The following is a 55,203-nucleotide window of genomic DNA, read 5'->3' as shown; positions in this document are numbered from 1 at the left end:
CGCCGGGTCGAAGCGCTCGAGATCGAACCTGTCGGTGAGCGAGCCGGGGAAGACGAAGTCCTCGGGCTCGCTGGCGTTGAGCAGGTACGACTTCGGGAACAGGCACATCCGGATCTTCCGGAACGGGCCCTCGGCCAGGGTGGCAAGCGTCTGTTCTTGCAGCGCGTCGGGCTGGTGCGTCCACGCGTACGCGGTGGTGCCCAGCGGCCGGTGACGCGAGTCGTCGGCGTGGCGGAAGTGGAACCCGTCCACCCGCACCGGGCCATGAGATCCCTCACGAGCTTCCGTCACCATCACCGCCCCCGAGATCCCATCCAGCGACCGCGCGGTCGAGGTGGTCCCGAACGTCCAAAAGCCTTCGACGTCGGCCGGCACGCGAACGAGGTAGCCCCCTTCCCCGTCGTAGAACCCGCCGAGCTGCACGTCTGAGCCGTCCGGTCGGCGGAAGACGGCGTGCAACTCGACGTCTATGAAGGGATTGCCGTGGGCGGGCCTGTCCAGTCGGACCTCGATGACGCCCCAGAGCGGGGTGGCGGCGGGCAGCGTCACGGATGCCGAGGCCCGCGCCACCTCTTCGGCCTCGTAGTCAGGGTCGGGAGGGATGACGGGGGTCGGACGCAGCTGCTCCTCCGTGTCGCCGAGCTCTGCGCGGGCGTTCCAGAATTCCTCCTGCTCGAAGGCGTCTTGGAGCGTCGGGATGTAGGGCAGGAGCGCTCCAAGACGCGCATTCCGGAAAGCCATACCGCCATCAGCAGGGCGTGGGCGGTGGCCAGGGTGAGAATCTGCCCGCCGATGGGACGGCCGGACTGGATGAACTGCGGGACCTAGGTCAGGTAGATGGAGGCGGCCTGCCGTCAGCTCGCCGACCTGCGGCAGCTGCTGCGGAACGGTCCTGCCGGCTCGGACGCCTGACCGGCGATCCGGTCTCGCCCCCCCTTGCACCACCTTTTCTTCTGGAAGGAATCGCACCCGCGATGGACATCGGTATTGGGTTGCCCGGTCCTGCTCGCTGGACCGACGGCACACCCTGGTGGAGTGGGCCCGCCGCGGCGGGCGCCACCTCGCGCATCCGGCTGCTGACCAGCGTGCTTCTCGCACCTCTGCGCGCCGACCACGCCCTGTTCGCCAAGACCGTCGCCACGCTGGACCAGCTCGCCGGGCCCGGCCGCCTGCAGCTGGGACTCGCCCCGGGAGTCCGGCAGGACGACTTCGAGCTAGACGCGTGTCAATGGGTGTGACGGCTGCCGGTAGCCGGCCGCCGTCATGGCTTGACGGTAGGCGCGCAGGGCCGCCGTGGTGTCACCGCGTTCCTCGTGCAGATCGGCCAGCCGGTTCCATAGGCTGACGACGGCGCGCCCCGGAGTCGCGCGTTCCAGCACGCGTTCTCCTTCGGCCAAGGCGGCGGCGGCCTGTCGCGCATCGTCCGCCGCAAGGTGGACCATGCCGAGGGCGATCGCAGCTTCGGCTTCGGCTGTAGGGGCCGCGTCAGCGGTGAGCCTCGAGCGGGCGGCCTGCGCCCAGTGCAACGCCTCATCGAGGTCGCCGAGTCGTACCGCGGCGCGAGCCAGGTACGTCTCACACTCGCTGATCTCCGCCGGGCTGGCCAGCTGCGTGAGGCGCTCGTGCGCATCGAGGAGGAACTCGCGGGCTTGTCCAGGGTCGGCGGGTTCGCCGTCCAAGAGCAGTTCGCCGTAGAAGGTGCGCAGCACGGCCAGGTTCCGCTGATGGTCGGTTTCGCCGAACAGGGCCAGGGCGCGGTCGGCGAAGGCTTTGGCGTCGGCGCCCCGGCCTTGGTAGTGAGCGGTGACGGCAGCGTTCCAGTAGGCCGAGCCTCTGGCCAGCGGGCTGCCCGTGCTGTCGGAGATCTCGATGAGGCGTCGCAGCAGCCTGGCGGCACGCACCAGGTCGCCCCGGTGGATGTAGACACCTGCCAGGGTGACGCCCAGCCGAACCGAGCTGTCGCTCCATTCCACGCCCAGGTCCTCAAACGTGGCCATCGCCCGTTCCCCGAGGTCGGCGGCGTAGCCGTAGTCGCCCAGGTCTCGGCTGCAGCGCAGCAGGTCGGTGGCCCGTTCGGCCCACAGCGCGGTGCCCGGCTCGGCGGCCTTCCACAGGGCTTCGTAGGCGGCGAAGGCCTGCTCGGTGCGGCCCAGCAACTCCAGCGCCCGGGCCCGGCCGAGCTCTGCGCGCGGGTGGTACGGGGGCGGGCCGGACCGCGAGACCTCCTCGAACTCGCTCAGAGCGGCTTCGGCGGTGGCGTGCTCAAGTGCCAGTTCGGCGAAGGAGAGCCGGCGCTCGGTCTCCTGCCACAGATCGGGCTGCCGTCCGGTGGCGAGGTGGTCGGGCGTGGTGCCGAGCCGTTCGGCCAGGTACCGCAGTACGTCGGGTGACGGACGCCGCCGGCCCGACTCGATCAAGGACAAATAGCCGGCCGACAGCAGGCCGGGCTTGACCAGTTCCGCCTGCAAGAGCCCCTGCTCCTGGCGCAGTTCCCGGATGCGCTTCCCGACCGCCTCGTCCGTCATGAACGGCATCCTACCAGGTGTAATTCGCCAATTTACTTTGGATAACACCATCCATTACAGTTGCCTCGCCCCCGCACCGGGAGGCTGCCCCACCTAACGAAAGGCGCCTTGGCCATGACGACTCAAGACACCAAGATCGAAGCCATCGGCAGGTTCTTCGCCGCGTACGCCGCCAACGACCTGGCGGGCATCCGCGAGGTGCTGGCCGACGACATCGAGTGGACGATCCCTGGACACCACCCCCTGTCGGGCGTCAAGCGGGGAGCGGAGGAGGTCGTCGCGTTCTTCACCCAGCTGGGTAAGGCCGGCTTCCAGGCCGATCCGTTGTTCCTGGAGGCCAACGAGGAGTACGTCGTGGACATCCACCGCGGCTGGACCACCGAGGGCATCGGCAAGGTCGACACCCTGTGGGCACTCGTGTGGCACTTCAACGCCGACGGAGAGGTCGACCGGGTGGTCAACCTCTCCGCCAACCAGCACCAGATGGACGCCTTCATCTGGGACAACTTCCAGCTGGCCCCGCTCCCCGACCGCCTGGCCTGAGCCAGTGCCGGGCCTCCGGAGGCCCGGCACTGGCAGAAACGGGTTGCGGCAGCCTTCATGTCGGTTTCGCCGGCTTCCCCCGCAGGAACGGCTGAACGAGGAGATCCGCCCGCACCCGACGTGGTCGGCATCTTCCCGGACCGGCCCGCGATCATCGGCCTCATCGGTGCCGTGCTGGCCGAGCAGACCGACGAGTGGGTCGAAGCCCGCCGCTACATGGGCCTGGACATCCTGGCCAAAGCCCGCATCCGCGTAATCCCGGGCGACACACCCGCGGCGGCGATCCCCCGTCACCAGGCGGTGCTACGGCGTGTCGATGATCGCGCCGTCCAGGCTGGAGCGCTTGAGATCCAGCGTGCTCAGGTCGCATCCGCGCAGGTCGACGCCGGTCAGGTCACACTCACGGAACGAAGTGTGGTCGAGGATCGCACCGGTGAAGACCGCGCCGGTCAAGGTCGCCGGCTGGATCATCGCACTGCCCAGCCGGGTGAAGGCGATGGTGGCGTCGACCAACTCGCTGTAGCCGAACCCCGCCCTGGTGAGGTCGGCGCCGGTCAGGTTGGCATCGGTCAGGTCGGCACCGGAGAAGATGGCGCCGCGTGCGGAGGCGCGCGACAGGTCCGCGCCGGAGAGGTTGGCGTCGGCGAAGATCATTTGGTCGAGGTTCAATCCGCGCAGATCGGCGCCGGAAAGATCGAGTTCCTCCTCCGCGTTGTCGGCGCGCCACTGATTGAAGGCGAACGGCCCCTGTCTCAGGATTGCGACGACGTTCCCTGTTGCCACGCCGGCCTCCCCGTCGAGACGCCCCGCCCGCTCAGGATCATCGGTGGTGTCGGCGTCGAGGGCGGCGACGTTCTCCCTCGCGATGGCGAGTTCTTCGGCGAGCTCCTCGTGGTACGGATACATCTCCGCCATCGCCTCCACCATCGCGAGGCGAGTGCTCAGCAGTTTCAGCGCGTTGTCCCGATCGCCGTCGCGCTTGGCCAGGTCGGCGAGGCGTTGGAAGGCCAGGCCGGCTTCCATGGCCGTTTCCGGGCTCACATTCGCCTGGAAGAGCCGGGTACGGATCGACGAGCACTCGGCCCAGGTCTCGTATTCCTTGTCCTTGTGCTCCGGCAGGTTGAGCGCGCGGTACACCTCGCCGAGGTGTTGCAACGAGTTGGCGAGCCGCTGGTCTGCTTCCATGAAGGTCGGGTGCTCGGCCGCGAGCTCGTGGTAGATGTCCACGGCGACCGTGAGCACGGCCTCGGCCGCCACCAGGTCGCCGTCGGCGAACCGGGCCTGGCCACAGGTATCGTGCGCGGCGCCGAGGCAGAACCTGGCCTCGTCGCGCTGCGGGTGGGTGGCGGCCCACTCCTTGACGGCGGACAGCGATCGTTCGGCCACCTCTCGCGCGGCGCGCGGGAAATCGTGCCGGATCAGCATGGCGACCAGGTGGTCGCGGATGGGACGGTGGTGGCCGTTGCCCGCCGGCACGTACGGCGCGATCTCTCCCAGGAGCGCCATCCCCGCGTACTCGAAGTCTGCCTCCACGCTCTCGATGACGGCGAGGAGGAAGTGTGTCAGGTCGCCCATCCCCTGGACCGCCAGCAGGTGCCGGCAGACCGCGACGTAGTCGTCGAACGTGCCGCTGTCGTGTGTCCGGCTGTAGTGCATGTTCATGGCGCGCTCGTGACGGTCGGCGATCGCCGGGCCTTGGTGCGGTGCCAGCATCTCCGCGATCCAGCGGTCGGCGAAGTAGACGGTGTCCCCGTCCCACCCCTCCCACGCGTTGAGCAGTCCGAGCTCGGCGAGCCGGGCCGCGGTGGCCTGCACGCTTTTGAGCTCTGCCCGCTTGGGCTCCGGGCGCTGCCTGCGGTCCGGCTCGCGGGTGTCGCAGGCGACGGCCAGGTCGTGTGCGGTGACGGGGACGGTGGAGATCGCGGCCTGGAGCAGGGTCTCTCGCTGTTGCCCTGTCAGCTCGGCCATGATGAGGTCGAGCGGTACGGCCCCCGGCGTCACCGCCGCGAGCCGCGCTCCCACGCCCTCGGGGTTCGCGGACAGCCAGGCGTCGACCAGTTGCAGGGACCGTGGATGCGCCGCGGTCGCGCGGACCACTCGCTCCCGGGTGGCCGGATCCACTGTGGACAGGAAGGGCAGCCCGGCTGCGATCTCGGTTCCCGCGGTCAGGTCCAGCGGGTCGAGCTGTAAGACACCGAGCCGGTTGCCGGTCGTCGGTGGCGGCAGCGGCGTCCGGGCGGTCACCAGCACCCGGCCCCGATCGGCGGCCTGGCACAGCCGGTCGAACATCTCGCCGAAGCCGGGATCCAGGTAGCCCGTGCCGTCGAGGTTCTGGCTCAGGTCGTCGAAGAGCAGGACAAGAGGGGAGCTCTTCAGCAGCCGGCAGACCGTGTCGAACATGGCATCGTCCGACGGAGCCAGGCCGAGGGTCCCCATCAGGCGCACGTGTTCCTGGGACAACCCCTCGCCCCAGCCGGCGAAGGCCTCCGTGACACCTCGGAACAGCGTTTGCGGAGACCATCTGCCCACTATCGCGGCTGCTCCCCAGCCATCGGCCTGAAGCCGCCCGAGCACCTGGCGGGCCAGGGCGCTCTTGCCCGCCCCCGCTTCCCCGGTGATCACAAGCCCGGCCGGACCTGCGGTCAGCATGGTCAGCGCGGCCCGCACGTCCGACTCTCTGACCAGGTCGGGGGATCCGAGCCGCCGCACTTCCGGGCTCAGGTTCGCTTCCACGTTCACGATCGCTCCCCAGCAGACACGACGAATTTGACCGATCAAGCCCCGAATTCGGGTGAGCCTACTTGATCGTCGGCGATCTCTGAGGCGATCTCTGAAATGAGGCCTCGGCACGTCGGTGGACGACTTCGGCCGCGATCTCGGCGCAGGCCGCACACGGCTGCGTGTGGGACGCCCCCGTGAGCAACTGCCGCGGTCGGCGCCTCACCGGCACTCCGGCGAGGGCCGCGGACGGCAGGACCGGTGAGCCTGCCGTCCTGCCCAGCCGGTGTTATGTGTCGTTTGTGGATGAGGCGAGCATCTGGAACTGGTCCCACTGGACCCGGGGGCGGGCCAGGCCGCGCCGCTCCAGGTAGCGGGCCGTGGAGCGGCGGGCGGTGCGCAGGGTGCGGAACGCGTCGCTGGTGCGGCCGGATCCGGCCGGCTCGACCACTTTCTGCGGGACCAACGTCCATTGGTCGCCGTCGGTGCGGAGTTCGCCGCGGATCAGTGCGTTGTGCATGGCGTTGAGCAGCTCGTCGTGCCGGTGCACGAGCAGGCTGGCCTTGCCCGGCACGATGCCGTCAGCGGCGTTCGCCGCGATGGTGAAGCCGTCGGCGGTGGCCCTTGGCCGCGTGCGTACCAGCAGCGGTGCCCCGGAGGCGTCCCGGGCGCCGAGGACCGCGCTCGGGAAGTGGGCGATCAGGTCAGCGCCGGGCAGGTCCGTGGCGGCTGGTGTCGCGGGCGCGGGCTGTTCGGTGGCGGTCAACTCGGCGAGCGGCGGCCGCACCTCGACCTGGGTGGGCGTCACGGTGATGAAGAGCCGCAGGTAGTACCAGTCCATGAACCACCGGCCTGGGGCCCGGACGTAGTTCCGGCTGTGCGGTTGCCGTTCGAAGAGCGTACGCCAGTAATCGGCTGCTTCGTCCGGACCGGTCCGGATCTCATCGGGGCAGGTCGCGGTTCCGCCGACGAAGACCTGGGGCGCGTCGGCGCGGCCGCTGCCGGTGGGGTCGGAGAAGAGCAGTGCGACGCGTCCGTCCCGGCGGACGTTGAGCGCCTTCTGCGCGAAGGCCAGGCTGGTGGTGACGAGCAGTGTGCCGTCTGTCCGGCGCCAGGCCGCAGTGGGCCAGGTCAGTGGGGTGCCGTCGGCCCCGAGAGTGGTGAACTCGCAGGTCCGGTAGGCATCGATGATGGCGCCGACCTCAAGGTCGATCGGTGTCGGGGTCACAGGGCGGCTCCTGAGGGGAGGCGGTGGCGTAAGCGCATGCGTGTGATCATCTCGTCATTCGGCAAGGGACGTGGGAAACGAAAACGCGCGGCTCCGGCTAGAGCGGGCCACGCAGGTCGCGACAGCGCGCAGCGTACTGGCGGCGGCCGACGAGCCGCCACAGCAGCCGGCCGACGGTCGGTGCCTTGCGCAGGAAGTACGCCTGCTCCTCGGCCGAGGCGTCCTCCAGGATGGCGCCCAGCGCGATCAGCATCTTGTTCTTGGGAATTGTCTCAAGGCCGCGGGTTCCGACCAGATCCCATTCGGCGACGGTCATGTGCTCGGCGACCAGCGGGAGCACCAGTCGCTCCTCGTCGTCCAGATGCTCGGTCAGCACTGTCTGGTGCTCGTCGAGGGCTGCCGCCAGTTCAGCGCCGGCCGCCGGGTCTCCGCCGCTCGTCCGCCAGCGGAGAAGGAGGGCGGTCGCCTGCGTCAGCGTTTCATCGATGGCGTGGTGCTGAAGCTCCATCCGAGCCACCAGGTCGTCCTGGGCCCCGGCCCGGCTCCGCAGCAGCGGCCAGATCAGCTCGTCCTCGAGACTGTGATGGTGGTGGAGGCCGTCCATGTACTCCTGCACGTAGTCCGCGACCTTCGCGGTCCGCGCGGAGTCTCCGGTCGGTACGGCGCGCACGAGCCGCGGCATGAGAGCGGCCTCCCGGCGGAACACCCGGTGGACGATGACCATCTCGTGGGTGTAGGGGCGGTCGACCGTGACCGAGGGCATGGTGGTGTTCCCGGTGTTATCGGCGCTGGGCAACTGGTCTCTCCGTGGTCGGGGGCGTGAGCTGTTCCCGGGTGGCGACGGCGGGGGTGATCGGGATCGTCCGGCATGGCCGAATGGGCGGCAGCGTCACGTACGGGGTGGTTGGCGCGACGCCGGTCAGGGATCTTCGAGAACGGCCCCCTCCCGAATATCGTTCCGCCGAGGAAACTAGCGGGGTCGACAGGCAAGTTCAAAGCCGGGCCGGAGCGCCTCGTTCGAATACCGCGCCACAGGTGGATGAACTGCTCCTGCACTCAGAGCATCCGGTGTCTTGGCACCATCACGGCGATCCCCGAGGGTCGTCAATCTGTTCGGCCGGTCTCATTGGCCCACAGCGATCCCCTGACGGAAACTGATCATCATTGACGGGTTATGCCGTGTCGGTCTTTGCCCGATCGGGATGGCTCTCGTGCAGGAGGGTGCGCAGTTCGGCGGTGTCGATGATGTGGGCCAGTCTCGGGAAAATGCCGGTCATCAGGTTCTGGTGGGCTTGCGGGTCCGGGTCGGTGACGCCGTCGGAGAGGATGTAGAGCTGGTAGTCGCGGTCGGCGGCGTCGGTGACGGTGGACAGTACGGCGCCGCTGGTGGTGATGCCGGCGATGACCAGGGTGGTGATTCCGCGATCCCGCAGATGCCGGTCGAGGTCTGTGGTGGACAGGGCGCCGTAGCGGGTCTTGCGGACGGTGATGTCGCCGGGCTCGGGAGCGAGTTGATGGTGGAAAGCGGTGTCGGGTTCCTCGTGGTGCATGAGGCGCTGCCGGCCGATGAAGGAGAACGTCTTGTTGGCCGGCGGGATCGCCGCCCAGTCGGCTTCGGTGAATCCGACTCGCACGAAGGCGATGGCGACGCCGTGGGCTCGCATGTCGGCGATGGCGCCGGCCACCCGTGACAGCAGCGCTTCCGGGTTGGCCAGGCCAGGGAGCGAGGCCAGGATTCCCTGCTGGTAATCCATGACGAGCAGCGCTGCCGTCCGGGGGTCCAGCGCCGGGGTCGTGACGGTCATTTCTCTCCTTGGGTGATGAGGGCGCCCTGACACGCGAGATCGCGCCCCGGGGCCGACTACATGGTGGGCGTGAGTCGTGAGATGCCGCTGGGTAGTGGAGGCGAACCGCTCCGAAGAGGGGGCCGTCAGGCGCGGCTCGGTGCTGAGTCCGGCTCGGCGAGGGGCGCCGCGGCGCGTCGGGGGAGCAGCAGCGGGGTCGCCAGCAGGAGCACGCCGGCCAGGCCGATAGCCGTGCGCGGGCCGAACAGACCGCCGAGCACGCCCCATGCGGCCGTCAGAAGCGCGGTCGAGGCCTTGGTCGTCACCGACCAGGCCGACAGCGTGCGGGTGATCCGGTCGTTCGCGGTGCGCTCCAAGCGATAGGTGGCCTGGACGGGGTTGAAGACGCCGCAGCAGAAGATGAGCCCGAGTTCGACGCCCATCACCAGCAGCAGCCCTCCGGTGCCCGGCCCTATGAAGGCCAGCCCGACGGGCCAGACCGCTCGCAGCGTCCCGGACACGACCAGGACCCGGTGCTGCCCGAACAGGGTGACGAGCGGACGGGCCAGCCGCGAACCGAGCAGCCCGCCGATCGCGGGCACGGCGAAGGCGAGGCCGTACTGCCACGAGGTGAACCCGAGCTGGCCGAGCATCAGGACGGCCAGCAAAGCGTCGGCGGCCATCAGCAGCCCGTTGAACAAGGCGGTGTTGAAGAACAGCGGGCGCAGCGTCGCGTCGGCAAGGATGTACCGCCAGCCATCGAGCAGGTCCGCGGCGCGCAGGCGCGTGGCCTCCCGGCGCTCGGGACGCGGCTCCCGGCCGCCCGCCGCGCGGATGCCCAGGGCCGACAGCAGGTAGCTGACCGCGTCGGCCACCACCGTCGCGACCGGACCGAGCAGGCCGATCGCGGCACCGCCCAGCGGCGGTCCGATGATCGTGGTCGTCCAGGTCGTGGACTCCAGGCGGGCATTGGCGACGAGCAGGTGCTCAGCCGGCAGCAGCGTCTTCAGGTACGCGCCGGAGGCGGCGCGGAAGGTGATGTCGGCCGCCGCGACGACGACCGAGACCAGCAGGAGTTGGACGAAGGTGAGCACGCCGAGCGCGAACGCGGCGGGGATCGTCAGCAGTGCCGCGAACCGCGCCAGATCCGTCCCGATCAGCACCGGCCGCTTGCGGCGGAACTCCACCCACGGGCCCAGCGGCACCGCCACGACCGCACCCACCGCCGCTCCCACGGAGGACAACGCCGCGACCTCCACCGGCCCGGCGTGCAGCACCTGGACCGCGATCAGCGGGAACGCGCCGAAGGCGAGCCACGTGCCCAGGGCGCTGGTCCCGTACGCGCCCCAGAGCCACCCGAACTGCCGCCCCAACCGGTGCCCGCTCCTCATGCCCGATGCCCCCTCGCCACTCGCTCGCACAACCGATCCGCGATCGAAAGCATCAAAGCGCGCGCCGTACCAGGGGATCAAACAACTGAAGGGCCGTCAGCCACAACGAACGGTTGTGTCCGTAGGGTGTCGGCATGGATCTCGACACCGTACGGACCTTCGTCGTCGCCGCCGACGCGGGGCAGTTTCAGGAGGCCGCCGCCGAGCTGGCGGTCACCCAGCAGGCTGTCTCCAAGCGCATCGCCGCGCTGGAGCGCAACCTCGGCGTGCGGTTGTTCACCCGCACCGCGCGCGGCGCCGAGCTCACCATCGACGGGCAGGCGTTCCTGCCCCACGCGCGCGAGCTGCTGCGCGTCGCCGAGCGCGCGGTCGCGTCCGTGCGCACCGGCAGCCGTCCGCTGCGCGTCGACATGATCGCCTCGCGCAGCGCGGCGTCGGGCCTGATGCGCGGCTTCCACCGCGCGCATCCCGAGATCGAGCTCGACGTGGTGATGCTGTTCGATGTCGAGACGGCCGTCGCCGCCATTCGGTCCGGTGCGATCGACGCGTCCTTCCGCGCCGTCGCCGTGCCCGGCCGCCCCCTTCCCGAGGACATCGAGTCCGTCCGGGTGCTCGACGAGGCGCTCCAGCTCCTCACCGGTCCCGCCCACGCGCTGGCCGGCGCCCGGTCGGTGACCGTCGCTCAGCTCGCCGGGCACCGGATCTGGATGCCCGGCATCGTCCCCGGCACCGAGTGGGCCGCCTACTACGACGATCTCGTCGCCGAGTTCGGCCTCACCATCGAGGCGACCGGCCCCAACTTCGGCTCCGACGCGCTCCTCGACACCATCGCCGACACCCCGGCCCTGGCCACTTTCATGGGCGAGCAGACCCGCCTGGTCTGGCCCGCCGACCACGGCCTGCGCCGCATCCCGGTGACCGACCCGACGCCCGTCTACCCGCACTCACTCCTGTGGCACCGCGACAATCCCCATCCGGCGCTGGCCACTCTCCGCGCCCACCTCGCCGCCACAGCGGCCCGCCACGACGCCGCCGGGACCTGGGCGCCGGGCTGGGTGCTTCCGCGCTGAACGCCGCCGCGTCTGCGATCATCGCGGACCGACCCGGCGACGGGATCACTCCCCGAGGCGGTCGCTGACGACTTCCCGGCGCTGTTTCACGCACACGTCGCTGATCACCAGTGAGATCGACGGCGGACGGTACGGAATCGGAGCGGAAGGAGAACGGAAGGTCGGTCTCGTAGCATGCCGCAGGCATCGAGCAACCCGGTAACGGGGCGGACCACCTCATGGAGGCTTTGTGATCAGTAGACGTCAGCTCATGCGTACGGTCGGTGTCGGCGTGCCGGCCGCCGTGCTGGGCGGGACGATTGCGCAAATGTCCACTGTGTCAGCCTACGCAGGGACGAAATCGATCACAGCCGAAGGCTCCGAGCCGCAGGCCTGCGCGCAGGGCGAGGGCAAGATCATCCAGTGGGGTCCGGCCAGCGCCCCGGCAGTGCCGGCGGCCGGGTCGTCGGGAGTAACCGCCGTCTCTGCCGGGGCCTGCGCGAACCTGTACAACCTGATGCTCAAGGACGGGCGGGTGAGCATCTGGGGAAACTTGAACCTTCAGGACCCCAACCAGCAAAGGTTGTCCCGAGTACCTGTTGCGGCGACCAGAGATGTCACGGCGATCGCGACAGCCGGCGGGTATGCCTTTGCGCTCAGGGACGGTGGCGTAATCGTCTGGGGCGGTACCCACGACAGCCAGTTGTCTCTCCCCGAAGCGGCGAAATCCGGTGTCACCGCAATCGCCGGCGCGAACGGCGGAGACTCGTACGGCCTCTTTCTCAAGGACGGCGGCGTCATCCAATGGAATGGATACGTCGCCGTTCCTGACGAGGCGAGGGAGGGTATCGTCGCGATTTCCGCACGGCACCATGCTCTTGCGCTGCGGGAGGACGGCCGCGTCATCACGTGGGGGCCCGACCTTCCTGCGAACCTGACGGTGCCCGCCGAAGCGCAGTCCGGTGTCACCGCCGTCTCCGCGGGCGGCGGTTTCAGCCTCGCCCTCAAGAACGGTGCCGTGATCGCATGGGGCGACAACAAGTACGGACAACTGGAAGTCCCCTACGAGGCACAGTCCGATGTTGTCGCGATCTCCGCGGGGAACGTGGCCGGCATGGCGCTGACCGCCAGCGGCAAGATCATCGTGTGGGCGTACAACGTCTACGGGCAACTCGACATCCCCGATGAGGCGCAGTGCGGGGCGAGCACCATCTCGTGTGGATACGTCTGCATGGCGGTGCTGTGACGCTCTGCGGCTGAGCGATCTCGGCCGTCTGGAGGATCGCGGGCCGGGCTACAGCGCGACCGCGACCTGCGTCGGCGCCACGGCGGGGGCCGTGACGCCGACGACGGACGGGCCCACCGCCGCCCGCCACCTGCTGGACGCCCTGGCCCGGGTCTGCTGACTTCGCGAGACGGCGTCAGGGCCGACGCCCAAGGTCTCGCCCTCGAGCCGCCTCATGGAAACGGGGAGGAAACCACCGCTGCACTACAGCTGATCCGTATGACATACCGAACATGGCTGCCGACACTGGCGCTGGCGCTGGCGGGGCTGACGGCGCATCCTTCCGCTGCGGGCGCCACCGCGAACCCCAGCCCGAGCTCCGGCGTTTCGTCCGTGGAGTGGAAATCCTGCCCGGCCTACTCCGATGAGGTGATCCGGAGCTTGGGCGTGACGGAGGAGCGGGTTCCGGCCTTCCGTACCCTGATGAAACGCCTGGAGTGCGGGACGGTCAGCGTTCCGCTGAACCACCGCGACCCCGGCGGGCGGAAGATCGACATCGCGGTGACGCGGCTGGCCGCCACGGACGAGGCCCACCGGCTCGGCGCCACCGCCGTCCTGCCAGGAGGGCCGGGCAACAGCGGATACCTGGACCCGATCCTGCGCGCCGCGCTCAGGAACGAGGAGATGGCCAAGCTCAACGAGCGATACGACATCATCGGCTTCGACCCGCGCGGAGTGGGCTACAGCGCCAAGGTCGCCTGCCCCATCACGCCAGGAGGTCCGGAGGAGCCGGGCACGCTGACCAAGGAGGCGGCCAGGAAGATGTACGACGCCCAGGTCGCCGCCAACCAGAAGTGCGGAGGCTCCGACCCCGCCTTCCTCGGACAGCTCACCACCGAGAGCGTGGCCAAGGACCTGGACCTGGTGCGGACCGCCCTGGGTGAGCGCACGCTCAACCTGCTCGGCTTCTCCTGGGGCACCTACCTGGGCATGGTGTACCGCAGTCTGTTCCCCGAGCACACCGGACGGGCCTTCCTGGACAGCACGGCGCCGCCGTGGACCCGTCTCGACGAGCACATGAAGGACAGCGCGGAGGCGGCCGAGCGTAATTTCGGGCGCATGGCCGCCTGGCTGGCCCGCCGCGATGAGACTTACGGTCTCGGTGCCACCGCCAGGCGGGTGCGCGAGGAGGTGGCGAAGCTGGTCCGCGCGTACGACAAGAGCCCCAAGACCTACACCGACGTGCAGCGGCCCATCGACGGCGCGGCCGTCGCCGACCTGGCCAGGCGCAACTCGACCGAGTGGGTACGCGCGGGCAAGGCGCTGGCCGAACTGCGGACGGCGACGGGCACCACCGCCCCGCCCACCGTCAAGGAGCTGCTCGGCGCTCCGATGATGGGGACGCCCGTGCCCGGCGCGCCCGAAATGCTGAACATGACCATGAACTTGGCGGTCGCGTGCAACGAGGACAGCAGCCGGGCCGGTCTCGACGCCGCCTGGCGTGACTACCAGCAGCTCGTGAAGCGTCATCCGGCGACCGGGCGGTCCTGGGGGGTGGGGGTCATGTGTGCCGGCTGGCCGCTGCCGGTGCAGCAGGCCACGTTGAAGCGGAGCAGCGGGTCACTGGTGCTGGCGGGGCACCTGTACGAGTTCATGTCCGTCTACGACTGGACGCTGCAGACGCGGCGCGCCATCGGCGGCACCGTCTACACGGTCGCCGACGACGTGCACGTGTCGACCACCCGGGTGCCCGAGTGCGCCGCCGACGTGGTGCGGTACTTCGAGACGGGCCGGATCGACAGAGGCTGCGCGGGCATCGGCATCCCGAGCTGAGCGGCATCCCCAGCTGACAGGTGGCCCGCACCCGAAGGGGTGCGGGCCACCCACGATTGGCTGGATCAGACCTCCAGCTTCTCCTCGATGATCCGGAGTTGGTGCCGGGCCATCGCCAGGTTGCCGCGCGCACGGTCGAGGGCCAGGTAGAGGAAGAGCCCCTTGCCCCCACGCCCCGTGATCGGCCGGATGATGTGGTACTGGCCGCCCAGCGTGATGAGGATGTCCTCGATGCTGTCCTTGAGGCCGAGCGAGTCCATCGTGCGGAGCTTTGCCTTGACCACCTCGGTGTTGCCGGCGGCGGCGACTTGGAGGTCCAGGTCCTTGGAGCCGCCGAGCGTGCCCAGCGCCATGCCGCTGCCGTGATCGACGATCGCCGCTCCGACCGCGCCGTCGATCGTCATCATCTCCTTGAGGGAGACGTCCATGCTGGCCATTGCTTCCTCGCTTTCTACCAGGGGCTGGTTCGGTGTTGACGTGCTGCGACGGCGGCCACTGCGGCAGCCGTCTTCCTGCCCTCCAGTCGCAGCAGCCCGACGTTCGCGCCGGGGCCGGCCAGGACTGTGAGGACGATGGTGGGGCCGGCGGCATAGAACGCCACGAAGCCGGCGGTGCCCGAGATGAGGGTCTCCTCGAACGCCCCTTGGCCGGTCATGGTCAGCATCCGCCTGCTCATCGCGAGGAGCGCCGCGGACAGCGCCGCGGCCTGCTCGCCGCGGTCTCCTTCGAGGTCGCAGGCGACCTGCAGGCCGTCCACGGTGCAGGCGACGCTCCCGTTCACGTCCGGCGTGCGCTCACGCAGGAGCGCCATTTCCTCCAGAATCGGTTTCTGCAGCTCCACGGGCGGCCTCCTCCTGAGTCCGGGGAACCTCACGGCAGCTCCTCCAGTGCCTTCTTCAGCCGCATCAGCAGCGCCAGATCGGTCGGATCTCCCGTGGTGGGCGGTCCGACCGGCTGGGCCGGCGCTTCGGGATCGTGTGGCGGCCTCGCGTAGGGGTGGCGCGCCCGCCTCGGCAGCTGTCCGGCCCTGGGTTCTTCGTCCGTCCCGGTCGGCTCGGGGCGCTTCACGGCCGGTGCGGCGTGGTCCGCTTCAGGCGGGTCGAGCAGACCCGCGGCCGCCAGCCGCCTGACGGCCAGCAGGACCGAGTAGCCCGATCGGCCGATCTGATTGGCCAGCTCCAAGGGCGTGGACTTGTGGTCGGCCCCGATGATCACTTCCCATTGCACCCGGCTCAGCGTCACCCCGTGGCCCGGCAGCCACGCCACCGGTCGCACCGGCAGGGCGTCGACGTCCGCGTACGGCCAGATCTCGGCGAGATGCGCGCGCCGCCGCTCGCACTCGCGCACGAGCTCCGGCACGTCGAAGAACCACTGCCCCCCGAGCCAGTGCTGCTCCCCGGGGCGGAACTTGGGGCGTGTCCCGCTGATCGGGAGCAGGAAGAAGGCCGCGTCCAGGACCACGGCCAGCACCGCGTACTGCAGTTCGCCGGGTGTGACGGCCCCCTCCGCGAGGAGTCGCTCGCAGCCGCCGTCCGCCCGGAACCCGCGCAGCACCGCCTCCGTCATCCGGCCCCTGGCGGTGAGCAGGCGCTCGGCGTTCGGGGTCTGCGCATACTCCATGTACGTCACGCGCCCGTCAGACAGGAAGATCGTGCCGTTCCTGCCGAGCCGCAGCGCGCCCGTGGAGCGCTCGCGGGCCAGCCCGGCAAGGAGTGCGTCGAGCCTGGTCATGGTTCACGTCGTCAGCTGGCTGGAGATGGACCGCAGACGATGCCGGGCGAGGGCGAGGTTAGATCGTTCCAGGTCAAGATGTACGTAGATGACAAGCGGCCCCTCGAAGACCGTCTCCAGCGGCCTGAACAGGTGGTGACCCTTGTCGGTGGTGACGAGCATGTCATCGATGCGTACGACCTCGCCCGGGCACGTGCGGGCAAGGCCGTCGGTCGTGGCCCGCAGCGCCTCCGTCAGCGCGGCGGCCGACCGCTCGGCGTCCACGACCGAGGTGCTGCTGCAGGCCACCGCCATGCCGCTGGTGTGGTCGACCAGCATGGCCTCCAGCGCTCCCGGTATGGACATGACCTCAGCCAGGCAGGTGTCGATTCCGAGCACGTGACCTCCTCGCCGTCAGTGGAACGGAGACAGCGTAGGGGTAATAAATGGCGCTGAAGCTGGCTATAGCAGTCGAGCTTTGTTTTTTATGCGCCCAGGGAGCAGGAAAACCACTCCAATACGCATTGCTATCCTATTTATGAATAATTTTCGTGACTTTGGATGGATGCGGCGGCGCGCGCGTCACGCAGACCGTCATCCGGATCCACGCCGTGGGCTGATCCCGCGACACCCGGCCGAGCCGGTGACCTTCACGCCGTCCTGCGCCCACGGCTCGGCTGTGAACACCCTTGGGGCGATCGGTGAATAGGGAACGATGGATCCCCGCAAGAGAAGGCGGCCGATGGCACCCAGAGCGACGGCGAGAGCCGTGACATGACCCAGGTGACCCAACAGGCGACTGACGCCGCGCTCATCGAACGCTCCTTACGACAGCCGGAGTGCTTCGCCACGCTGTTCAACGCCACTACTCGTCCATTCACGGCTACGCCGAGCGTCGGCTGTCGCGCCCGCTGGCCGATGACATCGCCGCTGAGACGTTCCTGATCGCGTTCGACCGGCGTGACACCTATGACCTGTCCCGGCCGGACGCACGGCCCTGGCTGTACGGGATCGCCTCGAACTTGATCTCTCGCCACCACCGGACCGAGATCCGGCAGTACCGGGCGCTGGCCAGGACGGATGTGAGTGAGGTCGGTGAGGACCACGCGGAGCGGGTCGCGGACTCGCTCGATGCCTTCGCCGCGCGCGGCCGGCTGGCCGCCGCGCTGGCTGAGTTGCCGGCCGGGGACCGGGACGTGCTGCTGCTGGTCGCCTGGGCCGAGCTGACCTCCGACGAGGTCGGCAGGGCGCTCGGCGTGCCGGCGGGCACGGTTCGCTCGCGGTTGCACCGTGCCCGTACGAAGATCCGTGCCGTCCTGGATGCGGCGCCCACCAGGAAGGAGCGTTGATCATGAACGACTACTCGCAGGCCGATCTGGAGGCGCTCCGCCAGGCATGGCCACAGCCCGCCCCGCCATCTCCCGACGCCCGTGCCGCCGCCAGGGACGCGCTCCTCCAACGGGCCGCGGCGACCGCGCCTCGGCGGATCCGTCGCGTTCGCCTGCCCAGAGCGGGCCGGCGGGCCGTCACGATCGGCATGCTCGCTGCCGTGATCTCGGCGGTCGCGCTGGTGGTCGACCCCACGGGAGTCGAGGCGCCGCGCTCGATCGTGCCGGGAATGGCGGTGCCGGCCGCCAACGCGCAGGTGCTGCTCGGCCGGGCGGCCGAGGCCGCCGGGAGCCGCGCGTTCACCGCCCCCCGGCCTGACCAGTGGGTCTACATCGAAACGCGCGTGCAGGGTGTGAGGCAGGCTGCCCCGGGCGAGGTGCAGACCCCGCGAACGCCGCTGGAGACCAGGGTGGACCGGGCATGGACCCGGGCCGACGGCAAAGAGGTGGCCCTCTTCGAGGACGGCAAACTGGTTCGCTCGGCTACCGGCGGTGGCATGCCTCCCGTGGACTATGCCACGGTGGCCGCGCTCCCCACGGATCCCGACGCGCTGCTGGCGTGGATGTACGCGAATATGGGCGATCTCCAGAAGTTCGAGGAGGACCGGCAGATCACGGCCTACCGGTTGCTCGGCTCGATGCTCGCCCAGAACCTGGTGCCTCCGGCGCAGGAAGCGGCCGTCTACCGGGCCATGGCCAAGATCCCTGGGGTGACGGTGAACCCCGACGCGGTCGACGTCGACGGGCGTCCGGCGGTGGCGGTGGCCCGGGTCGAAGACGGCTGGGTGAGCCATGAGCTCCTGCTCGACCGCTCCACCTACACCTACCTGGGCGAGCGCGCGATCGCCAGCGCCGACCACACCACTCCGGAGCCGGGCGTCCGCGTGGAAGAGGGCCAGAAGATCAGCAACATGGCCCCCTCCCACACGATCAAGAAGGGAACGATCATGACGCTCGCTGTCCGTCTGGACATCGGGGTCACCGATCGGCCTGGGGTAAGGCCTTGAGCGCCGGCCGCCGGCGCGGGTGGTCGTCGGCTGGGGCGTTGCTCCTGCTGGCGGTCCCCTCGGCCGCCAATCTGGCTGACGGGCCCGGCTGGATCTGGACGCCGTGGCTCCCGCCGCCGCTGCTCGACCTGCTGGCGCGGGCGGGACTGCTCGACGCGTGGCTGGTGGCGGATCTCCTCGCCGCCTCTGGCGTCTTGGGGGCGGCCGGGGTGGCAGCCCACGTGGCGCGGGAGCGAACCGCCGCCGCGCTACTGCTCGCCGCGGTCTCGGCGATCAGCCTCGCCGTCGCCGCGATCGGAGGCGGCTGGCTCCCCGCATGGTACGGCGGGGCCTACGCCGCGGCGCTGATGCTGCTCCGTACCTTCCGGGAGGCAAGGCCATGACCAAGGCTCGCGCCATCCTGGCCGCCGCGGCCCTGATGGTCCAGGGGACCGTGCCTTCGGCGTCGAAGCATCCTTCCGTCGCACGCTGAAATGGCCGGGCAATGTCCGGCGTATGCCCTGCTCATGGCCTTTCATTCTTGACCGGTTCTGTGAAGACTGCTGCGGGGCTGTGCATAGGACATGCCCTATCGGGCGGAGGCGATTTTGAATGGCCGGTCGCGAATGTCATGCCTGACGTAATCCCATTTTAGGAGAGAGTTTCATGAAATCTCTGATGGCAGGGCTCACGAGCGTCGCCACAGCGGCGGTCCTTCTCACGGTCACGGCGCCCAGCGCCAGCGCCGCGACCTACACCTTGCTGGCCCAGAACAGCAAGGGCGGTGTCACGGCCAAGCTCTGGCGCAACAACCAGACAGGTGCCGTCCACGCGCAGGGGCTGAACCTGAGGCCGGGGGAGATGGCCAGACTCGACCTGTACCAGGGCATCACGCGAGCGCAGAACGTGCTGCAGCCGAACAGAGGCACGAAGCTCGACACCTCGTCGGTCGTGGTCCATCCGCCGGAGAGCTACTCGGCCTGTGCGGGTTCCCCGGCGGGTGGGACGCGTTTCGTGTGCACCGTGTACTACCGCATCAACCGCTGACTCCGACGTCCCCGCGTACGGCCGCCTGAGCCGTACGCGGGTCCCCGTCCCTTACCGGACCGCGTCGCCATGGGGCGGGGTGCTCCGCCGTGCTGCCGCGGGCCTGCTCGCCCGTACCCATGCCATGGAAAGGACGGTCACCATGACCGTTCCGATCGCCCCGGAGGCCGCGATCACCGTGGACGACATCGCGTTCTGGGCGGCGAGGCCGAACATCAGAATGGCGGCGCCCTGGGTGACCCGCATCGTCGTCGTGAGCAGTCCCACGGCCTGTCCGCGCATGTCGTCAGGGACGGTCTGCGTGAACTCGGCGGCGAGCGGGATCCAGTAGTACAGAGCGATTCCGGACAGCACGATCAGCAGAGCCGCAACCACCGCCCCGGGCACGGCGATGAACAGGGCCAGCGGAGCGCAGCTGATGATGGAGAGAACCACGACGTGCGGCGTGCGTTGGTCGGGGATCAGCAGGGGCAAGATCCAGAGTCCGATGACGATGCCGGCGGGACCGGCAGCCATCAACAGGCCGCCGGTGGCCGTCCCGTGGCCGATCTGCGCCGCGTAGGGCGCCGCGAGCGTCTCGCGAGGCCGGACAGGACGAAGGTGGTGGCGTTGAACACCAGGACCACGGACAGTCCGGTAAGCGCGCTGATCACGCCCCCAAGGCCGTATCCGACCGTGTAGGCCACGTGGTTGACCAGTTGCGTGACCGCGGACCCTTTCACGAGCCGCATCCCCGGAAGCACCACGGACATGGTGGAGATGTAGGCACTGCTGAACGGTTGGTCCAGCAGCCGGATCGCGAAAAGCAGCGCCCAGAGCGCGACCAACGGCAGTCCGGGGATCGCCATGATCAGCAGGAGCAGTGCTCGCCCGAGGTCAGCGGCCACCATGACGGCTCGCCGAGGGAACCGGTCCGCCAGACCGGCCAGCACCGGGCCCCCGATGAGGTCCGGCAGGCTGGTCAGGGCGAAGGTGACGCCCATGAGAGCCGTGGACCCGGTTTCGGCGAAGACCGTGATGACCAGCGCCGCACGCGCGACGTAATCGCCGATGGTGGACAGCGCACGACTGATGAACAGCGCACGGAACTCCCGCCTGCCGAAGATGTCCGCGTACGTGACGCGGTCGTGGGGGCGGCCTTCGCCGCGGCTGCTCTCCATGTGGTGAAGAGAGTCGGCTACCGGGCGGGACAAATCCAGGGCAGCGACCGGCCATTTTCCGGACACTCCGGTGATGCCCGGATATCAAGCTGCCGCTTCCGCCGCTGCGGCGAGCGGCAGAAATCCACCTCCGGTGCAGCTCAGGCGCTGTTTGCGCGTCTGCCAGGCAATGCACGAATCCTGCACCGATCCGACCAGCGCCCCGCAGTAACCTGCGACAGGCGGCACAAAGCCGCAGGCCATCACCCCTTTCTGCGCCGGCCGGACGTCGTCGCCGGACCTCATCCTCGAAGGGAACCGCACCCATGAAGGCCGACGAAGAACCGCCCATGGGAACGCTGCTACGAACCTGGCGCGAACAAGCGCTGCTGACCCAGGACGAGCTGGCCCACCGGGCTCAGCTGAACGTCCGTACCATCCGCCGCCTGGAACAGGGAGCATCCCATCGCCCACGAATCAACTCCCTGTCCGCGCTGGCGAAGGCGCTGAACCTGGACGCCGCGGAACGTACGCGACTGATCGCGGCCGCGAGCAGAATCCCCGCCCGTCCAGAACCTCGGGGGCCCGAAACCGCCGGGGACGCGCCGCCGCGCGCGACGATCGTACGGCGGCGGCTCCCGTCCGGCTCGACGCGTTCTGCCGGCCATGAATCGGCTGCGCGGACGCGCATCCTGGTGCTGGCCGTCCTGGAAGTCGAGCGCGTGGAAGCAGATACCCGTCCGTCAGTGGAGCTGCCGGACCTCGCTCCGCAGGTGGATGATGTCAGCGCTGGGACAGCGCGGCCCGTGGGTGCGTGTGGTCAACGCCCGTGAGGTCGGCGAGCAGGGCGCGGACCTCGTCCGCCCCCGGGCTGCCGATGTCGGTGAACAGCTCCAGGGCCTCCTGCCAGCAGCGTGCGGCTCTCTCGGGAGCGCCGGCGTCGCGGAGCACACAGCCCAGCACCTGCAGGGCGCGGGCGACCCCGAGGCGATGGCCGGTCTGCCGGTGCAGCTTCAGGGCCTGTCGGGCGTGCATGAGCGCTTGGTGATGGCGGCCGAGCCGGTCGTAGGCGGTGGCCAGCGTGGTGTGGGCGTGGCCCTCCAGGATGCGCATGTCGGCCATGGCGGCGCTGCCCAGCGCACGGTGGGCGCGCTGGAGGGCCTGGTGGGGCTGGTCGAGGGTGAGGCAGACGTCGGCCAGCCCCAGTTGCGCGTCGGCCTCGAACACGGGGCTGGGGATCTGCTGCGCCAGCATGAGTGCCTGCCGGTAGTGGTCACCGGCGTCCTGGGCGCTGCCGAGCCGCAGGTGGATGCCGGCCAGGACGATCCGGACCCTGGCCTCGGTGAACCGGTCGCCGATCTCGCCGGCCAGCCGCAGCGCGTCCTGCGCCTGGGCCAGCGCCTCCTTCGTGCGGCCGGCATCGCGGTCCAGCGCGGCAAGGCAGCGCAGGAAGTAGCCGTGGCCGAACCGGAGGCCCAGTTCCTGGTAGAGCCGCATGGCGCTGGTGAGGCGCCGACGGGCGGTCTCCAGCCGGCCCAGGTCGTGGTCGATCTCGCCCAAGGCGCCCAGCGTGCTCGTCACCCCGATGTGTGAATCGAGCCGCCGGTACAGCGCGAGCGCCTGGGTCTGGTGCTGGGCGGCCTCGTGCAACCGGCCCAGGACTCGCTCCGTCAGGCCGAGGTCGAACAGGCACTCGGCCTCCCCGCCCAGCCAGCCGCTCCGGCGGTACAACTCCACCGCCTGGGCCAGGTCGTCGGCGGACTGATGGAGGTCGCCCGCCATCATGGCCACGTTCGCCTGGCAGAACAGGGCGGCGGCCTGGCCGTCGGTCCAGCCGGCCTGGCGGGCCAGGGTGAGCGCGGTGGCGATATGCCGGCGGGCCGGCTGGGAGCGGCTGGCGGCTCGGTTGGCCTGGCCGAGGCTGAGGTGGCTGAGGGCCTGGGCGCGTACATCTCCGGCGACGGTGGCGGCGTCCAGCCCGGCCTGCGCCACCAGCAGCCACTCCACCATGGGACGCCGCTGCCAGAAGTAGCCGCGCAAGGCGTCGGCGAGCCGCCAGGCGGCCGGGTGGGGGCCGTGGTCGGCGGCGTACTGGGTGGCGGCCACCAGGTTGGCGAGCTCGACCTCCAGCCACGCCGCCGCCTGGGAATGGTCGATGAACGCTGTCGGTGAGGAGGTACCGGCCGCCGATGGGAGGGGCGGCAGGCGCACCTCCTCCGGGTACAGCAGTTCGGCGGCGGCGTCGATGCTGTGGAGGTACCAGTCCAGCAGCCGCTCCAGGGCCGCTTCGCAGTGCGCCTGGCCGTCGTGCTGCTGAGCGCGCCGGCGCGCGTACAGCCCCAGGAGGTCGTGCAGGCCGTACCGGCCATGACCGCGGGGTTCGACCAGATGGGCGTCCGCCAGTTCGTCGAGCAGCCGGCCCGCGACCTCCACCGCGACCCCCGCCAGCGCCGCAGCCCCCGGCACGCTCACCTGCGGCCCCGGCACCAGCCCCAGCAGCCGGAACAACCGTCGGCTCTCCGGCGGCAGGCGGTCGTAGGAGTGGTCGAAGGCGATCCGCACCGCGGCCTGCGGGTCGCCGGCCACGGCCAGCCCGCCCAGCCGGTCCCCGGCCCGCAGCTCCGCCAGGTACGCCGCGATCGACTTCTCGGGGCGGCTGGTGAGGTTGGCCGCGGCGATCCGCAGCGCCAGCGGCAGGAAGCCGCACAGCCTGGCCAGCTCGTGAGCCGCTGCCGGCTCGGCGGCCACCCGCTCGGCACCCAGCAGCCGAACGAGGAGCGCCACCGCCTCCTCCGGGCTGAACAGATCCAGAGTCACGCAGTGGGCGCCGTGGGTGGCGACCAGCCCGGTGAGCCGATCCCGGCTCGTGATCACCACCACGCACCCGGGGCTGCCGGGCAGCAGCGGGCGGACCTGCTCGGCATCGCGGGTGTTGTCCAGCACCACCAGCACCCGCTTGTCCGCGAGCAGCGACCGGTACAGAGCGGCGGCCTGCTCGGTCTCGGTGGGGATCTGCTCGGGTGCGACCCCGAACGCCCGCAGCAGCCCACCCAGCGCCTGCAGCGAAGAGAGCGGCGGGTGCTGCGCGTATCCCTGGAGGTTGATGTACAGCTGGCCGTCGGGGAACAGTACTGCCACGCGGTGGGCCCAGTGAGTCGCCAGCGCGGTCTTGCCCACTCCGGCAGCTCCCGCGATCGCGGTCAGCACCAGGGTCGTGCCCGCATCGTCGCCTTCGCCCGCCTCCAGGAGCGCGTCCAGTCGCTCCAGAAGCTCGGCGCGGCCGGTGAATCCGAGCACGTCCGCCGGGAGCTGCGCCGGCCGCCACTGGCCGTTCACGCTCGCGGCGGCGGTGCCTGCGGCGGCCGTACTCGCGGTGGCCGTGCTCGCGGCGGTCGTGCCTGAGGCGGTCGTACGGTCTGGCGGCCGGATAGGGGCAAGGTCGCCCTGAAGCACCCGCGCCTGCGCGTCCCGCAGCTCCGCGCCGGGCTCCACCCCGAGCTCCCGCACCAGCAGGTCGCGGAACCGGGTGAACAGCTCCAGCGCGGCCGCCTGCTCGCCGGAACCGGCCAATGCCAGCATCAACCGTGCGTGCAGCCCTTCGTGCAGCGGCTCCACCGCCACCAGCGCGCGTAACCGCTCGGCGGCCTGCCGGTGCGCACCCAGCCGGAGGGCCAGGTCGGCGAACTCCAGGGCCGCCGCAACCCGCCGCTGGGTGACCGCCGTCGCGGCCGGGTGCTGCCGCACCCGGGGCAGGTCGGCCAGCGCCGCGCCGCGCCAGCACCCAAGCGCTTGGGTCAGCAGTTCCAGAGCCGCTCGGGGATCGGTGTCCCGCACCTTGTGCGCCTGGGCTGTCAGGGCGTCGAAGCGCAGCAGGTCCAGCTCGCCGTCGCCGACGGTGAACACGTACCCTCCGCTCCTGCCGGCGCTGACCAGCACCTGGGCGGACGCGCTCCCGGCTCGGGCCGGCCGCAGCAGCGCGCGCAGCCGCGCGACATAGGAACGGACCAGGTTGCGGCAGGTCGGCGGCGGGTCTTCACCCCAGAGCGTGTCGATGATCTCGTCGAACCCCACCGGCTGGCCGGGCTGGAGGGCCAGCAGTCCGAGCAGGCTGCGCTGCATGAGCGGCCCGGTCACCGTCCGGGAGCCGTGGTGTACCGTCAGCGGCCCCAGCACCCCGACGCTCAATCGTCCGTCAGCCCCGGACCCGCCATCCATCGACGGTGCGGCGGGTGTGCCTTCCGCGCGGGCGGCGGCAGTCGCCGCCTCGCCCCCGGCCAGGCCGACCGCGGCCGCCAGCCGCCGCGCCGACTCCGACCGGGGATGCCGCACGCGCCCCTGCTCGATGTCCCGCACCGCACGCACGCTCACGCCGGCCCGCCGACTGAGCTGCTGCTGGGTCAGTCCCGCGCGGCGCCGGTGGACGCGCAGCGTCTCGCCGAACGTGGTCGGTCCACCCGCACCGATGCCGGATTCGTCATCCGGCTCCGCGCGTGCCTTCTCCCAGGCGGCCTTCTCCTTGGCGTGCTGCTCGACCAGCTCGGCCTTCTCCCGCCGCAGCCGCGCCAGCTCCTCCTCCGCCGACTCCTTCAGCTTTCCGCCTCCGCCGCCGCTCCCCGTAAGCCCCGCTCCATGGAGAAATTATTCTTCTCCATCTGTCACGTCAACGCCTGCCATTGGTGGAAATACCGATGTTCGTTGACAGATCAGGTGCCAGGGTGGAGAAAAAATATCTGTTATAGGAGATGGTGGTGCGACCGGTGGCACTCCGTGGTCGCCGTCGCCGCCGCTCGGGCTAGCATCGGGCCATGCCGTTGACCGCGAACGACGTCGACCGGTTCGAGGCGTCCAGGCCGCGCCTGGAGGCCATCGCCTACCGCCTCCTCGGCTCCGCCGTGGAGGCCGAGGACGCGGTGCAGGAGACGTTCCTGCGCTGGCAGTCCGCCGACGTCGACCGCATCGAGGTCCCCGAGGCCTGGCTGACGAAGGTTCTCACCAACCTCTGCCTCAACGAGCTCACCTCCGCGCGGGCGCGCCGCGAGACCTACGTGGGCCGATGGCTTCCCGAGCCGCTGCTCGCCGGGGACCCGATGCTCGGCCCGGCCGACACCGCCGAGCAGCGCGAATCGGTCTCGTACGCGGTCCTCACCCTCATGGAGCGCCTCGCCCCCAACGAGCGGGCGGTGTACGTGCTGCGGGAGGCCTTCGACTACCCGCACCGGGAGATCGCCGAGATCCTCGACATCAGCGAGGCCGCCAGCCAGCAGATCTTCCACCGCGCCAAGAAGCACGTCGCGGACGGCAAGGTCCGCACCGAGATCGACGAGGCCGCCGCCCGGCGGATCGTCGAGGAGTTCCTGGCGGCCGCCACCAGCGGCCAGACCGAGCCGCTCGTACGCCTGCTCACCAAGGACGCCATCTCGATCGGCGACGGCGGCGGAAAGGTCCCGGCCCGCGCCAAGGCGTTCGAGGGCGCCGTCGCGGTCGCGAAGTTCCTGCGGGGGCTGCTCAAACCAGGCGAGGCCAAGCGCACCATGTTCGGCGGCACGATCGAGGTCTACGCCTGGACCGCCAACGGCGACCCCGCCGTCGTGGCCGTCGTGGACGGCCAGGTCGTTGGCGTCATGTGCCTGGAGGTCACCGCCGAGGGCCTCGCCGCGTTCCGCAACCAGGTCAACCCCGACAAGCTCGAACGCGCGACCGCTCTCTGGGCGGCAGTCGATCACGGGGAGCCCCTGTTCGAGATCTTCTGATCGCTATGTGAGGTGCTTCACATCGCGTTCCTGTCAGGAAACGGCGGGCTGCCCGGTTCAAGTGGCAAACCCGCGCAACGACAGGGGCAAGGAAATGCAGCACCGCATCATCGTCCTCGGAGCCGGATACACCGGAGCCATCGCCGCCGGCCGCCTCGCCAAGCGGCTCCGCCGCGAGGACGTCACCATCACCCTCGTCAACGCCGAGCCCGACTTCGTCGAACGCGTCCGCATGCACCAGCTGGCGACCGGCCAGGACCTCAAGCCCCGGCCGTTCAGCGAGATGTTCGCGGGCACCGGGGTCGAACTGAGGCTCGCCAAGGTCACCGGCGTCGACGTCGACCGCAAGACCGTCTCCGTCATCGACGCGAACAGCGCAGGCTTGACCGCGCCGGGGTCCGGCGCAGAAGAACTCGCCTACGACACGCTCGTCTACGCCCTCGGCAGCGGCTGGAATGCCCAAGACGTCCCCGGCGCCACCGAGCACGCCTATGAGCTCGCCGGCCGCCCCGGAGCACTCCGGCTGCGCGAGCGCCTGGCCCGCCTCGACGCCGGGCAGACCGTGCTCGTCGTCGGCGGCGGCCTCACCGGCGTGGAGGCCGCGACCGAGATCGCCGAGGCCCGCCCGGACCTCCACGTCGCCCTCGCCGCCGCGGGCGGCCTCGGCGACTGGCTCTCGCCCAAGGGCCGCGAGCACCTGCGGAAGGTGTTCGGCAAGCTCGGGATCACCGTGTACGAGCACGCCGCCGTCACCGGCGTCGAAGCCGACCGCGTCACCACCGCCGGCGGCAAGGCCATCCCGGCCGCGGTCACCGTGTGGACCGCCGGCTTCGCGGTCCACCCGATCGCGCGGGCGACCACCCTGGAGGTCACCGGCACCGGCCAGATCGTGGTCGACGGGACCATGCGCTCGGTCTCGCACCCGGACGTGTACGCCGTCGGCGACGCGGCCATGGTGATGGGCCCCGGGGACAAGCCGCTGCGGATGTCGTGCGCCTCGGGAATGCCGACCGCGTGGCAGGCCGCCGACGCGATCGCGGCGCGCCTGACCGGCGGGAAGCTCCCGAACACAACGATCCGCTACTTCAACCAGTGCATCTCGTTGGGCCGCAATGAGGGCTTGATCCAGTACGTCACCGCCGACGACCGCGCCGTGCAGGCGGTCCTGACCGGACGGTTCGCCGCCGTCTACAAGGAACTGATCTGCAAGGGCGCCGCCTGGAGCGTCGCCAACCCGATGCTCGGGCTGCCGGCCCGCCGCCGCCGCGTCACGCGGGAGGGCGCCGCGGCGGGCACGGCCGTCAAGGAGGCGGCATAGAGCCGGAGGCGAAGCGGGGCTCGCGCTCGCGTTCGTGTCCTCGTGGTGTTTCGCGTCCAGATCGTGGGCGGGATGATCGTGCTGTCCGGCGCGCTCCTCGCCCAGACCGCCACCGGCTCCGCCCCTCGCCGTTCAGCCGTTGCCGGCGCCTGACACTCCAGGTCCAGGATGGGTCTTCATCGATGGGATGCCGTACGCTCGCGCCCATGCCTGTCGAGCCGACCGCATGCCACTGTGTCCTCTGCGACGAGCCTGGTGATCTGGATCGTCGTAATCAGCTGACGATCGAGAAGGTCCAGGAGTACGGGTGGCAGGTCGTGATGATCCCCCATGACGAGCACGGACCCGGTTGGGCCTTCACCATCGGGCTGTGGCACCACCATCGCGCCCCGGAGCTGGCCATGTTCGGCCTGGACGTCCATGACATGCAGGCCTGCCTCAATGCCCTCGGCGAGAAAGTGGTCGCCGGCCTGATGCTGGAGGACGATCAGGAGTGGCACGACATCATCGACGGATACCCCGTCGCGCTCAAGGCCGTCGACTATCGATGGTACGAAGCCTTCTTCGGCACGGCGATCGGGTTCTACCGGCGGCCACCTTTCCCGTTCTTGCAGGTCGTCTGGCCTGCCCCCGATGGCAGCTTCCCGTGGCAATCGGACGGCGACGATCGCTACGGCGACCACCAGCCGCACCTGTGGTCGAGCCCCGACGAACACCCGCCCGGCGTATGGACCCAAGACCTGTGATCGTCCAGGTCACGCCCGCACTGTCCAGGTGCGCCGGCGCGTCAGAGCCGGAGAGCCCTTAAGGTCGTGGGCGTGGAGAAGATCTTGGCGGCGGCCTCGGCGGTCTTGGGTGAGCGGGTCAGCCGGCCGGTCGATCTGGGCGGGAGCTCGCGCAGCCACGTCCTGCGGTGTACGACCGGCGACGGTGGCACGGTGGTGGTCAAGGCGTATCTGGACGCTGCGGGCTTCGGGGCCGAAGTGGCCGGGCTGCCGTTCGGTGGGGGGTTCGGGCCCCGGTTGCTGGCCGTGGACCCGTCCTTCCCGCTCATCGTGATGTCGGACCTCGGTGCCGGTCCGAGTCTGGCCGATGTGCTGCTGGGGGAGTCGCCGGAAGCGGCGAGGGAAGGGCTGCTCGCGTGGGCGCGTACGTACGGGCGGATCGCCGTGGCGGGCGCAGGGCGGCGGCATGAGTGGGAACGCTCGCGGGCGGCCTACTCCGGAGACGGTGTGCGACGGCGTCTCTTCCGTAAAGTGGGCGATCTCCGAGAGGTGCTGCCCGTCGTGCCTGCGGGGCTTGACGGCGAGCTGACGGCTCTGGAGGCGATCGTCGAGCGGTATCCGGTGTTCACGCCGGGTGACATCTGCCCGGACAACAACCTGCTGACCGCCGACGGGCTGCGGGTGCTCGACTTCGAGAGCGCCGGGTATCACTCGGCCTTTCTTGAGGCGGCCTACGTACGCATGCCGTTTGCGACGTGCTGGTGCACGTTCCGGCTGCCGTCCCGGGTGGAAGCGGAGATCGAGGACGTCTACCGCAAGGAGGTGCTCGCCGTCCATCCCGAGCTGGCCGATGACGACCTCTGGGAGGCGGGGGTGCGGCAGGCCGTGGCCGCCTGGACGATCTTCATGACCTGGGTCCTCGTGCCGCGGGCCCGGGAGCGGGATGAGCCCATGCATTCCACCCGGACGCCGGCGCCGAGCCGGCGCCAGCTCCTGCGCTACCGGTGGAGTCGCCTGCTGGACGAGCTCGACCGGGGCGGGGACGAGTTCCCCGCGGTGCGGGAGGCCGTACGGGCATGCCTGGCGAGCACCGCGGAGTGGGATGTCGCCGAGTTGCCCCACTACCCGGCCTTCACCTCGGCCGAGCCAGGCTGACGGCCGGTGCGCCGCAACGGCCGACGAATCAGGCATACGAGGGATGTCCGTTGGCGTGCGGCCGGTCCGACGTCTCAGGTGAAGATCCGTGGAGACCCTCGAACCTGAGAGCAGGCCATGACCCTCACCCCCTCCGCCACCGTGCCGCGGTCCTCCGCGGTGACGGCCAGACTGTCGAGTGCGGCCATCCTCGCGTACCAGATACTGCTGCTGGCGGCGATCTTCATCAAGCCGGAGGTCGACCCGACCCACAAGCCCGTGAGCGAGTACGCGATCGGGCGGCACGGTTGGGTGATGGTGCTGGCGTTCCTCATGGCGGCGTCGAGCTACGCCTGTCTCCTTGCCGCGGTCCGGCCGCTGGTGAGAGGCCGGGCAGGCCGGATCGGGCTCGCCATCCTCGCCGTGTGCGTGATCGGCACGATCGGTGTCGGGGTGTTCGTGGCCGATCCGGTGGACACACCGCTGTCCGACCTGACGACGCGCGGCACCGTGCACGCCGTCTCCGGGCTCGCCGCACTTGTCCTCCTGCCGTTCGCAGCACTGCTCATCACCCGCGATCTGGCCCGCACGGCGGCCGGGGCGGCATCCGTCCTGCGGTGGGCGGCCTGGCTCCCGCTGTCCGGGCTGGTGCTGCACTGGCTGGTGTCCGTCGTCGTACCGCCGGAGGGTTGGCCACCCCGCTTCCTGTTCTTGACGTACGCGCTCTGGATCCTCGTACTGAACGCCCAGATCCTGCGGATACCCAGGCAGGCCCGCCGATGAGCCGCGGCATCACTCGACCTGGCTCCGGGTCTTACGCTTGCCGGCATGAAGGTCCGTCTCAGAACCCCCGAGGACATGGACGCCTGCGTCGAGGCGCTCGCCCAGGTCCAGGCCGTCGATCGCTATCCCGTGGACTGGCCGGACGATCCTCGGCGCTGGCTGACCCCGGCCGATCTGACGTCGGCCTGGATAGCGACCGAGGCAGGCGCCGTGCTCGGCCACGTGGGCATCACCCGGGACGCGGAGATCGTCCGCCTGTTCGTGACTCCGGCAGCACGCGGGCGCCGGCTGGCCGCTCAACTGCTCGACTCGGTCCGCGCCGCTGTGCATGGGCCGCTGAAGCTGGAGGTCTCCTCCGAGGGCAGGGCGGCCATCGCGCTCTACGAGCGATCCGGCTGGCGCAGGGTCGGCAGCAGCCGCGCCGACTGGGTCAACGCAGCCGGTGAGCCCGCTCTGCTGCATCACTATGTGAGCCCGTAGCGCACACACGTCAAGGGCTGATCACTGCCACGTCCGGCTCCAGCAGCGGGAACCGCTCCAGGACCAGCGGATCGTGACCGGCGACCACGAGCTCCGGTCCGTCGGCCAGCTCCCTGATCCGGTCGAAGGCGCCGTACATGCCGGGCATGCTGTGCAGGATCGGGAACGGGCGGTCGTCCTCGATGTTCTCGTAGAAGTGGCTCGCGTCCGAGGCCAGCACCACGTGGCCGCGTGCGGTCCGGACGCGGACCACCTGCATGCCGGCGGTGTGGCCGCCCACCAGGTGGACGCTCAGACCGGGTACGACGAAAGCGTCGCCGTCGACGACCGACACGCGGCCCTCCTTGCGTGCCCGGATCAGCTGGGCGAGGTCGTCGTCGTTCAGCAGCCAGCGCTCCCGCGTGATGCGCTCGGCCCACGGGCCGCTCCAGTAGTCGAGCTCCGCCTGCTGCACGACGTAGCGAGCGGAGCCGAACGCGTGGGCCGTGCCCGTGTGGTCGTAGTGCAGGTGGGTCAGCACCACGTGCCCGACCGCGTCGGCGGGCACCCCGAGCGCGGCCACGGCGTCCACGGGCGAGCGGCGGTAGTCCAGCCCTTTCACGAGGGCGGCACGCTGAGGGCCGATGCCGGTGTCGATCACGACGGTGTGCTCGTCGTTGACCGCGAGCCAGACATAGTACGAGGTCGGATGGGGCTCTTCGCCGTTCGGGTGGTAGCCGTGAAAGTGCTCGCCGCGCCTGGCGTCGCGCTCGGCGTAGCGGATGGCGTAGACGCGGAAGTCGTTCATACCGCCAGCTTGCGATCAAGACCGAGTTCCTCGGTCGGGACCCGGTAGGTCTCCCGGGCCGTCGCCACGGCCGCCACGTTGACCAGGCACAGAGCGGCCGTGATGAGCGAGACGCCGAGCCAGCTGTCCGGGCCGGTGCCCGCCAGCGCCGTGGCCACGGTCGGCGCGAAGCCGGCGATGGCGAAGCCGATCTGGGTGCCGATCGCCATGCCCGACAGCCGGACCCGGGTGGTGAACATCTCGCCGTAGAAGGACGGCCAGACGCCGCTGGTGGCGCTGTGCACGACGCCGAACATCAGGATCCCCAAGATGAAGATCAGCGCGTAGTTGCCGGTGGAGATCGACCAGAGGTAGGCGAACATCAGCACCGCGCAGCCGAGCGAGCCGCCGACGAAGACGGGCTTGCGGCCGATCCGGTCCGACAGCGAGCCCCAGAGCGGGATCGTGATCAGTGCGGCGACGTTGGCCAGCACGCCCACCCAGAGCATCGGGCCGCGTTCCAACCCCATGGTGTTGACGGCGTAGGACAGGGCATGGACGGTGAAGATCGTGCTCACCGATGCGATGACGGCGGCCACGACCACGCGCAGCACGTCGCGCCATTGCTCGCGGAAGAGGACCGCCAGCGGCATCCGCGCCACGGTGTTGGTGGCGACCTCCTGCTCGAAGGCGGGCGTCTCCTCCAGCGTGCGCCGGATGACCAGCCCGACCGCGGCCACCACGATGCTCAGCCAGAACGGCACCCGCCAGCCCCAGCTCAGCAGCTGCTCCTCGGGCAGCGCGGCGATCGGCAGGAAGATGGCGGTGGCGATGATCTGCCCGGCCTGAGTGCCGTTGAGGGTGAAGCTGGTGTAGTAGGCCCGGCGGTTCCCGGGGGCGTGCTCCAGGGTCATGGAGTTGGCGCCCGCCTGCTCGCCCGACACCGAGAAGCCCTGCAGCAGCCGCAGCACGACCAGCAGGACGGGCGCGAGGAGGCCCACGTCGTGGTACGTGGGCAGGCAGCCCACCAGGAACGTCGAGGCGCCCATCATCACCAGCGTGGCGACGAGGACCTTCTTGCGGCCGAACTTGTCGCCCACGTGGCCGAGGACGAAGGCGCCGACGGGCCTGGCCAGGTAGCCGACGCCGAAAGTGGCCAGTGCCAGGAGCGTTCCCGTGGCGGGCGAGCTGGACGGGAAGAAGATCTTGCTGAAGACCAGGGCGGCGGCGGTGCCGTAGATGAAGAAGTCGTAGTACTCCAGCGCGCTGCCGATCCAGGCGGCTACGGCCGCTTTGCGAGGTTTGCCCTGCACCGTCACGATATGCTCCTCACGAGGGAAAAGCGCAGTGCGAGGAAACTAACTCACTGGTTCGTACATTACAAGAGTGTTTCCGGCGGCTGCCCTTTTCCTCGCGTGATCAGCGGGCGGCGCCCGCGCCGCGCAGGTAGGCCACGACCGCGTCCCCCACCATCCGGCGGAGCCGGTCGCGGTGCTCGGGGGCGGCCATGTCGCGCCCGAACAGCGCGCCGAACGTGTGCTGGTTGGCCACCCGGAAGAAGCAGAACGAGCTGATCAGCATGTGCACGTCGATCGCGTCTGCCTCGGTCACGAAGTCGCCGGAGTCCTGTCCCGCGTCCAGGATGAGCGAGATGAGGTCGAGCACCGGCGTGCCGAGGCCGGCGAGGGCCTCGGACTTGCGGATGTGCTCGGCCTGGTGGATGTTCTCGATGGCGACCAGCTTGATGAAGTCGCGGTGCAGGTCGTGGTGGTCGAAGGTGAGCTCGGCCAGGGTGCGGATGGCCTCGACCGGCGCGAGATGCTCCACCTCGATCGTCCGCTCCATCTCGCGGACCTCGGCGTAGGCCTTCTCGAGGACCGCGATGTAGAGACGTTCCTTGCTGCCGAAGTAGTAGTAGATCATGCGCTTGGTGGTGCGCATCCGGGCGGCGATCTCGTCGACCCGCGCCCCCGCGTAGCCGTGGCGCGCGAACTCCTGCTGGGCGACCTCGAGGATCTCCGCCTTGGTGCGGTCGGCGTCCCGCTGGCGCTCGGGGGCTGCGGGCTGAGAGGTCATCCGCCCATCCTAATGACCGTCTTGACGCTTACGGCAGGAGCGTGGCGGCCTTGACCTTGTGCAGGTGGATCAGCACGTCGAAGGACTTGCCGATGGCGACCTTCGTCGCCTGCTCGGGTGACCAGAAGCCGCCGCCGATCAGGCGGGTGGGGCGGGTCTGCGCGAGCCAGGTCCGGGCCGCCGCGGGCGCGGTGCGGGTGTCGAGGATGAAGTCGCTGTAGCGGACCTGGTCCAGGACGTACTCGTTGTAGTCGTCGCCGGCGGCGGGCACGGAGCCCTTGCAGGTCAGGGGCCGCTCGGCGGGGCCGGCGCCGGCCGGGCACTCACCCTTGTCGATCAGGAAGTTGTAGCCGCCCTGGTCGAAGCTGGTGCCGACGGTGACGAAGCGGCGGCCGAGGCGTTCACGCAGGACACCGCCCATGGGAGCGGGCACGAACATGGTGTCGATCGGCGTGTAGCTGATGTGCGCGTTCAGGCCGGACATCTGGATCTTGTGCCCGGTCGCCCGGTTCCACCAGACGATGTTGTCGGCCAGCGCGGCGTCGCGGTAGACCTGAGCCTGCTTGCGTCCCTCGGCGGTGGCCTGGTCGAAGGCGAAGTCGGTGAAGGTCTGCGACAGGGCCCTGGCGTGCTGCACGGCCCACCGGTACTCCTCGGCGTCCCCGGGGGTCTGCTTCTGGAGCAGCTTCAGGGCCTCGGTGGCGCGCCGGGCGCTGTCCTGGCGCTTGTCCAGCGGCTGGGCCAGCGCCATGCCCATGTACTCCCCGGCGTTGGGGGTGGTGGGCCGCAGCCCGTCGTACAGGCGGGTGAACTCCGGCAGCAGATCGGCGTGGTGCTCCTTGACGTAGGCGAGGACCTTGTCGAACAGGACGTCGCCCGGGTAGAGCAGGTCGGCCCCCATGAACTGGACCTTCTTGTCGTGGGCGGCGTTGTAGGAGCGCATCCACGTGATCAGGTCGAGGAACTCGCGGTTGTCGAACAGGTCGTACGGGCCCTTGACCTCGTCGTGCATGATCTTGCGCGGGTCGCCCTTGCCGTTGAGGACGTAGTCGTTCAGCCGCACGCCGGTGCTCCAGCTGAGCTCCCGGGCGAACGTGGTGAAGCCCTTCTCGGTCACCAGGTAGCGGAACAGCCGGTGGTTGAGGGTGTAGAACTCGGCGGTGCTGTGCGTGGCCTCGCCCACGCCGACCACCTGCGCCCCTGCCACCATCGCGCCGAACGCGTCCAGGTCGCGGAGGCCGGCTGCGGGCGAGGTGGAGGCGAGAGGCTTGGCCACGCTGTTGAGCGCGGCCACGACTGCCGCGTCGCCGGTGTCGGCGACCGCGGTGGAGGTGGTCGCGGCGGTCAGGGCGAGGCCGAGCGCCAGAGCGCCGCCGTAGATCTTGGGGTTCACGATCGATGTTCCTCTGCACGAGTGACGTTGTGGATGAGGAAACAGTCGCGGGAGGCGCTGACGGCCTGGCGACAGGCCGCTGACAACGCCCCCGCGGGATGTCAGGCCCGTGCTCAGGTTGCCGAGCATCATCCGTGCCTTCGCCCGGTTCGTCTCCGGCCTCGGCACCCTGCCCACCAGCTTCTGAACAGCACCGGCGCTCTTCAGCCGCCGGTGTTCTGAGGCGGGTGCGGCTCGAAGCTCTCGAAGCGAGAGTCTTCCTCCAATGTCCAAACCTTTCCTCGTCCGTCTCTCTATAGACCGGGCGAGGGGCCCCAACTGTTGAACCGCGGCGCGTGGACCGGCTAGGTGCTCTCGCGCCAGCGGTTGGTGATGGGCACGCGGCGGTCCCGGCCGAAGTTCTTCGCGGTGATCTTGGGGCCGGGCGGGTACTGGCGCCGCTTGTGCTCGGCCAGGTCCACCAGCCTGATGACGCGCGCCACCAGGCCGGGGTCGTGGCCGGCGGCGATCAGGTCGGCCGGGCCCAGGTCCTTCTCGACGTAGTCGTCCAGCAGCCGGTCCAGCACCTCGTACGGCGGCAGCGAATCGGTGTCGCACTGGTCGGGGCGGAGCTCGGCGCTGGGCTCCTTGGTGATGGAGTGCTCCGGGATGGGCCGGGCGACGTCCATGCGGAACCAGCCGTCGGTGTGGGCGTTACGCCAGCGCGAAAGCTCCCAGACCATGGTCTTCGGTACGTCCTTGATCGGCGCGAAGCCGCCCGCCGAGTCGCCGTACAGGGTGGAGTAGCCGGTGGCCAGCTCGCTCTTGTTGCCCGTGGTGAGCACCAGGTGCCCGTGCTCGTTGGAGAGACCCATCAGCACCTGGCCGCGTACCCGGGCCTGGAGGTTCTCGGCCGCGAGCCCGGTGAGCTCCATCTCCTTCTCGAAGGCGGTGACGATGCCGTTGATCGGGACCAGGTGCGGGTTGACGCCCTGGCGGCGTACCAGCTCCTCGGCGTCGATGACGGAGTGCTCGGAGGAGTGGCGCGAGGGCATCATCACCACGTGGACCCGCTCGGGGCCGATGGCGTCGGAGGCGATGGTGGCGGTCAGGGCCGAGTCGATGCCTCCCGACAGGGCCAGGATGGCCGACGTGAAGCCGTTCTTGGCCACGTAATCCCGTACGGCCAGCACCAGCGCCGAGTAGACCTCGGCCAGGTCGTCCAGCCGCGGCGCGATCGAGGGCGTGAGGGGCGAGCCGATCGTCACGGGCTCGCTGGAGAGCACGGACCGCTCCACGGTGATCGTCGAGCCGTCGCCCGCGTCGTAGGCCGTCCTGCCCGGCTCCCGGTCGGCGACACGGTCAGCGACAGGGTCGGCGACACGGTCCGCGGCCGGCAGGTCCAGGTCCACCAGCAGCAGCTCCTCGCGGAACTGCGCGGCCCGCGCGACGAGCTCGCCGTCCGCGTCGACCACGATCGAGTCGCCGTCGAAGACCAGGTCGTCCTGCCCGCCGACCTGGTTGACGTAGGCCAGCGCGCAGCCCGCCTCCCGCGCCCGCCGGGCCACCAGCTCCAGCCGGACGTCGTCCTTCTCCCGCTCGTACGGCGAGGCGTTCGGCACGACCAGCAGCCCGGCGCCCGCCTGGGCGACCACCGCGACGGGTCCGCCCTCCTGCCACAGGTCCTCGCAGACCGCGATGGCCACGTCGACGCCGTGCAGCCTGAAGACGGGCAGCCGGTCGCCGCGGACGAAGTAGCGGTACTCGTCGAAGACCCCGTAGTTCTGCAGGTGGTGCTTGGCCGTACGGATGACGACCCTGCCCCGGTGGAGCAGGGCCGCGGCGTTCAGCGGCGCGCCCTTGGGCCGGCCGACGCGCGGTGCGAGGTCGGCCCTGTCCAGGTAGCCGACGACCACGGGGAGCTCGCCGAACCCCTCCTCGGCCAGCCGGGCGGCGGCCTGCTCCAGCGTGGCGAGCGAGGCGTCCACGAAGGAGGAGCGGAGTGCCAGGTCCTCCACGGGATAGCCGGTGACGAACATCTCGGTGAAGACGGCCAGGTGCGCGCCACCGGCGGCGGCCTGACGCGTCCAGTCCAGCAGTTTGGCGGAGTTGGCCGACAGGTCGCCGACGACCGGGTTGGTCTGTGCCAGGGCGATGCGCAGGTGTGCCACGTGAATCAGGGTAGTGGGGCGCGATTTTGTCGCTCGCCGTGGCCAGGGCATGGTGACGCGTACCGTCCCGCTCGCGGGGTAGCCGTCCACCTCACCCATGATCTCGAAGGGGGAGTGAGCGGACGTGGCCTCTCGCCTGACGGAGACTCTGCACTTGTCGACGGGATGGTTGGACGGGTATCCCGCGGTGGCCGTGGCCATCGGGGCGCTGTGCGTGTCGGCGTCGTCAGTGCTGATCGACCTGGCTCGGACCACCCCCGGGACGGCGTCGTTCTATCGATGCGTGCTGGCGCTGCCGTTCCTGGTGCTGCCGGCGCTCGCCGAACGGCGTCGGGAGGGCGTTCCCGCGCGCGGGCAGCACGTCGTGGCGGCGGTGGCCGGGGCGCTGTTCGCGGGGGACATGCTCCTGTGGACCCAGGCGATCGCCGAGGTCGGCGCGGGTCTGTCGACAGTGCTGGTCAACGTGCAGGTCATCCTCGTGCCGCTGCTGGCGCTGATGATCGACCGGGAGAAGGTGACCCGCCGGTTCGTGCTGATCCTGCCCGTGGTCGTGGCGGGGGTGGTGCTGACGGGTGGGCTGCTCGGCGGCTCCCAAGGCAGGGATCCGCTGTGGGGCACGATTCACGCGGTGCTGGCCGCCGTGTGCTACTCGGGCTTCCTCTTCCTGCTACGGCGCAGCGGGCATGAGGGCCGGGCGGTCCAGTCCTATCTGGAGGTGACCGTCTGGGCGGCGATCGTCTCGCTGGTGGCGGGGGTGGCGTGGCAGGGGGTCGAATGGGCTCCCGGGTGGGCCACGGTGGGCTGGCTGGCCGGGGTGGCCCTGTTCGGGCAGGTGCTGGGATGGCTGCTGGTGGCGGTCTGGTCGCCGCGGCTGCCCAGCTACCTGGGGGCGATCCTGCTGCTGCTCACCCCGGTCGGCTCTGTGGCGCTGGGCGCGCTGGTGCTGGGTGAGAGGCCTACCATGCCGCAGCTGGCCGGTTGCGCGCTGATCCTGGCGGGTGCGTGCGTGGCCGGCATCCGCGCACCGGCGACGAACCAGGCGGACGACGCCGACTCGAGCCGGGACGCGGCCCGGCGGGCCTGACCGCCCAGGCCTCCCGGCTTTACCGGCAGACGGTTCCGGCCGGGGGAAGGGCGCCGGAGATCAGATAGTCGTCGATACGGGCGGTCGCACATGGGCCTCGGAGGTAGGCGGTGTGGCCGTCGCCGCCGTTCTCGTCGTTGATCAGCAGGCCGGAGCCCCGGATGTGGGATGCCAGGCTGCGGGCCCAGCGCAGGGGAGTGGCGGGGTCGTGGGTGTTGCCGACCACCAGCACCGGCGGGACGCCGCCGATGTCCAGGGGGCGCTGCGGGTTGGTCGGCGGGATCGGCCAGCCCAGGCAGCCGGTCGTCATGTCCCAGAACTCCGAGGTGCCCTTCATGTGCGGTGACAGCTTCCTGGCCAGATGGAGCCGGGTACGCAGGTCGCGGTAGCCGCTGATGCCGTGGGCGATGTCCAGGCACAGGATCGACCGGTACGCCGCGGTGCTCGCGGGGTCGTCCAGCACCTGGCCGCGCATCTCGGCGAGGAGCTGGGCGTCGCCGTTCTCGGCCTGGACGATGCCGTTGGCCAGTCCGCGCCCGTACTCGGGGAACTGGGTGAGGAAGGCGTAGCCGACGTGGCGTAGTTCCTCGGCGGTCATCGGGCGGGCGCCTTTGACCGGGATGGGCTCGCGCTCGGCCCTGGCGACGAGGGCGTCCCAGGCGCGTCCGACGTCGCGGCCGTGCATCGGGCACGTCTCCGTCCGGCCGCACCAGGCGGCGAAGCGCTCGAAGGAGTCCTCGACGGCCGCGGAGGCGTCGGTGACGAGCCGCTGCGCGTGGAGGCTGTGGTCGACGGCGCCGTCGAGCGCCATGGTGCGGACCCGGCCGGGGAACAGCCGCGCGTACTCGGTGCCCAGCATCGTGCCGTAGGACTTGCCGAGGAAGCTGATCTGCGCTTCGCCCAGGGCGGCCCTGACGGCGTCGAAGTCGCGGGCGACGCTCGTGGTGTCGATCTCGCCGAGCAGCGCCCCCGTGCCCGACAGACAGCTCGCGCCGACCGCCCGGTTGTGGGCGACCAGCCTGTCGTACTGGGCGACGGTCCGCGGGAACTGGGTGACCGCCGGGTCGTGGACGGGCAGCTTGCAGGACACGGCCGAGCTCTCGCCGACGCCACGCGGGTCGATGCCCACGAGATCGAACCGGCGGCGCAGTTCGTCGCTGACCGCGTATTGCGGCCTGCTCGCCGCAGGGCTGCCACGAGATGTGCGCCGGGGCGGGCGTCGCCGGAAACGCCAGGAGAAGCGCCAGGAGGGCATGGTTCATGGCAGATCATGCTGCTCCGGTGGCGGCTCTTGATCATCGGCCGAACGGACGATCGCGATCGGCCGGACGGCCGGTTTTCCGGCGGTTCCAGGGCGGTCGCCGGCGGCGAGACCGGATCTGCTCACCCTGCGTGGAACGAAGATCGCCGAGGTGGTCTCCTTCCTCACCGCGGACTTCAGCCTGTTCGGCCGGCCCGACAAGATCTTGGACTGACTCCCCATCACCGTCGCTGGCCGGCGGCGATGCGTAGCGGCCTCCCTTCCGTCGCCGCATCTCCCCGGCACGGGGGAGAGCTCTCCCCTTCGGGAGCGAACCCGCCGAAGAAGTCCGGGATTACGGTGGGCCGGCATGAGATCACGTGCACGGCCCGTGCTGCTGGCCGCCGGGTGGACAGCAGCGGCCGCCCTTGCGCTGGTGGCGCCCGGCAACCTGGTCATGCGGCTGGCGTTCGGCAAACTGGACGACCCCGCGCTCGTCCGGCAGGTCCTGATGTGCGCGCTCGGGCTGCTGCTCGCCCTGGTCGCTCTCCGCTACGGCGAGCGCGGCCGCCCGCGCCTGCCCGAGCGCCGGGCCGACGGGACGGTCCGGCCCGCGCTCTGGGTGCGGGCCGTGACCTGGGTGGCGGCCGGCGTGCCGGTGCTGGGCTTCTCGGTTCCGCACCTGTTGTGGGGGCTGGGCGTGCCGCTGGGGGTGGCGTCCGGCGCCGGGCTGGCGGATCTGGGCGGGTCGGCGGTCTTCTGGGGGCTGCTCGTCGCCGGGCCCGTCGCGGGGGCCGCGCTCACGCTGGGGCTGATCAGCCGGTGGGGGCAGACGGTGCCGGCCTGGGTGCCGACGGCGGGAGGCCGGCCAGTGCCCCGGGCCGTCGCCGTCGTCCCGGTGATGCTGGTCGGCCTGCTGGTCGGCCAGTACGGAACGATGATGACGACGTGCCTGGCGTTCGGCATCACCCGTACGTGTGCCCCGGGCGGTGGCGCCGAGATCCTCGACGGCAGCTGGGGGTTCTCCGCGACCTACCCGGTCTTCCTGGCCTGGGGAGCGTCCCTGCTCGCCGCCGGGGCCGGCTACCTCCACACCACCGGAGCACGAGCCGTCCGATGAGTTTCTGTCCCGGCGCCGATATGTACCGGTGAGCGACGGCGTCGGGGGCCGGTGATGCCGCTCGCGGCTGACGAACGACCGGCCGGACGGAGTCTTGCCGTGACAGGACCGAACCTGACCACGAGATCGACACAGGGCGCCGCCGAGGAGAGCGGCGGGCGCTGGTGGATGCTGGCCGTGCTGCTGCTGGGGCAGTTCATGGGGCTGCTCGACGTCTTCATCGTCAACGTCGCCATGCCCGTGATCGGTGCCGACCTGCACACCTCGGGCGCGTCCCTGCAGCTGGTGATCGGCGGCTACACCACGGCCTACGCGATGTTGCTGATCACCGGCGCCCGGCTGGGGGCGCTCTACGGGCGGCGCCGGGCGTACGCCACCGGGGTGATCGTGTTCACCGCGGCGTCGCTGGCCTGCGGCCTTGCCCCCGACAGCGTCGCCCTGATCCTTTTCCGGTTCGTCCAGGGAGCGGGCGCCGCAGTGATGATCCCGCAGGTCATGAGCATCATCCAGATGCACTTCACCGGCCAGGCGCGGGCCAGGGCGCTCAGCGCGTACGGGCTGGTGCTCTCGGTCGGCTCCCTGATCGGCCTGCTGCTCGGCGGTGTCCTGGTCAGCGCGCGGTTGCTGGGCGGGTCGTGGCGGCCGGTCTTCCTGGTCAACGTGCCGATCGGGATCATCCTCACCGTACTGGTGCCGAGGCTGGTGCCCGCCGACCGTCCGGGCCCGGCACGGCGGCTCGACCTGGCCGGTCTGGCCATCGCGCTGCCTGCGGTCGTCCTCATCGTCCTCCCGCTGGTCCTGGGCCGCGAAGCCGGCTGGCCCGCCTGGATCTTCGCCTCGCTCGCCGCGGGTCTCGCGCTGGTGGCGCTCTTCGTCCTCGTCGAACGGCGCATCGCAGCCTCCGGCGGCGACCCGCTGCTGAACCTGGAGGTCCTGAACGCCCGGGGGATCCGGCCGGGTCTGCTGACCCTGTCCGCCGCGCAGATCTCGTACGGCGGCTTCCTGTTCGCCTTCACCCTGCACCTGGAGTCCGGCCTCGGTGCCGACGCGCTGCGGGCCGGGCTCACCTACATTCCGCTCGCCGCCGCCTTCGGCCTGGTCGGCTACTTCTGGCGCCGGCTGCCGGAGCGCATGCACCACATGCTGGTGCCGATCGGCCTGGCGTTGTGCGTGGCCGGGTACGCAGGCACCGCGGTGGCGCTGCGTGACGGCGGTCAGCCGGGTGCGCTGCTGTGGATCGCGCAGGCGCTGTACGGTGCCGGCCTGGGCGCGTCGGTCAGCCCGCTGCTGACCCAGGGGCTGGCCCATGTCCCGCCCGCACGGGCGGCGGACGCCAGCGGCCTGTTCACCACCACCATGCAACTCGGGCAGCTGACCGGCGTCGCCGTCTTCGGCAGCGTCTTCCTGGCGCTCGCGCCGCCGCCGCTTCCGCAGTCCTCGCCGCACGCGATCGCGGTCACGAGCGCCTATCTCGCCGCACTGACCGCCGTCGGCCTCATCAGCGCGTTCTCGCTGGCCCGCGCGGTACGGAGGCCGGCCTGACGGACGTTTCCGCCGCATCTAGCCGAGCAACCGATGATTCGCCGGGATCGAGCGAGTATGTAGTAGCGGTGGAGACGCGCAGGCGCTCCCGCGCGCATGGAGAGGAAGGCTGCAGGAGATGTCGGTCATCGAATCCGTCGACGAGGCGTTCACCCGCCTGGCCGAACCGTTCCGCGACGAGCTGCTGGCCTACTGCTATCGCATGCTGGGCTCCATCCACGACGCGGAAGACCTGACGCAGGAGACCATGCTGCGGGCGTGGCGCTCCCACGACCGCTACGACCCCGGCCGGGCCTCCATGCGGACCTGGCTGTACCGGATCGCGACCAACGTCTGCCTGCGCGCACTCGAGCAGCGGCGCCGGCGTCCGCTGCCGTCGGACCTGGCCCCGCCCGCCGAAGGCGCGATGACACCGCTCGATCGCGCCGCGGACACCGCCTGGCTGCAGCCGATCCCGGACCTGCTGCTGCGGCAGCCGCCCGATCCCGCCGCCCTCGCCGTTCAGCGCGACAGCCTCCGGCTGGCCCTGATCGCCGCGCTCCAGCACCTGCCGGCCAGGCAACGGGTCGTCTTCATCCTGCGTGAAGCCATGGCGTGGTCGGCGGCCGAGGTCGCCGAGCTGCTCGGCGGCTCTACCGCGGCGGTCAACAGCGCACTCCAGCGCGCCCGCGCGCAGCTCGCCGCGGCGGCTCCCTCGCACGAGGACGGCGCCGGACCGCTCGACGAGCGGCAGCGGGCACTCGTCGAGCGGTACGTGCGGGCTTTCGTCAGCGCTGACCTCGATTCGCTCAACCAGCTCCTGCACGACGACGTCACGCTGGAGATGCCGCCGTACCGGACCTGGTTCCGCGGGCGTGCCGCCGTCTTCGGGTTCATGGAGGCGCACCTGTTCGCGACCCCCGGAATCTGGCGGGTGGTGCCCACCGCGGCCAACCGCGGTCCGGCGGCCGCGACCTATCTCCGCGACCCCCACGGCGCCTTCCTCGCCCACTCGATCCAGGTGCTCAGCACCGCCTCTTCGGCGGTCACGGCGATCGTCGCCTTCCAGGACGCGAAGCTGTTCCCGCTGTTCGACCTCCCGGACAGGTACGCACAGCCCTGATCAGCCGGATGCCGGAACGCGCTCGAGCGCCGCCCGGCCCGCGAGGCCCCGTGTCGGCTGCCCGCCGGGCAGGCCACGTTCCCAGGCCTGGTCGATGCCGATGAGGGAGACGCTCCGCAGGACGGCCCACCGGGTACAGAAGAGCACATGAAGATCGTGGAACTGACCTCCGTCGACGGGTACGTCGCCTTCGATCTGGACTGCCCGTTGAGCGCGGGAGGCACCCGCCTCGCCCCGGACGTCACCCGCCGTGAGGCCGAGCTGCTGGCGCGGGCGATGACCTACAAGTTCGCCGTGCTCGGAGAGCGGATCGGCGGAGCCAAGGCCGTGCTGCGGGCCACGGCGGAGGAACGGGCCGAGACGGTGGCACGGTACTGCCAGGAGATCACCCCGCTGGTCAGGAGCGGCGTCTTCCTCACCTCCTCCGACCTGGGCACCAGGACGCAGGACTTCGCCACGCTGCCCGACTACCGGACGGACTCGGTCATGCATCAGGAGGCCGACGGCGAGCTGGTGGACACGGTGGTGACCGGTCTGGGCGTGGTCGCCGCGGCCGACGCCGCGCTGGGCGGCCTGGCCGGGCGGACGCTGGCCGTCGAGGGGTTCGGCAAGGTGGGCGGCGCCGTGGCGCGGGAGGCGGCGCGCAGGCAGGCGCGCGTCGTCGCCCTGTCGACCGTGCACGGCTGCGTGGCGGACGAGGCGGGGCTGGACGTGGCCACGCTGCTGGAGCTGCGCGCCGAGTACGGGGACGCCTGCGTCACCCGGCTCGGGCTGCCCGTGCTCCCGGCCGAGTCCCTGTACGAGGCGGTCGCGGACGTTCTGGTGCCGGGCGCCAGAACCGGGACGCTGAACGCCGGACGCGCCGCCACGGTGCACGCCCGCGTGGTCGCTCCGGCGGCCAACGTCCCCTATACCCCGGCCGGGCTCCGTACGCTGCGGGAGCGGGGCGTCGTGCCGCTGGCGGACTTCGTCTGCGGCGCCGGCGCCACCATCGGATACCTCGCCGATCTGGCCGGGCAGGTGGCCGACGCCGCGTCGATGCGGGTCCTGGTCGATGAGAGGATCAGCCGGCTGACGGCCGCGGCGCTGGAGCATCCCGGCGGTCCGTACGCCGGTTCCTGCGCCGCGGCGGACGAGTTCCTGGCCGGCTGGTGCGATCCCGCCGGCCTCCCTGAGGGTCCGCCGCTCGCCGCCGACCCTGCCGGGTGAACAGGTCGTTCAGGCGAGGAGGCGCGCGGCGATGCGCGTCCAGTCGTCCTCGGGCTCCTCGGCCTGGCGTTCCATGATGCTGTCGGCCGCCCCGGCGAAGGCCTGCAGGCCGCGCAGCAGCGCGATGCGCCCGGCCGGCGGCATCTCGCTCAGCACGCGCGCGAGGTCCGCGCGCCTGCGCTGCTGCAGCTCCTCGACCAGGGAGCGGCCCGAGGGCGTGAGCGAGAGCGTCAGCTCGCGCTTGTCCTCCTCGCAGTGCGAGCGCCTGACCAGCCCGGCCGCCTCCAGGCGGTCGCAGAGTCGGCTGGCGGACGAGGGCACCGCGCCCAGGGCGGCGGCCAGCCTGCCCAGGTTGATGGTCTCGTGCTGTTCGATGGTGAGCAGGGCCTGGAGCTGGATGGAGGACACCTTGGTGGCGAACGCCTGCCGCGAACGCCCCCACACGGCCACCAGGGCGGCCGCCTCCCTTTCGATGACGGACCACTCCGTCGGCGGCAGGTGGCCGACGAAGGGCGGAACTGGCTCGTCTTTCACGCTATCCACTCAGTGAGTCAAGGACGGGTGCCGTCCGGGCCGGGGATCCAGTCGAAACACACCACCACGGCATCATCCAGCACCTCCGTGCCCCGCCGGAAGTCCAGCAGGCCGCGAATCATCGTACGGACCGCCTCGTCGGCGGGCTGCATGCGGGTCGATTTCACCAGGGCCTCCAACGGGGACCCGCCGAACTCGGTGCCGCCGAGCGAGCGGGAGGAGTAGACGCCGTCACTGGCGATGACGAGCCGGTCGCCCGGCTCCAGGGCGAGCCGCTGCTCGGTATAGGTGGTGTGGCCGAACATGCCGAGCGGGAGCTGCTGTTCCAGCTCGACGGAGCGTACTTTACCGTTACGCATCAGCAGGAGCCGGGGCGATCCCGCGTCGACCATGGACACTTCGCCGGTGGTGGCGTCGAAGTGCAGCAGCAGTGTGGAGACGTGCAGGCGGCCGCCGTGCTGGCCGTAGATCGCCTCGTCGGCCAGCCCCGCCTGCTCCTCGAGACCTGCGCCGGAGCGGCGGGCGTTGCGCAGGGCCGTGATGGCCAGCGTGGTGAGCAGGGCGGCCTCCATGCCCGCGCCCATGCCGTCGGTGACGGACAGCGCCAGCCAGCGCGGCCCGCACGTCCAGTCGAAGTTGTCGCCATAGACCGCGTACGCGGGCTCCAGTTGCCCGGCCAGCCGGTAACCGTCGCCCTGGTGGCAGGAGCCGGGCAGCAGGTCCCACTGCATCTCGGCGGCGAGCGTGAGCCGGGCCATGCGGCGTACCCGCTGGTAGCGGTCGGTGATCCGGTCGGCGCCGCGCAGGTCGTGGCCCAGGGCGGCGGCGATCTCCTGGAGGTCCGCCACGGCGGGCGCGCCGAGGAGCGGGTCGGCGAGGCGGAGGCTCAGCACGCCGACGCGCTCGCCGCACGCGGTGACGGGCAGGTGGAGCAGCCGTCCTTCGCGCTGGGGCTCCTGGGAGGCGAAGGCGCGGCCCGCCGCCGTGCCGTCGATGAGGATGCCCGGCACGCCCGGCGCCAGCTCCTCGAGCACAGGACGGAGCGTGACCAGCGCGTAGTCGGCCAGCAGCACATCCACGTGCTCCACGGCGAAATGCAGGGTCACCGCGTCGCGCAGCGCCTCGACGACCGCATAGGGCGGGGCCGCGTGCATGGCCTGCTGCACTGCGTAAACGCCTTCGGGAATGGTGCCCAACGGAGACCTCTTCGTCCGGGCGTCGTAACGTGGACGCCAAGTAATTTGCACAGTAGCAAATAACTCTGCGGGTGAAGGGTCTCAAGATCCTATATATTTGTCATACGGCAACTAACGGATCGGTACGAAGAGGGTTGTCCATGCTGGGTGACGCGGAACGCACGAGAGAGGAGATCGCTCGTGTGGTGGGCGAGCAACGCGACCGGATCGTGGCCACCTGGGTCCGGACACAGGAGATCACGCTAGCAGCGGGCGGCGCCGTGGACGGCGACGAGCTGCGCGAAGAGGCGGAGACGATCATCTCGTGCCTCTACGAGGGACTGGCAGGGGTCACGCCTCTCGACCAGGTCGCCACGCGCTTCCCGCCGCTCAGGAACGCGGTGACCGACCTGTCGCACCGCTGGGCCAGGCTCGGCGTCTCGGCCACGGCGATCGCCGGTTCGATCTTCGCGCTCAAGGACGCCTGCGTTCAGGTGCTCGCCGACGAGATCTCCGACCTGGCGCTCAGGCTCGACGCCATCGAGTTGACGAACCGGCTGCTCGACGGAGCCGGGCTGCTGACGTTCCAGACGTACGTCGACAGCCGCGAGGAGATCATCCAGCGGCAGAACCGGCAGCTGCTGGAGATCTCGACCCCCGTCGTACGGATCTGGCGCAAGGTGCTCGCGGTGCCGCTCATCGGCACCCTCGACAGCGGCCGGGCACAGATCGTCATGGAGAGCATCCTCCAGGCCATCCAGGACCACGAGGCCGCCGTCGCGATCATCGACATCACCGGTGTCGCCACCGTGGACACCGCGGTCGCCCAGCACCTGATGCAGACCGTGGCGGCCACCAGGCTCATGGGCGCCGACTGCATACTCAGCGGCATCCGTCCCCAGATCGCGCAGATGATCGCCCGGCTGGGCATCGATCTGTCCGAGATCGTCACCCGCTCGTCCCTGGCCGACGCGCTGACCACGGCGATGCGCATGGTCGACGACGTCTGGCCGGCCGAGGAGAAGCACAGCGAAAACACACTGTCGAACGTTCCATGACCTCATCAGAGATTCCGATCCTGCGACTCGGCAAGATCCTGCTCGCCGGCCTCCTCAGAGAGCTGGACGACAAGACGGCCGTGCTCTTCGCCGACGAGCTGAGCCGGCAGGTGAGCGATGCCGGGGCGGAGGCGGTGGTGCTCGACATCACCAAGCTGGAGATCGTCGACTCGTTCGCGGCGCGGATCCTGGTGGAGATCGCCACGATGGCCCGGCTGCTGGGCGCGCGCGTGGTGGTGGCCGGCATGCGTTACCCGGTCGCGATCACCCTGGTGGAGATGGGGCTGGACCTGCCCGGTGTGGAGACGGCACTGTCGGTGGAGCACGCCGTGAACCTGCTCTCCCAGCCGGGAGGATCTCGTGACGGATAGGGAAGTCATGGCGCCCGGGCAGGTGAGCTCGTTCCAGATCCGCGCCGAGGACGACCTGCTCACCGCCCGGCACGCGGTACGGGCCGCCGCGCTGGAGGCCGGTTTCGGCCTCGTCGCCCAGACCAAGCTGATCACGGCGGCGAGCGAGCTGATCCGTAACTGCTACGTGCACGGAGGCGGCGGGGAGCTGATGATCGAGCATCTGGTGCCGCCGCCGCGGGCCGGCCTCCGGCTCACCATCTCCGACGACGGGCCGGGCATCGCCGATCCGGACGCGGCGCTGGTCGACGGCTACTCCACCGGGCCCGGGCTGGGCCACGGGCTGGGCGGCGCCAAGCGGCTGGTCGACGAGTTCCACCTGGACACCGGGCCGGACAGGGGCACGACGGTGGTGATCACACGCTGGGTGGGCGACCGTTGATCACCACGGAGGTACGCGTCGATCACGAGGCCGCCGTCGTCCAGGCGGTCTCCGTGACGCGCCAGGCCGCCCGCGAGCTTGAGCTGGCGCCCCTGCTGGCCGAACGGGCGGCCGTCTCGGCCTCCGAGCTCGCCAGCAACATCGCCAAGCACACGCAAGGGGGCGCGCTCCTGATCCAGCCGGGGCCGGCGGGCGGCCTGGAGCTGCTGGCCGTCGACCACGGCCCCGGCATGGAGGACGTCGCCCGCTGCCTGACCGACGGCTACAGCAGCGCCGGCACGCTGGGCAGCGGGCTGGGCGCGGTACGCCGTCTCGCCACCACGTTCGGAATCTTCTCCCGCCCTCGGCACGGGACCGCGATCTTCGCGCGTTTCCACGACGCACCCGCACCGGCGCGGACGGGCACGTTGCGACTGCCCGCGCTGGGACAGGAGACCAGCGGCGACGCGTTCGTCCTGACCGAGACCGCGGGCGCCACGGTGGCGCTCGTGGTGGACGGCCTCGGCCGCGGCGCGGACGCCGCTCCCGCCAGCCGCTCGGCCGCCGCCTCGTTCCTGAGCGACCCCGAACGCCCCCTGCCGCTGGCCATGGCGGCGATCCACGACGCGCTCCGGCACTCCAGAGGAGCCGTCGCGGCCCTGGTGCGGCTGCCCCACGGCGCGGCCCAGGCGGAGTTCTGCGGGGTGGGCAGCGTCGGCGCGGCCATCCTGTACGGCGGCAGCCCGCCGGCCGTGCTGACCCCGCAGCCGGGAACGCTCGGCCTGCGCATCCCGCAGCTACGCCTCCAGACCGTGCCGCTGCCTGCCGGGGCCACCGTGGTCGTGCACAGTGACGGCATCGCCCGGAGCTGGCTGCGTACCGCGGGCGACTGGATGTTCACCCAGGCGCCTCCGCTGCTGGTGGGCCTGCTGGCCCGCGACCATAGGCGCCTCCGCGACGACGCGACGGTCGTGGCGCTCAGGGAGAGGGGAATGTGATGACCTCCTCCGAGGAGGCGCTGCACCGGCGGATCCGCAGGCTGGAGGAGGAGCTGGCCAAGCTCCGTGACGAGCTGGCCAGCACCAACCAGGGCGTGCTGGCCCTCGTCGTGGAGCTCGAGGAGCGGGACGAGCAGCTCAGGCGGGTCCACCGGACGATCTTCCGCGAGCTGGAGGACGCCCTGCGCCCGCCGATCCCTGAGGTGGAGCAGGCGCGGCTGGCGGTGTACTACTCCTCGGCCGAGGACGACGCGCCGACCGGCGGCGACCTCTACGACGTGGTCGTCCTTCCGGGCGGCGAGCTGCACATCGTCGTGGTGGACGCGGCCGGCCACGGCGTGGCCAGCACCCGTGCCGCGCTCAACATCATCCACGCCGTCCGCGTGCTCTCCCTTGCCGGGCTGCCGCTGGAGAGCGTGGTGGAGCGGGCCGCGGCCATCCTGCAGCCGGTCTTCCCCGACCTGACCGGGACCGTGCTGGTGGCCCGCTTCGATCCCCGTACCGGGATGTTGCGGGTCGCCACGGGCGGCCATCCGCCACCGCTGATCGCCGCGCCGGGCGAGCGGACCACATATCTGGAGGCGTGGGGGCGCGGCCTCGGCTATCCGGAGCCGGGCAGCGACCACGTCGCCGAGTGCCGGCTGGCGCCCGGCACGCTGGTGCTGTTCTACACCGACGGGCTGGTGGAGGCCCGGCGCGACCTCAACGCGGGGCTGGACGAGCTGGCCGACCTGGCGGGGCGGTACCGCGACCTGCCGGTGGACGAGCTGACCGACACGCTCGTCCGCGTGATGCACCGCAGGGTGCTGCACAGCGACGACACCCTCCTCCTGGCCATGCGCTGGACGCCCTAGCCGCGAACGAAACCTGCCGCCGTCAGACGACGGCGTGGCCGCTCACCGTGGTCTCGGGGACGTCCTCGCGCAGGTCCCAGTGCTCGGCGATGAGGCCGCCGGCCAGCCGGAACACGTCCACCACGGCGACGCCGCGGTGCCCGGGCTCGGCGGTGAACAGGCTGTGGACGAAGACCAGGTCATCCTGGGCGGCGAGCCGGCGGATCTCGAAACGCGCCTGCGGCAGCTGCCGGCGGAAACCGTCGATGAAGTCCACCAGGGGCTTGCGGCCGTCGGGCAGGTTCGGGTTGTGCTGGACGAGGTCCTCGGCGAGGAACCGGCCGGCCAGGTCGGTGCGGCCCTGGTTCCAGACGAGCTCGACGTAGTCACGGATCAACTCGGACATCATTCTTCCTTTCGGTTGTGGGTTCAGTTACGGACGAGTGCGGGGGTACGGGAAGAGGCGACGTGCGCGGCCGTCGCGAGGGCGAGGGGCAGCAGGGCCAGGGCCGGCAGCGGTCCGTCGCCGAGCGAGGGCAGCAGGCGGCTGCCGAGCAGGCTGCCCAGGCTCATGCCGAGATAGAGCGCGGAGGCGTTCGCGGCCAGCAGGATGCCACGCTGCTCGGGCAGCAGTTCGACCAGCCGGGCCTGCTGCGGTGCCATGAAGAGCCCGCTGAAGAACGCCCAGAACGCGAACACCGCCACGGCCACGGGGATCGATGAGGGAGCCGCGGTCAGCGCCACGAACGCGATCGCCAGGCCGGCCAGCGGGACGGTGATCGTCCGCGTGCCGCCGAGCCGCCCGTAGATCCTGGCGGCGACCGCGTTGCCGATCAGGCCCACGATGCCGAAGGCCAGCAGGACCAGCGAGATCACGGACTGCGGGGCGGCGAAGCGGGCCTGGAGGTACGCGCCCGCCACGCCGTACACGATGAACTGGGCCGCCAGCACCAGCAGCGTGGTCGTCACCATGGACAGCGCCCCGGGGACGCGCAGTACCTCGGCGAAGACCCGCCCGGTGGGCGCGGGCCCCGGCTCGAGGGGCGGCAGGAGCACGGCGATCAGACCCGCCGCGCACGCGGTGAGCACCGCCACGCCCGCGAACGCCCAGCGCCAGCCGATCGCATCGCCTGCCGACGCCGACAGCGGCACGCCGAGCACGGTGGCCGCGGTCATCCCCGCGAACACCGTGGCCAGGGCGCGGGGCCGTTGCTCCGCAGGGACGATCATGGATCCCGCTGTGGACGCGGCCGGGCCGAAGACGGCCGCGCCCAGCCCGGCCACCACCCGGGCCGCCGTCAGCGCGGCGAAGCCCGGCGCGAGCGCTCCGACGAGACCGCCGACGATCATGAGCCCGAGCCCGAGCAGCAGGGCCCGCTTGCGGCACATCCTGCCCAGGACGATCGAGGCCACCGGCGCCGCCAGCGCGAACACCAGCGCGAACACCGTGACCAGCGTTCCGACCGTGGCGGGCGCGACCGAGAGGTCGGTCGCGATGGGGATGCTCAGGCCGATGACGGACAGGGACGCGGTGCCCAGGGTGAAGTAGCCGAGCGACAGCGCGAGCAGTGCCGGGGTCGAGGATGTCATCCGCACGGCACCCTCCTTTCTCCTAAAGTGCCGGATGGGCAAGAATGCTCGCGTAGCAGGTCAGACCCGGCACAGTGCCGTAGTCACCGACGCGGTATGCATTTCGCATATGAGGCATATGAAGGGGTGGCGTGGTCCGAGTTCTCATCGCGGAGGACATGGTTCTGCTGCGCGAGGCGCTGGTGGGGCTGCTCCGCCTCGACGACGGCATCGACGTGGTGGCCCAGGTCGCGAGCGGCCTGGAGATCGTGGCGGCCGCGGAGCGTCACCGGCCCGACGTCGCCGTGATCGACATCGACCTGCCCGGGATGGACGGCATCGCAGCCGCCGCCGAGCTGGGCGAGCGGCTGCCTGAGTGCAGGGTACTGATCCTGACCGCCTTGAGCAGGCCGGGCGAGCTGCGCCGTGCGTTGAACGCGCAGGTCGCCGGGTTCGTCCCCAAGGACATCAGGCCCGACGAGCTCGTCGCGGCCATCCGTACGGTCGCCGCCGGAGGGAAGGTGGTGGATCCGGCCCTGGCCATGACCGCCCTGCGGGCGCCGGAGAGCCCGCTCACCCAGCGGGAGACCGAGGTGCTCCGGCTGTCGGCGACCGGCGCCCAGCCGCTGGAGATCGCCGAGCGGCTCTTCCTCACTTACGGGACGGTGCGCAACTACCTGACCTCAGCCGTCACCAAGCTGGGCGCGCGGAACAGGATCGACGCCATCCGCATCGCCTCCGACGCCGGCTGGATCTGACCGGAACTCCGCGACGACCTCGAACCTGCCGCCGGGCAGGTACCCGGCGCTCAGCCGCCCTCCCGCGCGCTCGGCCAGCCCCGCCAGGCCCGACCCGCCGTCGAGCCGGCCCGGCGTGGCGACGCCGTCGTTGACGACGCGCAACCGTACGGCGTCGCCGGACACCGTGACGGTGATCGCGCAGGAGCGTGCCCTGCTGTGGCGCAGCACGTTGGTGACGCTCTCGCGCACCACCGCGGCAAGAGCGTCGGGGAGCGGGCCCTCGTCGACGGTGATGTCGGCCCGGACCCCCGCGGTCTCCAGCATCTGGCCGGCCGCGGCGATCTCGTCGCGCGGCCGCAGCCGGACCCGGCCGCCGGTGATCGAGCCCAACTCGGCCAGCGCCTGCCGGACGAGGGCGGTGAGGGAGACCGGCTCGGTTTCCGCGCGTTCGGGCTCCCGCATGGCCAGCTCGCCCCTGAGCGCCACGGCCGACAGGGTGAAGCCGAGCACGTCGTGCAGGTCGCGCGCGATGCGTACGCGCTCGGCGGCGGCCGCGGCCCGCGCGAGGTCGTGCTGGGCCCGCTTGAGCAGCACCACCAGACCGGCCAGGCGGGTCAGGCTGTAGACCAGCCAGGCCAGCATGACATGGGAGACCGCGTCGGTGAGGATCGCCGGGACGGACGGCACCGGCGGCGGGTAGAAGAAGAGCGAGAAGAATCCCGCGAACAGCAGCAGGGCCAGAGCCCACGATCGCGGCGGCCGCACCCCGGCCAGCACCGCGCCGGTGCAGAATCCCCACAGGGACATGAACGTGGACAGCGATGGGGCGAGGTAGCTCGCGGGCAGGGCGACGGGCACGAGCGTCAGGGCGATCAGGGCCAGTTTGGCGCGGGTGGGCCGCCTCAGTTGGGCCATCTGCAGGGCGATCATGGCGCAGAGCAGTGGGATGCCGAGGATCAGCGGCAGCGGATCGCCGTAGTCGTGCGTGCCCGACGCCAGCACCTTGACCGACTGGATGACGAGGACGGCGAGCAGGACGAGAGCGGGGAGTCTCGGCGACTGGATCGGCAGCGCCTTCTCGGACTCGGCCGTGCGGTACTCGCCGGCGGTGGCACGGATGTCGGCCAGCGTACGTCTGGCGATCTCCACCGCGTCACGGACGTCGCCCTGCTCCAGGCGGTCCGCGATGAACTGGAGCCTGTGGCCCACGGTCGTGCGCAGCTCGCCGCCAAGTCGTGAGCGCTCGCGTGCCGCCGCCAGCCTGGCCAGCCCGTCCCGGGTGGCGTGCAGCCTGCTGATCGTGTCGCTCAGGGCGTACAGGCTGAACAGGATCAGCCCGTCGGTGGCCGTGGCGGTCGCCAGCTGCAGGGCCCGTAGCGGCCCGTCGCCGGACAGCACGACCCACGCGCCCGCGGCGAGCACGATCAGGCCGAACAGCGGCCAGGCCGCCCGGCCGGGCAGCAGGCAGAGCACCGCCACGGCGAGCGGCCACGGAAGCCAGGACCACGCCGTCCCGACGAGCAGGAACGGCAGCGCGTAGAGAACGGCCACGGCGGTCAGCAGCCCGAGGCGGGCCCGCGCGCGGTGGTGGGGCCGCGCCAGGATCACGACGATCGCCGGGTACGGGGCCGCCGTGATCAGCAGGTGCGTCCATGGGACACCCTCGGAGACGCCGGACACCAGCCGGATGAGGACGAGGAGGGCGAGCGCCGCCCACATCATCCAGCGCGCCACCCTGGGCGGGAGGTCCTCAGGATCGCGGCCACGCGTGCTCCCGAGCCACTGCACGGTCGCGAGACTAGCCCACTCGCCCGCACTCGCTTGCCTAAGACTCCTAGGAATTAAGCTAGATTATCTAGGAAACACGCGAAAGGATGATCATGACCATGCTGTCCGTACCAGGTGCCGGCCTCTATTACGAGGTCAGCGGCAGCGGTCCGGTGCTCCTCATGCTGCCGGGCGGCGGCGGTGACGCGGCCGTCTTCGACGTGGTGGCCGGCCCGCTCGCCGAGCACTTCACCCTCGTCACCCTCGACCCGCGCGGGTACTCGCGCAGCCGCCTGGACAGCCCGGTCCCCGTGGACCAGCGGGTGGACGTGCAGAGCGACGACGCCCGCCGGTTGCTCGACGTGGTGAGCCCCGACCGGCCCGCCTACGTCTTCGGTGGCAGCAGCGGCGCCATCGTCGGTCTTGACCTGCTCGCCCGCCATCCTTCCCGGGTACGTCGCCTGGTCGCCCATGAGCCGCCGTGCTTCGCCGTGTTGCCCGACGCCGCCGCGCAACTGGCCTTCGTCGAGGAGGTCTACGAGCTCTTCCGCACGCAAGGGCTCGTGGCCGCGTCAGCGCGGTTCGTGGAGGGCATCGGCGGCACCATGAAGGCCATGCCGGACCCGGCCTCGTTGCCGCCTCGCGCCGCCGAGATGATGACGCGGCTGATGAACAACGCTCCGATCATGATGGAGCACGAGTTGCGGCAGTTCACCTCCTACGTGCCTGACCTGGCCGCTCTCGGCCAGGTCTCCGACCGGCTGGTCCTCGCGGCCGGGCGTGAGACCAAGGGGCATCTGCCGTACCGGCCCGCCGCCGTGCTGGCCGAGCGGCTCGGGACCGAGCTGGTCGAGTTCCCGGGCGCGCACAGCGGTTTCACGGACGCTCCTGAGGATTTCGCCAAGCAGCTGATCGAAGTGCTCGGCGCTCCCTGATTTTCCGGCGGTGTCTTCAACGACAAGACACCGCCGGGACGGAAGAACGTCAGTGGGAATGATTAGCGTGGAGCGGGTTAGTCCCAGGCTTGGGGGCCGAGGCTCGGTTCCGAGGCCATGGTGTCTCAGCGTTCGACCGGAGGGGGCGATCGTGGGGTCTGTCGCGGGCGGTGAGCTGCCCCCGGACGACGTCGTCGTCACGGCCCTGCGCGCCGGGGACGAGGCGATGTTCGCGGCGCTGCTCGACACCTGGTCCGGAGGCATGCTGCGGGTGGCCAGGTCCTACGTGTCCACCGACCACTCCGCGGAGGAGGTCGTCCAGGACACGTGGTTGGCGGTGATCGGCGGGATCGACGCCTTCGAGAGCCGCTCGTCGGTCAAGACG

At 70.7% G+C, this 55,203-nt stretch carries 56 protein-coding genes and 1 pseudogene (2 of these 57 cut by a window edge); 30 read left to right on the top strand and 27 right to left on the bottom strand.

Annotated features, from left to right (window positions below; all coding sequences use genetic code 11):
• On the bottom strand, positions 1–741 hold the 5' portion of the coding sequence (locus AB0J64_RS25650; protein WP_364031504.1) for a DUF5060 domain-containing protein. Its footprint begins 84 nt before the window's first position; 741 of the gene's 825 nt are visible here — the first part of the coding sequence; it begins with the start codon at positions 739–741; the stop codon falls past the left edge of the window.
• A 233-nt stretch (positions 742–974) separates the two neighbouring features.
• Between AB0J64_RS25650 and AB0J64_RS25645 the strand changes: the two genes are divergently transcribed.
• Complete coding sequence (locus AB0J64_RS25645; protein WP_364031501.1) at positions 975–1,238, top strand: LLM class flavin-dependent oxidoreductase; 264 nt, start codon at positions 975–977, stop codon at positions 1,236–1,238.
• On the opposite strand, the gene AB0J64_RS25640 is transcribed toward AB0J64_RS25645, so the two are convergent.
• Positions 1,215–2,525 (bottom strand): helix-turn-helix domain-containing protein, encoded by a 1,311-nt coding sequence (locus AB0J64_RS25640; RefSeq protein ID WP_364031498.1) that lies wholly within the window; start codon positions 2,523–2,525, stop codon positions 1,215–1,217. The two genes, AB0J64_RS25645 and AB0J64_RS25640, sit on opposite strands and share 24 nt — an antisense overlap.
• 114 nt (positions 2,526–2,639) lie before the next feature.
• Here AB0J64_RS25640 and AB0J64_RS25635 point away from each other — a divergent pair, with 114 nt between their 5' ends.
• Positions 2,640–3,068, top strand: a complete 429-nt coding sequence (locus AB0J64_RS25635) for a nuclear transport factor 2 family protein (RefSeq protein ID WP_364031495.1) — start codon at positions 2,640–2,642, stop codon at positions 3,066–3,068.
• Positions 3,069–3,147: 79 nt separating this feature from the next.
• A pseudogene (locus tag AB0J64_RS25630) lies at positions 3,148–3,317 on the top strand (transposase); the annotation flags it as partial.
• 54 nt (positions 3,318–3,371) lie between these two features.
• Here AB0J64_RS25630 and AB0J64_RS25625 read toward each other — a convergent pair.
• From AB0J64_RS25625 to AB0J64_RS25605, 5 genes are all read right to left on the bottom strand, one after another.
• Positions 3,372–5,807, bottom strand: a complete 2,436-nt coding sequence (locus AB0J64_RS25625) for a pentapeptide repeat-containing protein (RefSeq protein WP_364031492.1) — start codon at positions 5,805–5,807, stop codon at positions 3,372–3,374.
• 268 nt (positions 5,808–6,075) lie between these two features.
• Positions 6,076–7,014 (bottom strand): pyridoxamine 5'-phosphate oxidase family protein, encoded by a 939-nt coding sequence (locus tag AB0J64_RS25620; protein WP_364031489.1) that lies wholly within the window; start codon positions 7,012–7,014, stop codon positions 6,076–6,078.
• A gap of 97 nt (positions 7,015–7,111) precedes the next feature.
• Positions 7,112–7,810 carry a hemerythrin domain-containing protein gene (locus AB0J64_RS25615; RefSeq protein WP_364031486.1) on the bottom strand — a complete coding sequence of 233 codons (699 nt, stop codon included), beginning with the start codon at positions 7,808–7,810 and terminating at the stop codon, positions 7,112–7,114.
• A 376-nt stretch (positions 7,811–8,186) separates the two neighbouring features.
• Positions 8,187–8,819 (bottom strand): cysteine hydrolase, encoded by a 633-nt coding sequence (locus tag AB0J64_RS25610; protein WP_364031483.1) that lies wholly within the window; start codon positions 8,817–8,819, stop codon positions 8,187–8,189.
• Positions 8,820–8,944: 125 nt separating this feature from the next.
• A complete protein-coding gene (locus AB0J64_RS25605) occupies positions 8,945–10,189 on the bottom strand; it encodes an MFS transporter (RefSeq protein ID WP_364031480.1) in 1,245 nt (414 codons plus the stop codon).
• 134 nt (positions 10,190–10,323) lie between these two features.
• Between AB0J64_RS25605 and AB0J64_RS25600 the strand changes: the two genes are divergently transcribed.
• Positions 10,324–11,259 (top strand): LysR family transcriptional regulator, encoded by a 936-nt coding sequence (locus tag AB0J64_RS25600; protein WP_364031477.1) that lies wholly within the window; start codon positions 10,324–10,326, stop codon positions 11,257–11,259.
• A 250-nt stretch (positions 11,260–11,509) separates the two neighbouring features.
• Complete coding sequence (locus AB0J64_RS25595; RefSeq protein ID WP_364031474.1) at positions 11,510–12,484, top strand: hypothetical protein; 975 nt, start codon at positions 11,510–11,512, stop codon at positions 12,482–12,484.
• 48 nt (positions 12,485–12,532) lie between these two features.
• On the opposite strand, the gene AB0J64_RS25590 is transcribed toward AB0J64_RS25595, so the two are convergent.
• Entirely contained in the window at positions 12,533–12,700 is a 168-nt protein-coding gene (locus AB0J64_RS25590) for a hypothetical protein (protein WP_364031471.1), read from the bottom strand.
• A 42-nt stretch (positions 12,701–12,742) separates the two neighbouring features.
• Here AB0J64_RS25590 and AB0J64_RS25585 point away from each other — a divergent pair, with 42 nt between their 5' ends.
• Positions 12,743–14,296, top strand: a complete 1,554-nt coding sequence (locus tag AB0J64_RS25585) for an alpha/beta fold hydrolase (RefSeq protein WP_364031468.1) — start codon at positions 12,743–12,745, stop codon at positions 14,294–14,296.
• A 65-nt stretch (positions 14,297–14,361) separates the two neighbouring features.
• Here the strand turns inward: AB0J64_RS25585 and AB0J64_RS25580 are convergent, their stop codons facing one another.
• The 4 genes from AB0J64_RS25580 to AB0J64_RS25565 are packed head-to-tail and all read right to left on the bottom strand — an operon-like array spanning position 14,362 to position 16,405.
• Positions 14,362–14,733: a hypothetical protein gene (locus AB0J64_RS25580; RefSeq protein WP_364031465.1), complete on the bottom strand. Its 372-nt coding sequence runs from the start codon at positions 14,731–14,733 to the stop codon at positions 14,362–14,364.
• A gap of 14 nt (positions 14,734–14,747) precedes the next feature.
• Positions 14,748–15,137: a roadblock/LC7 domain-containing protein gene (locus AB0J64_RS25575; protein WP_364031462.1), complete on the bottom strand. Its 390-nt coding sequence runs from the start codon at positions 15,135–15,137 to the stop codon at positions 14,748–14,750.
• A 29-nt stretch (positions 15,138–15,166) separates the two neighbouring features.
• Positions 15,167–16,027: a hypothetical protein gene (locus AB0J64_RS25570; RefSeq protein ID WP_364031459.1), complete on the bottom strand. Its 861-nt coding sequence runs from the start codon at positions 16,025–16,027 to the stop codon at positions 15,167–15,169.
• 3 nt (positions 16,028–16,030) lie between these two features.
• Complete coding sequence (locus AB0J64_RS25565; protein ID WP_364031457.1) at positions 16,031–16,405, bottom strand: roadblock/LC7 domain-containing protein; 375 nt, start codon at positions 16,403–16,405, stop codon at positions 16,031–16,033.
• 440 nt (positions 16,406–16,845) lie between these two features.
• On the opposite strand from AB0J64_RS25565, the gene AB0J64_RS25560 reads away from it, so the two are divergent.
• From AB0J64_RS25560 to AB0J64_RS25545, 4 genes are all read left to right on the top strand, one after another.
• Positions 16,846–17,355 carry an RNA polymerase sigma factor gene (locus AB0J64_RS25560; protein ID WP_364031454.1) on the top strand — a complete coding sequence of 170 codons (510 nt, stop codon included), beginning with the start codon at positions 16,846–16,848 and terminating at the stop codon, positions 17,353–17,355.
• Positions 17,356–17,357: 2 nt separating this feature from the next.
• Complete coding sequence (locus tag AB0J64_RS25555; RefSeq protein WP_364031451.1) at positions 17,358–18,401, top strand: CU044_5270 family protein; 1,044 nt, start codon at positions 17,358–17,360, stop codon at positions 18,399–18,401.
• Positions 18,398–18,784 carry a hypothetical protein gene (locus AB0J64_RS25550; RefSeq protein ID WP_364031448.1) on the top strand — a complete coding sequence of 129 codons (387 nt, stop codon included), beginning with the start codon at positions 18,398–18,400 and terminating at the stop codon, positions 18,782–18,784. The genes AB0J64_RS25555 and AB0J64_RS25550 overlap by 4 nt, the downstream gene beginning before the upstream one ends.
• Positions 18,785–19,046: 262 nt before the next feature.
• Entirely contained in the window at positions 19,047–19,427 is a 381-nt protein-coding gene (locus tag AB0J64_RS25545) for a hypothetical protein (protein ID WP_364031445.1), read from the top strand.
• Between the two features lie 51 nt (positions 19,428–19,478).
• Here the strand turns inward: AB0J64_RS25545 and AB0J64_RS25540 are convergent, their stop codons facing one another.
• Both AB0J64_RS25540 and AB0J64_RS25535 read right to left on the bottom strand, forming a co-directional pair.
• Positions 19,479–19,901 (bottom strand): hypothetical protein, encoded by a 423-nt coding sequence (locus AB0J64_RS25540; protein WP_364031442.1) that lies wholly within the window; start codon positions 19,899–19,901, stop codon positions 19,479–19,481.
• Positions 19,902–19,942: 41 nt separating this feature from the next.
• Positions 19,943–20,587: an MFS transporter gene (locus AB0J64_RS25535; protein ID WP_364031439.1), complete on the bottom strand. Its 645-nt coding sequence runs from the start codon at positions 20,585–20,587 to the stop codon at positions 19,943–19,945.
• 305 nt (positions 20,588–20,892) lie between these two features.
• Between AB0J64_RS25535 and AB0J64_RS25530 the strand changes: the two genes are divergently transcribed.
• Positions 20,893–21,399, top strand: coding sequence for a helix-turn-helix transcriptional regulator (locus AB0J64_RS25530; RefSeq protein WP_364031436.1), 507 nt, complete (start codon positions 20,893–20,895; stop codon positions 21,397–21,399).
• On the opposite strand, the gene AB0J64_RS25525 is transcribed toward AB0J64_RS25530, so the two are convergent.
• Positions 21,350–24,994 carry a BTAD domain-containing putative transcriptional regulator gene (locus tag AB0J64_RS25525; RefSeq protein WP_364031527.1) on the bottom strand — a complete coding sequence of 1,215 codons (3,645 nt, stop codon included), beginning with the start codon at positions 24,992–24,994 and terminating at the stop codon, positions 21,350–21,352. The two genes, AB0J64_RS25530 and AB0J64_RS25525, sit on opposite strands and share 50 nt — an antisense overlap.
• Before the next feature lie 377 nt (positions 24,995–25,371).
• Here AB0J64_RS25525 and AB0J64_RS25520 point away from each other — a divergent pair, with 377 nt between their 5' ends.
• The 6 genes from AB0J64_RS25520 to AB0J64_RS25495 all read left to right on the top strand — a co-directional run bounded on the left by AB0J64_RS25520 (position 25,372) and on the right by AB0J64_RS25495 (position 30,756).
• Positions 25,372–26,316 carry an RNA polymerase sigma-70 factor gene (locus AB0J64_RS25520; protein WP_364031433.1) on the top strand — a complete coding sequence of 315 codons (945 nt, stop codon included), beginning with the start codon at positions 25,372–25,374 and terminating at the stop codon, positions 26,314–26,316.
• Between the two features lie 94 nt (positions 26,317–26,410).
• Positions 26,411–27,634, top strand: a complete 1,224-nt coding sequence (locus AB0J64_RS25515) for an FAD-dependent oxidoreductase (protein WP_364031430.1) — start codon at positions 26,411–26,413, stop codon at positions 27,632–27,634.
• Between the two features lie 206 nt (positions 27,635–27,840).
• Positions 27,841–28,380, top strand: coding sequence for a DUF4262 domain-containing protein (locus AB0J64_RS25510; protein ID WP_364031427.1), 540 nt, complete (start codon positions 27,841–27,843; stop codon positions 28,378–28,380).
• Positions 28,381–28,452: 72 nt separating this feature from the next.
• On the top strand, positions 28,453–29,514 hold the full coding sequence (locus AB0J64_RS25505) for a hypothetical protein (protein ID WP_364031424.1): 1,062 nt from the start codon (positions 28,453–28,455) through the stop codon (positions 29,512–29,514).
• Between the two features lie 117 nt (positions 29,515–29,631).
• Complete coding sequence (locus tag AB0J64_RS25500; RefSeq protein ID WP_364031421.1) at positions 29,632–30,276, top strand: DUF998 domain-containing protein; 645 nt, start codon at positions 29,632–29,634, stop codon at positions 30,274–30,276.
• A gap of 45 nt (positions 30,277–30,321) precedes the next feature.
• Positions 30,322–30,756 (top strand): GNAT family N-acetyltransferase, encoded by a 435-nt coding sequence (locus AB0J64_RS25495; protein ID WP_364031418.1) that lies wholly within the window; start codon positions 30,322–30,324, stop codon positions 30,754–30,756.
• A 10-nt stretch (positions 30,757–30,766) separates the two neighbouring features.
• Here AB0J64_RS25495 and AB0J64_RS25490 read toward each other — a convergent pair whose 3' ends face one another.
• The 5 genes from AB0J64_RS25490 to AB0J64_RS25470 form a co-directional block, all read right to left on the bottom strand.
• Complete coding sequence (locus AB0J64_RS25490; RefSeq protein WP_364031415.1) at positions 30,767–31,543, bottom strand: N-acyl homoserine lactonase family protein; 777 nt, start codon at positions 31,541–31,543, stop codon at positions 30,767–30,769.
• A complete protein-coding gene (locus AB0J64_RS25485) occupies positions 31,540–32,841 on the bottom strand; it encodes an MFS transporter (protein ID WP_364031412.1) in 1,302 nt (433 codons plus the stop codon). The genes AB0J64_RS25490 and AB0J64_RS25485 overlap by 4 nt, the downstream gene beginning before the upstream one ends.
• Positions 32,842–32,941: 100 nt before the next feature.
• Positions 32,942–33,598, bottom strand: a complete 657-nt coding sequence (locus AB0J64_RS25480) for a TetR/AcrR family transcriptional regulator (protein ID WP_344987353.1) — start codon at positions 33,596–33,598, stop codon at positions 32,942–32,944.
• 28 nt (positions 33,599–33,626) lie between these two features.
• Positions 33,627–34,991 carry an erythromycin esterase family protein gene (locus AB0J64_RS25475; RefSeq protein WP_364031408.1) on the bottom strand — a complete coding sequence of 455 codons (1,365 nt, stop codon included), beginning with the start codon at positions 34,989–34,991 and terminating at the stop codon, positions 33,627–33,629.
• A 344-nt stretch (positions 34,992–35,335) separates the two neighbouring features.
• Positions 35,336–37,141, bottom strand: coding sequence for an NAD+ synthase (locus AB0J64_RS25470; RefSeq protein ID WP_364031405.1), 1,806 nt, complete (start codon positions 37,139–37,141; stop codon positions 35,336–35,338).
• A gap of 154 nt (positions 37,142–37,295) precedes the next feature.
• Between AB0J64_RS25470 and AB0J64_RS25465 the strand changes: the two genes are divergently transcribed.
• Positions 37,296–38,225, top strand: coding sequence for a DMT family transporter (locus tag AB0J64_RS25465; RefSeq protein ID WP_364031402.1), 930 nt, complete (start codon positions 37,296–37,298; stop codon positions 38,223–38,225).
• A gap of 19 nt (positions 38,226–38,244) precedes the next feature.
• On the opposite strand, the gene AB0J64_RS25460 is transcribed toward AB0J64_RS25465, so the two are convergent.
• Positions 38,245–39,480 (bottom strand): alpha/beta hydrolase, encoded by a 1,236-nt coding sequence (locus tag AB0J64_RS25460; RefSeq protein WP_364031399.1) that lies wholly within the window; start codon positions 39,478–39,480, stop codon positions 38,245–38,247.
• A gap of 355 nt (positions 39,481–39,835) precedes the next feature.
• Here AB0J64_RS25460 and AB0J64_RS25455 point away from each other — a divergent pair, with 355 nt between their 5' ends.
• The 3 genes from AB0J64_RS25455 to AB0J64_RS25445 all read left to right on the top strand — a co-directional run bounded on the left by AB0J64_RS25455 (position 39,836) and on the right by AB0J64_RS25445 (position 43,229).
• Positions 39,836–40,585: a hypothetical protein gene (locus tag AB0J64_RS25455; RefSeq protein WP_364031396.1), complete on the top strand. Its 750-nt coding sequence runs from the start codon at positions 39,836–39,838 to the stop codon at positions 40,583–40,585.
• Between the two features lie 99 nt (positions 40,586–40,684).
• Positions 40,685–42,127, top strand: coding sequence for an MFS transporter (locus tag AB0J64_RS25450; RefSeq protein ID WP_364031393.1), 1,443 nt, complete (start codon positions 40,685–40,687; stop codon positions 42,125–42,127).
• Between the two features lie 118 nt (positions 42,128–42,245).
• On the top strand, positions 42,246–43,229 hold the full coding sequence (locus AB0J64_RS25445) for a sigma-70 family RNA polymerase sigma factor (RefSeq protein WP_364031390.1): 984 nt from the start codon (positions 42,246–42,248) through the stop codon (positions 43,227–43,229).
• Here AB0J64_RS25445 and AB0J64_RS25440 read toward each other — a convergent pair whose 3' ends face one another.
• Positions 43,230–43,376 carry a hypothetical protein gene (locus AB0J64_RS25440; protein WP_364031387.1) on the bottom strand — a complete coding sequence of 49 codons (147 nt, stop codon included), beginning with the start codon at positions 43,374–43,376 and terminating at the stop codon, positions 43,230–43,232.
• Between AB0J64_RS25440 and AB0J64_RS25435 the strand changes: the two genes are divergently transcribed.
• On the top strand, positions 43,377–44,438 hold the full coding sequence (locus AB0J64_RS25435) for a Glu/Leu/Phe/Val dehydrogenase dimerization domain-containing protein (RefSeq protein WP_364031384.1): 1,062 nt from the start codon (positions 43,377–43,379) through the stop codon (positions 44,436–44,438).
• Positions 44,439–44,447: 9 nt separating this feature from the next.
• Here the strand turns inward: AB0J64_RS25435 and AB0J64_RS25430 are convergent, their stop codons facing one another.
• A complete protein-coding gene (locus AB0J64_RS25430) occupies positions 44,448–44,972 on the bottom strand; it encodes a MarR family transcriptional regulator (RefSeq protein ID WP_364031381.1) in 525 nt (174 codons plus the stop codon).
• Between the two features lie 17 nt (positions 44,973–44,989).
• Positions 44,990–46,168, bottom strand: coding sequence for a PP2C family protein-serine/threonine phosphatase (locus tag AB0J64_RS25425; RefSeq protein ID WP_364031378.1), 1,179 nt, complete (start codon positions 46,166–46,168; stop codon positions 44,990–44,992).
• Between the two features lie 140 nt (positions 46,169–46,308).
• Here AB0J64_RS25425 and AB0J64_RS25420 point away from each other — a divergent pair, with 140 nt between their 5' ends.
• From AB0J64_RS25420 to AB0J64_RS25400, 5 genes are read left to right on the top strand one after another with little or no spacing between them, the layout of a single operon-like run.
• Positions 46,309–47,205, top strand: coding sequence for an STAS domain-containing protein (locus AB0J64_RS25420; RefSeq protein WP_364031375.1), 897 nt, complete (start codon positions 46,309–46,311; stop codon positions 47,203–47,205).
• Entirely contained in the window at positions 47,202–47,576 is a 375-nt protein-coding gene (locus AB0J64_RS25415) for an STAS domain-containing protein (RefSeq protein WP_364031372.1), read from the top strand. Before AB0J64_RS25420 ends, AB0J64_RS25415 begins: the two co-directional genes overlap by 4 nt.
• Positions 47,566–47,997: an anti-sigma regulatory factor gene (locus AB0J64_RS25410; RefSeq protein WP_364031369.1), complete on the top strand. Its 432-nt coding sequence runs from the start codon at positions 47,566–47,568 to the stop codon at positions 47,995–47,997. Before AB0J64_RS25415 ends, AB0J64_RS25410 begins: the two co-directional genes overlap by 11 nt.
• Complete coding sequence (locus tag AB0J64_RS25405) at positions 47,994–48,974, top strand: hypothetical protein (RefSeq protein WP_364031366.1); 981 nt, start codon at positions 47,994–47,996, stop codon at positions 48,972–48,974. Before AB0J64_RS25410 ends, AB0J64_RS25405 begins: the two co-directional genes overlap by 4 nt.
• Complete coding sequence (locus AB0J64_RS25400) at positions 48,974–49,828, top strand: PP2C family protein-serine/threonine phosphatase (protein ID WP_364031363.1); 855 nt, start codon at positions 48,974–48,976, stop codon at positions 49,826–49,828. The genes AB0J64_RS25405 and AB0J64_RS25400 overlap by 1 nt, the downstream gene beginning before the upstream one ends.
• Positions 49,829–49,850: 22 nt before the next feature.
• Here AB0J64_RS25400 and AB0J64_RS25395 read toward each other — a convergent pair whose 3' ends face one another.
• A complete protein-coding gene (locus AB0J64_RS25395; protein ID WP_364031360.1) occupies positions 49,851–50,213 on the bottom strand; it encodes a nuclear transport factor 2 family protein in 363 nt (120 codons plus the stop codon).
• Between the two features lie 23 nt (positions 50,214–50,236).
• A complete protein-coding gene (locus AB0J64_RS25390; protein ID WP_364031524.1) occupies positions 50,237–51,397 on the bottom strand; it encodes an MFS transporter in 1,161 nt (386 codons plus the stop codon).
• 131 nt (positions 51,398–51,528) lie between these two features.
• Between AB0J64_RS25390 and AB0J64_RS25385 the strand changes: the two genes are divergently transcribed.
• On the top strand, positions 51,529–52,134 hold the full coding sequence (locus tag AB0J64_RS25385; protein ID WP_364031357.1) for a response regulator transcription factor: 606 nt from the start codon (positions 51,529–51,531) through the stop codon (positions 52,132–52,134).
• On the opposite strand, the gene AB0J64_RS25380 is transcribed toward AB0J64_RS25385, so the two are convergent.
• Positions 52,060–53,904, bottom strand: a complete 1,845-nt coding sequence (locus AB0J64_RS25380) for a histidine kinase (protein WP_364031354.1) — start codon at positions 53,902–53,904, stop codon at positions 52,060–52,062. The two genes, AB0J64_RS25385 and AB0J64_RS25380, sit on opposite strands and share 75 nt — an antisense overlap.
• 92 nt (positions 53,905–53,996) lie before the next feature.
• Between AB0J64_RS25380 and AB0J64_RS25375 the strand changes: the two genes are divergently transcribed.
• Entirely contained in the window at positions 53,997–54,818 is an 822-nt protein-coding gene (locus AB0J64_RS25375) for an alpha/beta hydrolase (protein WP_364031351.1), read from the top strand.
• A gap of 151 nt (positions 54,819–54,969) precedes the next feature.
• Positions 54,970–55,203, top strand: the 5' portion of a protein-coding gene (locus tag AB0J64_RS25370; protein WP_364031348.1) for a sigma-70 family RNA polymerase sigma factor. 396 nt of this gene lie beyond the right edge of the window; the window shows 234 of its 630 coding nt (coding positions 1–234); its start codon is at positions 54,970–54,972; its stop codon lies beyond the right edge, outside the window.

It is taken from the genome of Nonomuraea sp. NPDC049695 (assembly GCF_040674955.1).
In the GTDB taxonomy this organism is placed as follows: Bacteria; Actinomycetota; Actinomycetes; order Streptosporangiales; family Streptosporangiaceae; genus Nonomuraea; species Nonomuraea helvata.
Note: the sequence above shows the minus strand (reverse complement) of the source record. Positions and strands in the feature narration are given on the sequence as shown.

Bases quoted from the DNA above. Each gene is read 5' to 3' on its own strand.
- AB0J64_RS25490 (WP_364031415.1), bottom strand. From the start codon at position 31,543: ATGAACGACTTCCGCGTCTACGCCATCCGCTACGCCGAGCGCGACGCC.
- AB0J64_RS25445 (WP_364031390.1), top strand. From the start codon at position 42,246: ATGTCGGTCATCGAATCCGTCGACGAGGCGTTCACCCGCCTGGCCGAA.
- AB0J64_RS25520 (WP_364031433.1), top strand. From the start codon at position 25,372: ATGCCGTTGACCGCGAACGACGTCGACCGGTTCGAGGCGTCCAGGCCG.
- AB0J64_RS25395 (WP_364031360.1), bottom strand. From the start codon at position 50,213: ATGTCCGAGTTGATCCGTGACTACGTCGAGCTCGTCTGGAACCAGGGC.
- AB0J64_RS25435 (WP_364031384.1), top strand. From the start codon at position 43,377: ATGAAGATCGTGGAACTGACCTCCGTCGACGGGTACGTCGCCTTCGAT.
- AB0J64_RS25570 (WP_364031459.1), bottom strand. From the start codon at position 16,027: ATGACCAGGCTCGACGCACTCCTTGCCGGGCTGGCCCGCGAGCGCTCC.
- AB0J64_RS25595 (WP_364031474.1), top strand. From the start codon at position 11,510: ATGCGTACGGTCGGTGTCGGCGTGCCGGCCGCCGTGCTGGGCGGGACG.
- AB0J64_RS25600 (WP_364031477.1), top strand. From the start codon at position 10,324: ATGGATCTCGACACCGTACGGACCTTCGTCGTCGCCGCCGACGCGGGG.
- AB0J64_RS25480 (WP_344987353.1), bottom strand. From the start codon at position 33,598: ATGACCTCTCAGCCCGCAGCCCCCGAGCGCCAGCGGGACGCCGACCGC.
- AB0J64_RS25530 (WP_364031436.1), top strand. From the start codon at position 20,893: ATGAAGGCCGACGAAGAACCGCCCATGGGAACGCTGCTACGAACCTGG.
- AB0J64_RS25610 (WP_364031483.1), bottom strand. From the start codon at position 8,819: ATGACCGTCACGACCCCGGCGCTGGACCCCCGGACGGCAGCGCTGCTC.
- AB0J64_RS25510 (WP_364031427.1), top strand. From the start codon at position 27,841: ATGCCTGTCGAGCCGACCGCATGCCACTGTGTCCTCTGCGACGAGCCT.
- AB0J64_RS25545 (WP_364031445.1), top strand. From the start codon at position 19,047: ATGAAATCTCTGATGGCAGGGCTCACGAGCGTCGCCACAGCGGCGGTC.
- AB0J64_RS25400 (WP_364031363.1), top strand. From the start codon at position 48,974: ATGACCTCCTCCGAGGAGGCGCTGCACCGGCGGATCCGCAGGCTGGAG.
- AB0J64_RS25420 (WP_364031375.1), top strand. From the start codon at position 46,309: ATGCTGGGTGACGCGGAACGCACGAGAGAGGAGATCGCTCGTGTGGTG.
- AB0J64_RS25390 (WP_364031524.1), bottom strand. From the start codon at position 51,397: ATGACATCCTCGACCCCGGCACTGCTCGCGCTGTCGCTCGGCTACTTC.
- AB0J64_RS25605 (WP_364031480.1), bottom strand. From the start codon at position 10,189: ATGAGGAGCGGGCACCGGTTGGGGCGGCAGTTCGGGTGGCTCTGGGGC.
- AB0J64_RS25500 (WP_364031421.1), top strand. From the start codon at position 29,632: ATGACCCTCACCCCCTCCGCCACCGTGCCGCGGTCCTCCGCGGTGACG.
- AB0J64_RS25590 (WP_364031471.1), bottom strand. From the start codon at position 12,700: ATGAGGCGGCTCGAGGGCGAGACCTTGGGCGTCGGCCCTGACGCCGTC.
- AB0J64_RS25415 (WP_364031372.1), top strand. From the start codon at position 47,202: ATGACCTCATCAGAGATTCCGATCCTGCGACTCGGCAAGATCCTGCTC.
- AB0J64_RS25640 (WP_364031498.1), bottom strand. From the start codon at position 2,525: ATGACGGACGAGGCGGTCGGGAAGCGCATCCGGGAACTGCGCCAGGAG.
- AB0J64_RS25535 (WP_364031439.1), bottom strand. From the start codon at position 20,587: ATGGAGAGCAGCCGCGGCGAAGGCCGCCCCCACGACCGCGTCACGTAC.
- AB0J64_RS25460 (WP_364031399.1), bottom strand. From the start codon at position 39,480: ATGCCCTCCTGGCGCTTCTCCTGGCGTTTCCGGCGACGCCCGCCCCGG.
- AB0J64_RS25495 (WP_364031418.1), top strand. From the start codon at position 30,322: ATGAAGGTCCGTCTCAGAACCCCCGAGGACATGGACGCCTGCGTCGAG.
- AB0J64_RS25585 (WP_364031468.1), top strand. From the start codon at position 12,743: ATGACATACCGAACATGGCTGCCGACACTGGCGCTGGCGCTGGCGGGG.
- AB0J64_RS25555 (WP_364031451.1), top strand. From the start codon at position 17,358: ATGAACGACTACTCGCAGGCCGATCTGGAGGCGCTCCGCCAGGCATGG.
- AB0J64_RS25375 (WP_364031351.1), top strand. From the start codon at position 53,997: ATGACCATGCTGTCCGTACCAGGTGCCGGCCTCTATTACGAGGTCAGC.
- AB0J64_RS25645 (WP_364031501.1), top strand. From the start codon at position 975: ATGGACATCGGTATTGGGTTGCCCGGTCCTGCTCGCTGGACCGACGGC.
- AB0J64_RS25455 (WP_364031396.1), top strand. From the start codon at position 39,836: ATGAGATCACGTGCACGGCCCGTGCTGCTGGCCGCCGGGTGGACAGCA.
- AB0J64_RS25515 (WP_364031430.1), top strand. From the start codon at position 26,411: ATGCAGCACCGCATCATCGTCCTCGGAGCCGGATACACCGGAGCCATC.
- AB0J64_RS25635 (WP_364031495.1), top strand. From the start codon at position 2,640: ATGACGACTCAAGACACCAAGATCGAAGCCATCGGCAGGTTCTTCGCC.
- AB0J64_RS25580 (WP_364031465.1), bottom strand. From the start codon at position 14,733: ATGGCCAGCATGGACGTCTCCCTCAAGGAGATGATGACGATCGACGGC.